Consider the following 57671-nt stretch of genomic DNA (forward strand, 5'->3'; position numbering starts at 1 on the left):
AAGTCCGCAGCCGCCTTACTCCTCGCCCTTTCCCGAGTTCTCCCGGATCGTCTCCACGACGCTCGCGTCGGCCAGGGTCGTGGTGTCGCCGAGGGCGCGGCCCTGGGCGATGTCGCGGAGGAGTCGCCGCATGATCTTGCCCGAGCGGGTCTTGGGCAGCTCCGGCACGAGCATGATCTGCCGCGGCTTGGCGATCGGGCCGAGCTTCTTGGCCACGTGGTTACGCAGATCCTTGATCAGCTCTTCGACGGCGCCGCCGGACGTGTCGACGTTGCCGCGCGGAATGGCGAAGGCGACGATCGCCTGACCGGTCGTCGGGTCGGTCGCGCCGACCACGGCGGCCTCCGCGACTGTCGGATGCGACACCAGCGCCGACTCGACCTCGGTCGTGGAGATCCGGTGCCCGGACACGTTCATCACGTCGTCCACCCGGCCCAGCAGCCAGATGTCGCCGTCCGCGTCGTACTTCGCGCCGTCGCCGGCGAAGTAGAAGCCCTGGTCGGCGAACCGTGACCAGTAGGTCTCCTTGTACCGCTGCTCGTCGCCCCAGATACCGCGGAGCATCGACGGCCACGGCTTGTCGAGCACCAGGTAACCGCCGCCACCCGCCGGTACCTCGTTGCCCTGGTCGTCGACGACCTTCGCCGAGATGCCCGGCAGCGCCCGCTGGGCCGAGCCCGGCTTCGCCGACGTCACGCCCGGCAGCGGCGAGATCATGATCGCGCCGGTCTCCGTCTGCCACCACGTGTCGACCACCGGCGTCGACGACGCGCCGATGTTCTCCCGGTACCAGATCCACGCCTCCGGGTTGATCGGCTCACCCACGGAGCCGAGCACCCGCAGCGACGACAGGTCGAACTTCTCGGGGATGTCCTTACCCCACTTCATGAACGTGCGGATCAGCGTCGGCGCCGTGTAGTAGACGGTCACGCCGTACTTCTGCACGATCTCCCAGTGCCGGCCCTCGTGCGGCGTGTTCGGCGTGCCCTCGTAGACCACCTCGGTCACGCCGTTCGCCAACGGTCCGTACACGATGTAGCTGTGTCCGGTCACCCAGCCGATGTCGGCGGTGCACCAGTACACGTCACTCTCCGGCTTGACGTCGAAGACGTTCCGGTGCGTGTAGGCGGTCTGGGTCAGGTAGCCGCCGGACGTGTGCAGGATGCCCTTCGGCTTACCGGTCGTTCCGGACGTGTACAGGATGAACAGCGGGTGCTCCGAGTCGAACGCCTCGGGCGTGTGCTGGTCGGACTGCCCTTCGACGAGGTCCTGCCACCAGATGTCGCGGCCCTCGGTCCACTCGACCTCGGTGTCGGTCCGCTTCACCACCAGCACGTGCTCGACCGACGGCGTCTTCGCGACCGCCTCGTCTACGGCGGCCTTGAGCGGCGCCGGCTTGCCGCGCCGGTACTGGCCGTCCGAGGTGATCACGAGCTTGGCCTGGGCGTCGTCGATGCGCGACCGCAGCGCCTCGGCCGAGAACCCGCCGAACACGACGCTGTGGGTCAGGCCGAGCCGGGCGCACGCGAGCATGGAGAAGATCGCCTCGGCCAGCATCGGCAGGTAGATCGCGACCCGGTCACCGGCCTGCAGGCCCAGCGACGACAGGGCGTTCGCGGTCTTCGAGACCTCGCGCTGTAACTCGGCGTAGGTGATGGTGCGCCCGTCACCAGGCTCGCCTTCCCAGTGGATCGCGATCCGGTCGCCGTTGCCGGCCTCCACGTGACGATCCACACAGTTGTACGCCACGTTGAGCTTGCCGCCGACGAACCACTTCGCGAACGGTGGGTTCGACCAGTCGAGTACCTGGTCCCAGGGGGTTTCCCAGCTCAGCGCGCCTGCCTGCTCGGCCCAGAAGGCCTCGCGGTCGGTCTCGGCCGCCTCATACAGGTCCGCCTTGGCGTTGGCCTGAGCCACGAAGTCATCGCTCGGCGGGAACGTCCTGCTCTCGGTGAGCAAGTTGTCCAGCGTCGGGCCCTGGCCGGACTGCTCGGTCATGATGCGGATCCTCCTCGACCCAAGAGGTGCGTGTTTGCCATGACCGTAGTGTGCTATCTCGCCTGGCAACAGCATCAAGAGAGGTCCAGACCAATTGGTGGACCGTTTTGGGTTAACCCTCGTGGATGACACCCGGTAGTGTCCGTTCCGTGATAGACCCCCTGGCGCCGCTGCTGGCACTTCCCGGCGTCGAAGAGGCGGTGGCCGCCGCACGCGAGGCGGTCGACGCGGTGCACGGCCATCCGGCGAACCGCCGCGGCTGGCCGGCGACCGCCGCGGAGGCCTCGGTACGCGCGGCCCGCGCGTCCGCCGCGCTGGACGGGGGCGACGCGGACATCCCCACCACCGGCGAGGTCACCGAGCCTCACCTGGCGGGCGCACTTCGCATCGGCGAGTCGATCGGGCCGCTGCTGCCGGTCTGGCAACGCGCGCCGTTGCAGGCGCTGGCCCGGCTCCACGTGCTGGCCGCCGCGGACCTGGCCGACGACGAGTCCCTCGGCAGGCCCCGCCCGGCGCGTGCGGTGTCCCGCCGGCTCGACATCCTGGCCGAGCTGGTGGCCGGCGGCACGTCGGTGCCCGGCCCGGTGCTCACCGCGATCGTGCACGGCGAGCTGCTCGCACTGTCCCCTTTCGACACCGCGAACGGCGTGGTCGCCCGTGCCGCGGCCCGCGTCTCGATGATCGCGACGGGCCTCGACCCGAAGGGCCTGGTGGTCCCCGAGGTGTTCTTCCTGCGCCGCTCGGACCGCTACCGCGAGGCCGCGGCGGCGTTCGCGAAGGGCGGCGACGGCCTGACCGAGTGGCTGCTGTTCAGCTGTGAGGCCATCGAGGCCGGCGCCCGCGAGGCCACGAGCATCGCGGAAGCGGCCCTCCCGGCCTGACTCCAGCCGAAGTTCAGCGTGCCTCGTGCACGGACGAGGACCCTGAAGACAGGCGAGTCCCCCCTTCCTCGCCGAGTGGGATCCCACACACAAGGTGGGCCGAGGAACCCCCTAGCGCCTCGGCCCACCTTTCGTATGTCATGCGGGTATGTCGACCACCGCGCTGCTCGCCTGGACACTCGTCGCCGCGCTCGCCGTGATGACCCCCGGGCTCGACACACTCCTCGTGCTGCGCCACACCATGCTCGGCGGTCGCCGGGCCGGCCTCGCGACCGTGGTCGGCATCTCGACCGGCTGTGTCGTCTGGGCGACCGCGAGCCTCGCCGGGCTGACGGCGTTGCTGGCCGCGTCCACACTGGCCTACGACATCGTGCGCGTCGCGGGTGCGGCGTACCTGGTGTGGCTCGGTGCCAAGGCGATCTGGCAGACACTGCCGCGCAACCGAAAGCCGAGCGTCTCGGACGTCGACATTCCGGCCGCGCCCGGCTTGTTCGCCGCGTTCCGCACGGGCGTCGTGACGAACCTGCTGAACCCGAAGGTCGGCGTGTTCTACATGAGCCTGCTGCCGCAGTTCCTGCCGAAGGACGCGACGTCATGGGGCATCCTGCTGGTCGCGATCCACGTGGTGATCGGCTTCGTCTGGTTCCCGCCGCTCATCTGGGCGGCGTCCCGTGCTCGCGCCCTGCTGCTCCGGGACCGTGTCCGTCGCTGGCTGGACCGTGCGACCGCCACCGTCCTGATCGGACTCGGCATCAAGTTGGTGGCCGACGGCCGCTAACCCCGGTGGGCGAGGATCGCGAGTCGCACGCGGTTCGTGGCGCCGGTCTTCGTCATGAGGGCGGCGACATGGGTCTTCACCGTGCTCACCGCGACGTGCAGCCGGCCGGCGATCTCGGCGTTGGACAACCCGTCGCCGACCAGCGCGAGCACCTCGCGTTCCCGGTCGGTGAGGCCGGCCGGTGCTTCGGGAGTGCGGTGCGCGTCGACGGCCGCGCGTATGAGACGACGCAGCACGGACGGGCTGAACGGCGACTCACCGGCGGCGGTGCGGCGGATCGCGTCCAGCAACTGCTCGGGCGGCGCGTCCTTGCCGAGGAATCCCTGCGCGCCCGCCGCGAGCGCGGGATAGAGGTGCTCGTCGTCGTCGAACGTGGTCAGCACCAAGACGTGGACGGCCGGGTGCGCGGCGAGGATCCGGCTCGTCGCCGTGATGCCGTCGACGCCGGGCATGCGCAGGTCCATCAGCACGACGTCCGGCACGAGCCGAGCCACCAGCTGTGTGGCCTGGTGTCCGTTCTCCGCCTCGCCGACCACCTCGATGTCGGCGGTGTTCTCACACAGCATGCGGAGCCCGGCACGCACGAGCCGCTGGTCGTCGACGAGCAGCGTGCGGATCACGCCTCACCTCCGGTCGGGATCGTCACCTCGAGCGACCAGCCGGACGACCGGGTGCCTGCCCGCACCGTGCCACCGAGCAGCGCCACCCGTTCCCGCATGCCGACCAGCCCGAACCCGGCTCGTCCCGCGCGGATACCTGGGCCGTCGTCGGTGACCACGATCCGCACGTCGTCGCCCGCCCGCACGACGAGCGACGCGCGCGGCCGCGGGCCGGCGTGCTTGACCACGTTGGTGAGTCCTTCCTGGACGACGCGGAGCACGGCGAGCCGGTGGATGGCGTCGAGATCCGTGACGGCCGGGTCGATGTCCGCGTCGACCGTGACGCCGGCCGCGCGGGTCCTGGCGACGGCCGAGGCGAGCGCGGTCGGCAACCCGCCTGCGTCCGCGAGGGCCGCGCCCGCGTCGTCGGTCATCGCGGCGGGGTCGCGGAGCACGGCCATCAGGCGCTTCAGGTCGGTCAGCGCGGCACGTGTCGTGGTGTGTGCCTGTCCGAGCGCCTCGTCGACGCGGGCGTTGGTGCCGGCCATCGCGTGGCGGGCCGCCCCGATCTGCACGGCGATCGACGCCATGTGGTGCGCGACGAGATCGTGCAGCTCACGCGCGATTTCCGTGCGCTCCGCGAGCCGGGCGTCCCGGACGGCGAGGTCCCGGCGCCGGTCCGCGTCGAGCGCCCGGCGCAGCACCGACCGGATGTAGACGCCGAGCAACACCGGCGGGGCGGTGGTCACGAGTAGCGACGCCGTGGACAGGACCGGGTCGAAATACGGTGCGTAGAGCACGACCTGCGCCGCGGTGAACGCACCGGCACCGACCCAGCCTCGCCAGCGTTCGCCGCGTATCCACAACTCGCCCAACGTGATCATGGCGAGGATGAACATCATCGGCATCGCGATCTGCGTGCCGTCCCACAGGGTCGCGAGCAGCAACGCCGACTGCGTGACCGTGGCGGTCAACGGCACCCACCCGCCCAGCCCGGTGAGTGTCGCCGCACCAAGGCCCAGGAGCCAGTCGCGCATCGTCACCGGCGTGGGTCCGTGCAGCACCGCGAGGTACGCGGCCGTGACCAGCAGCGGCAGCGCCCGCAGGGGTAGCCACAGCAGCGACGTCACCCGTCCGACCCTATGCGGCGGTGTCCGGGTGCACCTCCTCCCACGGACGGAGAAGCGATAGCCCAGAGCAGGAGGTGCCCGGCACTTGTCGCCACCACCGTGGGTCCCATGACTATCCGACATCTGCTGCTCGCGGTCGTGGTGCCGCTCGTCGGGGTGCCCGTATCGGCGTCCCCGGCCTGGCAGCCCTGCCCGGACAACCCGCACGCGTCCTGCACCACCGTCGACGTCCCGGTCGACTGGGCACGTCCCGGCGCGGAACGGCTGGACATGGCCGTGGCCCGCCGCCCCGCCACGGATACCAAGCTCGGCACGCTCGTCTACCCGCCGGCCGGGCCGGGCAGTTCCGGCGTCGACGCGGTGACGAACGACCAGATCTTCCGCGTGCTGTTCCCGCCGGACGTCGCCGCGCACTTCGACGTGGTGAGCTTCGACCCGCGCGGGGTACGCCGCAGCCACGCGATCGAGTGCGACGGGGACCTTGTCGCCCGGCTGGACCAACCGACTCCGACCAACCAGCGCGAGTTCGACGCCCTGCTCGCCGCGCAGGCCGCGGTCGGCGCCGACTGCCGACGACGGACCGGCGCACTGTTCGACCACGTCGACAGCACCGACGTCGCGCGGGACGTGGACGCGCTCCGCATAGCGCTCGGCGAGCCGACCTTGAATCTGTACGCCCTGTCGTACGGCACGGTTGTGGGCCAGATGTACGCCGAGCGCTTCCCACACCGGATCCGGACGATGGTGCTGGACAGCGTGTTCGACCACAGCGTCGACTCCGACGAGTTCGCGCTGGCGGGTGCGCGTGCCGCGCAGGAGTCGTTCGACCAGTTCGTGTCGTGGTGTGCCAAAGAGCCGTCCTGCGAGCTGCACGGCACCGACGTCCGTGCCCGGCTGGCCGACCTGTTCGCCCGCGCGGAGCAGGGCCGACTGACCGATCCAACCGACCCGACGCGCCGGATCGATCCGGCAGCGCTCACCGTTCGGATCGTCGCCCCGCTGACGCAGCCGAACCTGCCGGCAGTGGCACACGAGATCGCGAACCTGGGAGCGGCGCCGGCAACCCGCGCGGCGACGACGCCACTGCCGATCTACCTCCAGTGCGCCGACAACCGGAACCGAACCACGTCCTTCGCACGGGCAGAGCGGCTCCGCGCGGCATCACGGACGATCGCCCCGGACGTGCGCGGCGCGGCGTTCGACATCGCGGACCTGTGCATCAACCCACCCGTGCCGGCCACGAACCCGCAGCGCCCGCTGAACGTGCGCGGCGCACCGCCGGTCCTGGTGCTCAACTCCCGCTACGACGCGTCCACCCCACATCAGGGCGCGACGCACGTCGCCAGCCAACTGCCGGGCTCAGTCCTCGCCACCTACGACGGCATGGGACACGGCGTCGCCACCCGCACACCCTGCACCGCCGCCCTGGTGTACGACTACCTAGCGGACCGCCGCCTGCCACCACCGGAGACCCACTGCCCGGCGTGAGCTCAGATCGCGGTCGCGCCCAGTGTGTTCAGGGCCTTGCGGACGTGGCCGTCGGTGGCGGCGAGGACCGCTGCCGCGCGGGACGGGTCCACACCGGACAGTAGGTGGACCAGCGCGACCTTGAGCTCGCCCTGTGCCTCGTCCAGGGCGTTCGCGCATTCCTGCTGCGACAGCCCGGTCGCCTCGCGCAGGATCCGGAGGGTGCGGCCACGCAGCTTGGCGTTGGTGGCCCGCATGCTGACCATGAGGTTCGAGTAGGTGCGGCCGAGCTTCACCATGACCGCGGTGGAGAAGGCCGTGAGCACCAGCTTCTGTGCCGTGCCGGCTTTCATCCTGGTCGAGCCGGCGACGACCTCGGGGCCCGTGTCGACCTCGATCAGCACGTCGATGTCGAGCAGGCCCGTCGCGTGGGGGTTGGAGAAGACGAGCGCGGTCCGCGCGCCGAGCTCGCGCGCGGCACGCAGTGCGCCGAGCACGAAGGGGGTCCGGCCGGACGCGGTCAGGCCCAGTACGAAGTCGCCGGGGGAGGCGGACGCCGCGAGCTTGCCGGCGCCCGTCTGCTCGTCGTCCTCGGCGTCCTCGACGGCGCTCTGCAGTGCCAGGTCGCCGCCGGCGTGATGCACGACGAACCACTCGCGTGGCGCGTTGTACGTCGGCGCGAGCTCGGCCGCGTCCACCGTGGCCAGGCGGCCGGAGGTGCCGGCACCCACGTAGTGCACGCGGTGGCCCCCACGCAGTGCCTCGACCGCCAGGTCGACGGCGGTCGCGAGTTCGGGCAGCGCGGCGGCCACCGCGTCCGGGACGAGGTGGTCCTCCGCGTTGATCGAGCGTAGGAGATCGAGCGTGGACAGGTAGTCCAGGTCCGTCGTACGCGGGTTGCGACGTTCTGTCGGCGAATCGACGTGTACGGCCTGGCGCGGCACAGTCATCAGCGGCCTCCCCCAACGATCATTTACCGGTCTCCCGCGCCTTGCGGCGACCGTCGTGGCGGGTCTCCAACCGGTGTGTGCCCACCGCGTCTCTGGTGTCGTCGAGGGCCTTCATCGTGTCGGCCAGGTGGCGCTGGGCGACCCCGATGAACAGGCAGTCGATGACGGTCAGCTGTGCGATCCGGCTCGACATCGCGCCGGAACGGAACGTCGTCTCCCGCGCCGCCGTGGTCAGCACGAGGTCGGCGACCTCGCTGATCGGCGCGGTGGGGAAGTTGGTCAGTGCGACCGTGGTCGCCCCGGCCCGCCGTGCCTCGCGAAGAGCCTCGACGGTGTCGGCCGTGGCGCCGGTGTGGGAGATGCCGACGGCGACGTCGCCGCGCCGGAGCACGGCGGCGGAGGTCAGCATGATGTGGGTGTCGCTCCAGGCGAAGCTGATCCGGCCGATGCGGTGCAGTTTCGACTGGAGGTCGGCGGCGACGAACGCGCTGGCGCCGACGCCGTAGACGTCGACGCGGCCGGCCGAGGCAAGGGCCTCGACGACCTTCTCCAGTACGTCGGCGTCGAGCTGTGCGGCCGTCTCCTCGACGGCACGCGCGTCGGCGAAGGTGACCTTGCCGACGACGGTGGCCAGGTCGTCGTCCGGGCTGATCTCGCCGCCGAGGTCACGTTCGGCACGTGCCTCCGAACGGGCGGTGTCCGCGGCCAGGGCGATACGCAGCTCCGGATAGCCGCCGACGCCGATCGCCTTGCAGAACCGGGTGACGGTCGTCTCGCTGGTACCGGCAGCTTCGGCCACTTCGGTGATGCTGCGGCGGGCGACGGTGGACGGGTTGTCCAGGACGACCTTTGCGACGCGCTGCTCGGCGCGGGCCAGACCGGGCAGTAGGGACCGGATCCGGACCAGCGGACTTGACTCAGTGTGTTGTGTGGTCATGGCACTCGCGCTCACGTGGGAAACTTACTAACAGGCATGTTGGACGACAAGGTGGCAGACGTCGTCTGTGGACAACGCTACCCGTGCTCGGTCAAAGCTTCAGGGTACGGTTGTTTAGGTGCAACATCGGAATCGATGGTTACCCGCACCTTGTTAGCGCCCGGACCAGTTTTTCACCCTCATCGTGATCTACGCTGCCAGCCTTCTGGGTGGAGCTTGTGGGGTTCTTTCTCACCGTTGAGGAGCGTCTGACCACGTTCCGTGACCACTATCTCATCAAGGTTCACCCCGCGCCCGGTGTAACGGGCGTCGGTAGTGACCCGCCAACGCAGCGTGATCTCCGCTGCGAAGGGTAGTCGAGCCTCCACCTTCCACCAGGCGCGGTGCCCGTTGCCGGAGAGTGACGTGACCGCCGCGTCCGGTGCACCTCTGCCCCGGACCGACAGCGGCACTGTCGCCCATGTCACCCCGTCGGTGGTTGCCTCGAATACCAACCGATCGGTGCGCTCCGTGTCCACAAACGCGTAAAAGTTCACTCGAACGGGTCCAGTTGGGTGAAGCGTTACGGTGGTTAGTGACGCAAACGACGCGTCCCCGGGGCTGGTGAACCACGAGTCCCGTCCGAGTCGTGGCCGAACGGCGAGTGCTTTGGCAAGTCCGGTGCACAGCGTCTCGCGGGCGATGTTGATCGATCCCCAGTTCCGGCTCGGGTGCACCCGGTTGGTCAGCAGGATCGCGAACGACCGCGTCGCCGGGTCGATGACCACGTCCGTGCCGGTGTAGCCCGTGTGTCCGGCGGTGCGTGGCCCGGAGAGCGCGCCCATGTACCGCATCAGGTTCAGCTCGAACCCGAGCCCATGGTCATTGCCGGGGAAGGCCCCGTTGTGGTTGGCCAGCATGTCGGTGACCGTCTCGGGCCGCAGGATCCGCTTCCCCTGGTACTCGCCGCCGTTGAGGATCGTCTGCGCGAGGACCGCCATGTCGCCGGCCGTGGAGAAGATCCCCGCGTGCCCCGCCACGCCACCCAGTGACCAGGCGTTCTCGTCGTGCACCGAGCCACGGACCATGCCTCGTGGCGGCGCGGTCTGGAACTCAGTCGCCGCGATCCGGTCCAGCTTCGATGCCGGCGGGTTGAAGCCGGTGTCGACCATGCCCAGCGGCCCGGTGATCCGCTCGGCCACCACCACGTCCAGTGTCCTGCCGGTCACCCGCTCGATCAGCACGCCGAGCGTGATCAGGTTGAGGTCCGAGTACTCGTAGGTCGTGCCGGGCGTGGTCCTCGGCGCCACGTCCATCACGGCCTTGATCCGCGACGGGATGTCCGGGTGGGCCGACCACAGCGGCAGCCACGACACCAGCCCCGAGGTGTGCGTGAGCAGCTGCCCGACGGTGATCGACTCCTTGCCGTTGACGCCGAACTCGGGCAGGTACGTCGCGACGGGCGCGCCCGTGTCCACCTGGCCGGCCTCCACCAGCTGCATCACCGCGATCGAGGTGAACAGCTTCGACACCGACGCCATGTCGAAGATCGTGTCCGGTCGCATCGGGACCTTCTGGTCCTCGGGCAGCTCCGTGCCGGCGCCGTCCGCGTACCGCACCGCGTACCCGTAGGTGCCCCGGCTGACCACGACGCCGTTGTGCACGAGCAGGCTGACCGCCCCCGAGTACAGCGGCACGGTCAGCTTCGGGTCGTAGTTGGTCCTGGTCCACTCGTCGACCTTGGCGAGTGCGGCGTCGATGGGCGCCGGGTCCAGGCCGACCGCCTGCGGTGGACCGTCCCGCAGCACAGACCTCGCGTAACCCGTCCACGACTGGTCGAACCGGCCGCTCGCCCCGCCGCGCGACTCGGCGACGCTCACGCCGGAACCCGCCGTCATGGCCACCACCACCGCCAGCATCGCGACGCGCCTGACTCTGGACATGGCCCCCTCTTCACCGGTAGATCAGGTACTTCTCCCGCAGCTTCGTGAACGCGGCCAGCTCCGCCCGCCACGCTCCGGTCACCTCGCCGACGCTCGCCCCGCCGTCCACCATCGTGCGCAGCCGCGCCGAACCGGACAGCTTGTCGATGTAGTTGTCCGGTCGCCACGCGAAGACGTTCGGGTGCACCTGCCTGGCCGTGACGAGCATCGTGACCGCGGTCCTGATGGGCTCGAACCGGCGCTCGTCGGTGATGTGGAGCTGCACGCCACCGCAGGTCTGGTTGACCCACTTCGAGAAGGTCGGCACGAAGTAGGCCTCGCGGAACCGGACACCGGGCAGCCGGGCCTGGTTGAGCGCCTCGGCCCAGCGCCAGTCGATCCCGGGCGCGCCGATGATCTCGAACGGTCGGGTCGTGCCCCGCCCCTCGGACAGGACCGTGCCCTCGAACAGGCACGTGCCGGGGTAGGCGAGCGCGGTCTGCGGCGTCGGCATGTTCGGGCTCGGTAGGACCCAGGTGAGGCCGGTGTCCGAGAACAGGTCGTCCCGACGCCAGCCTTTCAGCCGGACCACGTCGAGGCTCACCAGCCGCCCGCCCGCGTCCGCCGGTAGGAACTCGGCGTCGAACAGCCGGGCCAGCTCGCCGGCGGTCATGCCGTGCTGCTGCGGGATGGGTTTGCGACCGATCCCCGACGCGAACGCCGGGTCCAGCACGGGCCCGAAGGCCCGCCCGCCGACGGGGTTGGGCCGGTCGAGCACGACGAAGCGCACGCCGGTCGCCACGGCCGCCTGCATGGCCGTGTACATGGCCCAGATGTAGGTGTAGAAGCGGGCGCCGACGTCGGCGATGTCGAACACCAGCGTGTCGATGCCGGACTTGGTGAACAGGTCGGCGAGCTTGGCCGCGCTCGCCCCGTACGCGTCGTACACCGGGACCTGCGTGCGCGGGTCGAGGTAGTCGCCCTCGGACCCGCCGGCCTGCGCGGTGCCGCGGAAGCCGTGCTCGGGGCCGAACACCGCGGTCGGCTTGACCCCGGCGGCCACCATCGAGTCGACGACGTGTGTCTGGTCGCGCAGCACGCCGGTCGGGTTGGTGAGGACGCCGAGCTTGCGCCCGGTGAACCTGGACCACCGGTCCGCGGCCAGCGAGTCGGCGCCGGTGACCGTGCCCCGTTGCCCGTGCGGTTCCGCGCTGGCGCCACTGGTCCCGACCAGCGGCGCCGCCATCGCCGAGGCCATCAGGAAGTTACGGCGGTCCATGCCGCGCCGGTCCTTGCTCACCATGTCAGTCCGAAGTCGAAGGGGTACTGGATCGTCGACGTGCCGCCGACGGGGATGTCGACCGGCAGCTTCCCGGTGGGGGAGAGCTCGCCGAACAGGACCTTGGCCAGGGACTCCATGGCGTGTGCGCGCCAGCCGTAGGTGGCGAGCCAGGTCGGCGCGTCGACGTAACCCGCGTCGTACGGGATCTGCGACGCGACCGCGATCACCGGCTTGCCGGTGGCGAGCAGCGCGGACACCAGGTTTCGCTGGTTGACCCGGTCCTTGAGGTTGTTGGTCAGCACGACGACGAGATCGGCCGAGCCCGCCGCCGTGACCGCGCCAGCGACCGTCGTGGCGTTGGGGTTGGCCCCGGTGGGCAGCGCCGTGGCGGTGGCGCCGCGGCGATTGAGGCTGTCGGCGAGCCACTGCGGGCTGCGGGCGGTGAACACCGTGTCGCCGATGCCGGTGACCAGGACCCTGCCGGGGTTGGCGCGGAACGGCAGCAGACTCGCGTCGTTGCGCAGGACGGTGGTCGTGCGGTCGCTGATCCGCTGGATCGTGGCGAGGTGGTCAGGGGTGCCGACCCGCTCGGTGAGCTTGCTCTCGTCGACGAACGGCGAGGTCAGGATGCCGCGCTTGAGTTTGAGCAGGAGGATCCGCAGCACGCTCTGGTCGATGCGCCGCTCGGTCAGCCGGCCGCTGTCCACGGCCGCCTTGACCGCGTTGAGCGCCACCTGCAGGTTCGGCGGCATCAGGAGCTGGTCGACGCCCGCCTCGAGCGCCATCACGGGGATCTCCTCCGGCGGGAAGACGTTCGCGCCGCCCATGCCGAGCGCGTCGGTGACGATCACGCCTTGGTACTTGAGCTCGTCACGCAGCAGCCCGGTCAGGATCGGCTTGGACAGCGTGGCCGGCACGCCGGACGGGTCGAGGCTCGGCACCTGGATGTGGGCCGTCATGACGGAGTCGACGCCCGCCCTGATGGCGGCTTTGAACGGCGGCAGGTCGGTGGCCCGCCACTCGGCCTCGGTGCGGTCGATGTTCGGCAGGCCGGTGTGGCTGTCCTGGTGGGCGTCGCCGTGGCCGGGGAAGTGCTTGGCAGACGAGGAGACGGTCTGGCTCGGCCGGCCGCCCTCCTGGTAGCCCTCGACCTCCGCGGTGACGAGCCGGCTGACCAACTCGGGACGCGAGGAGAACGACCGGGCGCCGATGACGGGGTTGTCCGGGTTGGAGTTGACGTCCGCGTCCGGCGCGAAGTTCTGGTTGATGCCCATGGCACGCAGTTCGCGGCCGTTGATCGTGGCGATCGTCCTGGCGTCCGCCGCGCTGCGCCCGGCGCCGACGGCCATGCTCGACGGGAACTCGGTGGCCGGCGACTCGAGGCGGGTGACGTTGCCGCCCTCCTGGTCGATGGCGATGATCAGCGGGAGCCGGGTGTTCGACCGCGTCGCCGCCTTCTGCAGGCCGTTGGAGAACGCCGCCATCTGGGCCGGGTTGTCCACGTTGTCGGTGGTGCTGTTGTTGAAGTAGATGACCCCGCCGACACCGAACTTCTCGATCACCTGCGTCGGGGTGTCGACGCCGTAGTTCGTGCGGTTGGTGGGGTGTGCCTCGTCCGCGCTCTTGCCCCACACGGAGACCACGAACAGCTGGGCGATCTTCTGTTCCAGCGACATCCCCCGCAACTCGGCCCGTGCGCGGGCCTCGGCGGCCGCCTCCGGGCTCGCCTGCGGTGTCGCCGTGCCGGTCACCGCGGTGGCCGGTTGCACGCCGCTAACCATGGCACCGGTCGCGACCACCGAGACCGCGACGGACAGGCAGCGACGGACAGACGATCTGGACAGAGACACAGCGGCCTCCCTGGCCGGCCAAGCGGGACAATCCGTAACCTCTTAACCGAGAGCGAGCAGCACTCGTAAGTTACCCACGAAATCGACTCGTGGACAAGTAGGTGTTCGGCCTAACCTAACCCGCCGCACCGACAAAGGCGCGCTCTTGTGATTGCCCCAGAAAAGCAAACTGGGCGACCCCCTGCCTCCCGGCGGGGATCGCCCAATCGCCAGCACGAGCCACTCGGGTTACCAAGCGTGCAACGGTGTCGTACAAACCTGGCCTCGGCGTCCGGCGTCCCGGTACGCAGTCCCTAGACGACATGCCTCCCGCGGCGTGCTGCGCGTGGGTGCCCGGTGCTCGTGCACGGAGCTCCGGCAGGGTGGACCAGTCTTCTCTTCGACTGGTCCCTGGCTGACCGGAAGTCCGCATCTCCTTTGTACTCAGTGGGCAAGGTCACTTCAAGAGCACGGTCGGGTGCACCGTTACAGACTCCGTAAGTGGTTGATGGCGACTGAAGGTGAGCGTATTCTGCTTAGCCCAGCGCCATTTCCTGAAATGTTTCAACGTTTTCTGCGGCGGTGGATCCCGTACCATGTCGCACCGGCCGTCGCGATGGCGCCGAGACTGATCGCGGTGACCGCGACAGCCGCTCCCGAAGGCTGGAACCGCGACCGCAGCGACACCGGTTTGGTGAACTCGAGCACCGGCCAGCCACGTTCGGTGGCAAGCGCACGCAGCCCGCGATCGGGGTTGACAACGGTCGGGTGGCCCACCGCCTCCAGCATCGGCAGATCCGTGATGGAGTCGGTGTAGGCGTAGCTGGTGGTGAGGTCGTAGCCATGCGTCGCGGCGAGCTCCTTCATGGCTGTTGCCTTGTTCTCGCCGTAGCAGTAGAACTCGATCTCGCCGCTGTACTTGCCGTTGGTCTCCACCATCCTGGTGCCGATGCTGTGCGTCGCGCCGATCATGTCGGAGATGGGCGTGACGATCTCGGCCCCCGACGCCGAGACGATCACGATGTCGCGGCCTTCCTTCTTGTGGTCGGTGACCAGTTCGGTGGCCTCCGCGTAGACCAGCGGATCGACGATGTCGTGCAGGGTCTCCTCGACGATCGCCCGCACCTGCTTGACGTCCCAGCCCGTACACAGGGCGGTGAGGTGTGCGCGAATGCGCTCCACCTGGTCGGCGTCGGCGCCCGAGGCGGCGAAAACGAACTGGGCGTAGGCCCCCTTGAGCACCGCCCGGCGGTTGATGAGGCCGTTGCGGAAGAACGGCCGGCTGAACGCCAGGGTGCTGGACTTGGCGATAACCGTCTTGTCCAGGTCGAAGAACGCGGCGGCGCGTAGGTCGGTCACTTGACCCAGCATAGGAGTGACCGGTCCCGCATCGGCCGGTTGCCGCAGGTAGGGCCGAGTTGTTGCGGCACTTCGAGCAAGTTGCAACCAAGACTGGGAGGTAACGGGCTACAGTGATGGCATCCGGCGTGACGCCGGACCGGTTCAGTCCGACCCCCCGGGGCTGAACCTTCGACGACCCCCGTCCCTCCCCCCTGGCGGGGGTCGTCCCTCACCCCCGTCTTGTCTCGGGTTTCGTCGCCCTGTCTCAATCGCGCCCGTTCATCGCGCCTGTTTCGTCGCGCGCTCAAACGGTCCAGGGTATCTCGACCCACCGACAAACTCGCCGCGCTGAAGGCGCGCACGGGGCCAGTTGTCCACAGCCACTCCGGTTGTCCACATCTCGATCTTCACGCGTTGTCCCCGCTCCCGCACCCGCCGATCGTGGAACCAGCCGGGCACTCCCGCCCGGCCACGGACCCGAGAGGCATGTGATGAACGCGAACCGCCCGGTGGCCTACGTAGCGGACGAGGCCTTGCTGGACGACCTGCTGAAGCTGGCCGCCGCGGCTGGTTGCGACCTGGAACTGGTCCCGGACGCCTCGGCGGCACGACAACGTTGGTCGAGCGCTCCTCTGGTCCTGCTGGACCAGACCGCGGTGACCGCGTGCGTGGCCCAGTCCCTGCCCACCCGCGCCGCCATCGTCGTGGTGGCAGCGGATCCCGAACCACCAGAGCTGTGGAAACAGGCGATGGAGCTGGGCGCCGAACGCGTCGTCACGCTCCCGGGAGCCGAGCCGTGGTTGGTGAACGCACTGGCCGACGCGGCAGAAGGTCCACCGAGCAACTCGGGCAAGGTCCTTGCGGTTCTGGGCGCCCGAGGCGGCGCTGGCGCGTCGGTGTTCTCGGTCGCGGTGGGCCTGACCGCGTTGAAGGCAGGCGACAACACGCTCCTGATCGACTGCGACCCACGAGGCGGCGGCCTGGACGTTGTGCTCGGCGCGGAGACCGAGGCAGGCTTTCGCTGGCCGGACATGCGGCTGAGCGCCGGACGGATAGCGGCCGCCTCACTACACGAGTCCCTTCCGACCAGACGCCGGGGCAATGCCCAGATGACCTTGCTTTCCGGTGCGAGAAAAGGCGAAGGACCAGCCCCGGACGCGGTGGCGGCCGTCATCGAGGCCGGCCGCCGGGCAGGTGAGGTGGTCGTCTGCGACGTTCCGAGACAACTGGACGCGACGGCATGGGCGGCCATCGACCGAGCCGACCTGACGGTCATCATCACGCCCGCGGAGGTGAGAGCCGCCATCACGGCGGCACAGACAGCCGAGGAACTGGCGAACCGAGGCACCACCGCACAACTGATCGTGCGAGGCCCGTCCCCGGGTGGTCTACGCGCCGACGAGATAGCGGCCTCGGCGGGAGTCCCTCTCCTGACCACGATGCGGCCGGAACCTCAGCTGGCGCAGTCCCTGGAACGCGGCGACTTCCACCCGAGAAGCAAGGGCCCACTGACTCAGGCGGCACGAGCAACGCTGACGGAACTGGCCACGATCCGATCGAACCCCGGCCGGGGCCACGGCGACCTGAGGGCCGTCTCGTGACCACGTACGCAGCGAAGACCGACTCCCTCGCCCCGGCTTACCGCACTCCGGCCATGGCGAGGGCGGAGTGGGTGCCGGGCCACTCGCCTGGCCCGGCACCCCACGTCATCTCCTTCTCGCCGAGGCGAAACCAGGGCTATGTGCCCGTTCCACAGATGTCCCCGCCGGCACAGGTATCCGGCCGGGGACGGCCGGCGCCCGGATCCGAACTCCCCCGCGGAGCCCGGGCGCCGGCCACCACATCACCAAGGAGCACACGTGAGCACCGCTGATCTCGTCGAGCGCGTCCGCGGGCGCCTCGCCACCAGCGGGACCGCGATCACGCGCGCGGAGGTGGCCCGTGCGGTCCGCGAGGAGAGCGGCATCGCAGGCCACGACGACATCCTGGTCGCCACGGATCTCATGACCAGGGAGTTCGTCGGTGCCGGCCCGCTCGAACCGCTCCTCCGTGCTCCCGGCACCACCGACGTCCTCGTCACCGCACCCGACGAGGTCTGGTGTGACGGCGCCGGCGGCCTGCGCCGCACCGACATCACCTTCGCAGACGAGGACTCGGTTCGCCGCCTCGCGCAGCGGCTCGCCCTTTCCTGCGGCCGCCGGCTCGACGACGCCCAGCCGTTCGTCGACGCGTGGCTGCCCGGCCGGGTTCGCCTCCACGCGGTACTCCCGCCGATCGCCGCCGACGGCACGTGCATCTCGTTGCGGGTACTTCGTCCGGCGGGTCACGACCTCGACTCTCTTCGCGCGCTCGGCACGTTCGACGACACCGTCCACCACACGCTCAGGGCGATCGTCGAGGCGCGGCTGGCGTTCGTCATCACCGGCGGCACCGGCGCGGGCAAGACCTCGCTGCTCAACGCGCTCCTCGGCGAGGTGTCCGCTCGAGAACGGATCGTCTGTGTGGAAGACGCCGGCGAGCTGGCGCCGAACCACCCGCAGTTCGTCCGTCTCATCGCCCGGCCACCGAACGTCGAGGGGGCGGGCGAGGTGACGCTCGCCGATCTCGTCAGGCAGGCATTGCGCATGCGCCCCGACCGCCTGGTGGTCGGGGAGGTGCGTGGCAGCGAGGTCTGCGACTGGCTCAACGCGTCCAACACCGGTCACGACGGCGGCGCCGGCACGGTCCACGCCAACTCCCCGGCCGAGGTGCCGGCACGCATGGAGGCACTCGCCGCGCTCGGCGGTCTGCCCAGAGCGGCAGTGCACAGCCAGCTGTCAGCCGCGTTCCACGTCGTGCTTCACATGTGCCGGGACAGGGACGGCGCCCGGCGTCTCACCGACGTCGGCGTCTTCGACCGGCACGGCGACACCGTCCGGGTCGTCCACGACCGCACCCGGCTCAAGGCACTGCTCGCGGAGCGAGGGGTGGCCGCGCCATGGTGAGCCTGCTTCTGGCCAGCCTCGCACTGTTGTGTTGGCCCGACATCCGTGCCGGCACGCGACTGCGCGCCATCACCGGTCAACACTCCCGCAAACGCTTCCGTGCACCGCGGCCGAGCGCCGTTACCGCCATCGTCGCGGCAGTGGTCACGGGCTGGCTGCTCGCCGGACCAGGCGGCGCGGTGGCGGCCGCTCTTCTGGCGGCGACAATCCGGCGGCAGACAACGGCCCGCGCGGCGAACCGCCAATCGCTGACCGCGATGGACGGGCTGGCCGAGGCGCTGCGCACACTCGTGGCGGGTCTCCGTGCCGGAGCCCATCCGGCGGCAGCCGCCGAGGCAGCGGCTGAGGACGCACATTCACCAATCGCTCCCACGATGCGCGCCATCGCGGCGGCGGCACGGCTTGACGGTGACATCACCGCGGTTCTCGACACCACTGGCTCCCCGGCCCTCGCCACCGCACTCGGTCGAGTGGCGACCGCATGGCAGCTGGCGCAACGACACGGCCTACCGCTGGCCGACGTACTCGACGCGGCCCGGCGCGACCTGGACCTACGGGCACGTTTCACTCGCCAGGTCCTCGCCAGGATGGCGGGACCACGATCGAGCGCACTGGTGCTGTCCCTGCTGCCGCTGCTCGGCATCGCACTGGGTGAGGGCATCGGCGCGAACCCGCTGAGGCTGCTGACGAGCAGCGGGCTCGGCCAGATGCTGCTGGTGGTGGGCGTCGCCCTGCTGTGCGCGGGTGTCGCGTGGTCGGGGCGCATCACGAACCGGGTGGTGGTCCGATGATCAGCCACAGCATCGCGCTCATATTGCTCGCGGCGGCGATCCCACTGTTGTCACGCGCCGACGTGGCAAGGATGCGGCTCGCCTGGCTGTCCGGCCGTCCCCTGCCCGGCACTCGGCTGTGGGGTCGCGTCACCAGCAGACCGAGCAGCGACCACGCGACCCGACTGCTACTTCCCGCGGCGGCCGGCGCGCTCACCGCCGTGGTCGTCGGGTTGCCCAGCGGTGCCGTCGCCGGGGCCATGGTCGCGATCGGTGTCTCGTGGTTCCTCCGCCGCGCCAGGCAACCACCGAAGGCCGACCCCATGACCGTGGCCGCGACCTGGGACCTGCTGGCCGCGTGTCTGCGGGCCGGGCTTCCGGTGCCGACGGCCGTCACGGCGGTCGCGGGTGAGCTGCCGATCACGGCCGCGCGGGCGCTCCGCGCGTCCGCCGACCTACTCGCGTTGGGCGCTGACCCCCACACGGCATGGGCCCCGGCAACGAGTTGTCCGGACACGGCGGCGCTGGCGAGAGGCGCCCGTCGTGCGGCCCAGTCGGGTACGGCGTTGGCGGACCTGGTCACCGACCTGGCGGCGTCGGTTCGCGCGAACGCCTCCGACGCGGCGGAGGCAGCGGCCCAGCGGGCGGGCGTGCTGATCACTGTGCCATTGGGACTGTGCTTCCTACCGGCCTTCGTCTGTCTCGGCCTCGTGCCGGTGGTAGCCGGCCTGACCGAGGGGTTCTCACTGTGAAACACACCAATAGAAGGAGAAACATGTTCCACCCACCCCGACACGCCTTCCTCGACGACACGGGTTCGACCACCGAGACGGCGATCCTCATGATCGTGACCGCCGCCCTCGCGACAGTCCTCCTGGTGGTCGTGCGAAGCGGAGGAGTGCAGGCGGGTCTCACCGACCTGGTCGAACGAGCACTCAACTTCAGCGGCTGACATCCATGGCCGGGAGACACCGAAAAAAGCGCGACGACCGCGGCGCGGTCACGGTGGAGATGGCGATTGCGCTGTCAACTTTCCTGATCGTGCTGGGCATGGTGCTGTACTGCTTGGCAGCGGCGGCGGACCAGGTGCGCTGTCTGGACGCGGCAAGGGAGGCGGCGAGGCAGGCGGCCCGTGGCGAACCAGAGCAAGCAAGGAACGCGGCCGCTCGCATAGCTCCCGCCGGCGCACAGATCACCATCAGCACGCAGGGCGCGCACATCCACGTCGACGTACGCGCCGCGCCGGCCGGGGGTGTGCTCCCGGGAATGCGCTTACATGCGCAGGCCTTCGCCGTCCGCGAACCGACCGAGTGAGCCAACGCGGGAAGCACCCGCTGGCGCTCAACAAAAACGCGACGTCCCAACCGCGGGATGGGTCCCGCGCCTGCCGGCTCGTGCCGACCGCTCGTGCCATCCGGTGCTGTCCGGACACGAGCCGGCGTGCGGCCCACCCACTCAAGTAAAGGGAGCACCTTGTCGAGTAGAAGAGATTGTGCGATCAGCAGTTCAGGTGGCCTGACCGGCAAAGCACTGACATCTGCCGGTGGACGACCGAAAACGTGCATGTCGCGACACCAACACCGATGTATGTCGCCGTTCTTCGGCAGGGCTGTCCGGTGAACGACCGTTCGTCGACGGAGGTCGGTGGCTCCCGGTGGCGGCGGAGCATCCGGTTCGTGCCGCTTGACCGTTCGCCGCCGAACGGGCGCGATGAGCGGTCAGGCGACCGAGGCTCGGCGACAGTGATGGCGGCCGGCGGCATCGCGGCGGTCATGATCGTGATGTTCTGGCTGCTGTCGTTCACCGCCGCGGTCGTCACTCGGCACCGGGCGGAGAGCGCCGCCGATCTCGCCGCGCTCGCCGCCGCCGCCACGGCCGTCGCTGGTGAGGGGGCGGCTTGCGCCGAAGCGCGGTGGGTGGCCGAGCAGATGGACGTCATGGTCCGGTCGTGCCGGCTGTCCGATTGGGACGCACTTGTCGAGGTGGTCACGGCGCCGTCCGGAGCGTTGGGGAGTTTCGGTGAGGCGACGGCACGGGCTCGGGCTGGACCAGTGGAGCGGGCTAGTTGGCGCCCGTTCAACGGTCGCCGTTGAACGGTGAACGGTATTGCGGCCCGGTCGCGGACCGGTCTGGACCACCGTTCGCCGGCAGCGGGGCTTCAGCCGGTCTTTACCGCGTATTCGTTTCACCGTGCGTAGACGACCAGTTGTCGACTGCAAGTTTCGACGGGTGGACCCGGTGCCGTTAAGTATCGGTAGGGCGCCTCGCCGCACAGGGGAGCCCGCAGTACAAGGAGGCAAGAGCTCGACATGTTGGACATGGATTCGTCGGATAGCTGGCGCAGAGCCTTCCACGTCGAACTACGGGCGCAGGCCATCGGCCTCGCGTGGCGTGGTTGGGCAGTGCTGCCAGGCACCTATCCGGCTGGCTCGCAGTGGGCGGGCCGCGAGGGCGTGGAGAACACCGGCCCCCAGCCGGTACACGCGGACTGGCAGGAGCGCATCGGCACGAAGCCCGAGCAGGTCGCCACATGGTGGACCGGGCAGCCGTACAGCCTGCTGCTGGCGACCGGCGTGACACTCGACGCCATTGAGGTGCCAGGACATCTGGGTCGCGGCGCAGCCAGGGTGCTGCGCGCGGTCGGGTTGCCGGTGCCGATCCTCGCGACCCCGGACGACCGCTGGACGTTCCTTGTCCACTCCGGACAGGAACTCGCGAGCCCACTCGTCGAGCACGGTGATGTCGTGCTGCACCAGGCTGGTAGCTGGGTTCCGCTACCGCCGACGCCGGTCGAGCACGGAGTCGTGCACTGGCGTGTCCGTCCCGAGGTGTGTGGCTGGCAGATGCCGGCGGCGAGCCTCGTGCAGGACGCACTGATGGACGCGATCGCGAACGAGTCGACCTACGCCCGCGGCGGTCGACTGGTCACCGCGGACTGACAGGTCCGCGAACTGGGGTCCAAACCCCCGAAAAGCTTTGCCGGAGCCCGCACCCATCCGGCAAACCCCGCGGTGGAAAGTCCGCATGTCGCGCGGCACCACCGCACCAACCCGTCCCGGATAGGCGCTGCTCCCGCACCTATCAGTGGCCAACCGGGACGGGCAGCATGCCGGGCGCTCGCAGGAGGAGCAGATCTCCCGCGTCGCGACCGAAAGGGACACGGCGGCCACGCCGCCGTCGGCGAAACCTGGCCGAACGGTTTTCGCCTGTCTCGCGGAGGGGTCTGCCTCCCCATACCTCCGCGACACAGGGGAAAACCCAGCCGAAGTCCCAAATACGAGCGCGACTCCCGAGAGCGGTTGAGACCGTTCCTCGCGCGCCCGGCTAACTCAGAGCGCCGGGGCAGGTCCACAGCCGCCCCGGCGCTCTGTGCTTTCCCAACGCAGACTCGTCGCGAACACCCATCAACCGCTAATGCTGTGACCGCGAAGATTCGCCGAGGGCTTCGCAGGTCGCGCGGTGAAAGGCGCGTTCACCACCCTGCCGGTGTGGTGAACGGTGCGTTCACAGGGTTGAACCCAGATCCAACGAGGGGCTTTTCACGCCTCGGGCAATGTCCCGAAAGACGCGCTCGTGTCGTTGAACGTCCCCATCGCGTCTTTCAGGACACCAGCCATGTCGCCCAGCGCATTGTCCTTTCAGGACACAGTGGCTGTCCCCGGGTTCATGCTCACTCTCCACAACCCCAACGGGCGTCGGTCATGAGGCCTTCGAGTCGCGAGGTTCCTCTGTGGACGTTGTCACCACGGTGAGGACCGTGTTCAGCACGCTGATCGCGCCTTGTTTGTTCAGCGGCTCGTTTCCGTTGCCGCACTTGGGGGACTGCACGCACGACGGGCAGCCCGACGGGCATTCGCACGCGGCGATCGCGTCCCGTGTGGCCGTCAGCCATGGGACGAGGGCCGCGTGGGCGCGGTCCGCGAAACCCGCGCCGCCCGGGTGTCCGTCGTGGACGAACACCGTCGCCTCGCCGGTGTCCGGGTGCGACGCGGTCGACACACCTCCGATGTCCCAGCGGTCACAAGTCGCGAACAGGGGGAGCAGGCCGATGGCCGCGTGTTCCGCCGCGTGCAGTGCGCCCGGGATCTCGTGTTTGGTCAGTTCCGCTTCCGTCAGCAGCTCGTCGGAGAGCGTGTACCAGACGGCCCGCGTGTTGAGCGTCTGTTCCGGCAGGTCCAGCGGGACCTGGTCGAGCACCTGGCCGGACGGCAGCTTCCGCAGGTACGCCACCACGTGCGAGGTCACCGCCACCTCGCCCAGGTTCACCGTCACGCCGTCCGGCCACACGGCCTGCTCCTCCACCGACAGCACCGAGATGTCCACCTGCTCGCGCGGCGACGTCGACCATTCCGGGTCCTCGCGGTGCACCATCGCCAAACCCGTCGACAGGTCCAGTTCATCCACCACATAGGACGTGCCCTGGTGCAGGTACACCGCACCGGCATGGACGGTCGTGAACGCCGCGCCAGGGTCGACGGTCCCCAACAGCCGGCCCGAGTCGGCCTCCACGACGGCCACCTGGTCGCCTCCCGAACCGCGGATGTCCACCGACGCGTGTGGTCGCTCGCGGGATGTCCAGTACCAGCCGGTCGGTCGCCGCCGCAGGACGCCCTCCGCAGTCAGGTCCTCCACCACGCGGCGGGCCACCGCGCCGCCGAAGGCCGGCAGGCACGCCTCGGTCAGCGGTAGCTCCATCGCCGCGCAGGCCAGTTGCGGGGCCAGCACGTACGGGTTGGTCGGGTCGATCACCGTCGCCTCGACCGGCTTGTCGAGCATCGCCGCCGGGTTGTGCACCAGGTACGTGTCGAGCGGGTTGTCCTGCGCGACGAACACCACCAGCGCGCTGTCACCCGACCGGCCCGCGCGCCCCGCCTGCTGCCAGAACGACGCCAGCGTCCCCGGGTAGCCCGCCACCACCACGGCGTCCAGCCCGGCGATGTCCACCCCGAGCTCCAGCGCGTTGGTGCTCGCCACCCCGAGCAGCGTGCCGTCGGCGAGGGACTTCTCCAGTGCCCGTCGCTCCTCCGGCAGGAACCCGGCGCGGTAGGCGGCCACCCGCGCCGGCAGCGACGGATCCACCTCCGCCAGCGCGTGCCGCGCCGACAACGCCGTCAGCTCCGCGCCCCGCCGCGACCGCACGAATGCCAGCGTGCGGGCCCCCTCCACCACGAGGTCGGTCATGATCCGCGCGGTCTCGGCGCCCGCCGAGCGCCGGACCGGCGCGCCGTTCTCACCGGCCAGCTCGGGCAGCAGCGGCGGCTCCCACAGCGCCACCGTCCGCGCGCCGCGTGGCGAGGCGTCGTCGCTGACCGCCTCACACGGGACCCCGGCCAGCCGGGACGCTGACACGGCCGGGTCCGACACGGTCGCCGACGCCAGCACGAACACCGGGTCCGTGCCGTACCTCGCCGCCACCCGCCGCAACCGGCGGAGCAACAACGCGACGTGCGACCCGAACACCCCGCGGTACCCGTGGCACTCGTCGACCACGACGTACCGGAGCCGGCGGAAGAACGACGCCCAGCGGGCGTGTGACGGCAGGATGCCGCGGTGCAGCATGTCCGGGTTCGTGAACAACCACCGCGCATGGGCCCGCGCCCAGTCACGTTCCGGCATCGGGGTGTCCCCGTCGAACGGCGCGGGGCGGATGCCGTCGAGGGCCAGATCGGCGACCGAGCGCAGCTGGTCGGCGCCGAGCGCCTTCGTCGGCGACAGGTACAGGGCCGTCGCCCGCGTGTCGGCGGTCAGCGCGCTCAGCACGGGCAGCTGGTAGGCCAGCGACTTGCCGGACGCGGTGCCCGTCGCGATCACGACGTGCCGGCCTTCCCACGCGTGGGTCGCCGCCTCGATCTGGTGCGCCCACGGCCGGGTCACCCCGACGCCCGCCAGGGCCTCGCGCAGGGACGACGGCACCCAGGACGGCCAGTCGACCGGTGTGGCCGGTCGCTCCGGCAACTCGCGCACGTGCCGCAGCGGGTCCTCGCCGTGCGGCACGCCGGCCAGGACGCGGTCGAGCAGGAGGCGACTCACGGGAGCGAGGGTCGCACACGCCACCGACAACCAGTTCCGCGAGTGTCGGACCGCTGCCTGTGCGTGCCGAATAACTGTTTCGACGACAATTCTGTATCGATGTTCTGTATCGATCACGAATCACATGTATCCGCAGCTTGGGGGCCGCCTCGCGCAGCGGATAAGTCCAACCAATAGACTCCGCCGACGTCCCATCAAACACCCCTGGTGGCGCACCCGTCTCCAAAGGACGATTGCGGCGGTCCTCGGCGATCGCGGAAACCGCGCCACGGCGGGCAGAACCAGGAGGCCAGATGTCCTGGCAAGTACTAGCGGCGGAGGGCGGTCCTACGCTGACCGGCGGTGATCGCGGCATCGTCGTCGTGGTCGCCGTGATCGCTCTCGCCGCCTTGGCCGTTGGTTACGTGCTGCTCAAGGAGGTGCTGGCCGCCGGCCAGGGCACCGCCAAGATGCAGGACATCGCCAAAGCGGTGCAGGAGGGCGCGAACGCCTACCTGAAACGGCAGCGCAACACGCTGGCGATCTTCGGTGTGATCGTCTTCGTGGTGCTGTTCTTCCTTCCGGCCGACGGTTGGGGGGAGAGGATCGGCCGGTCCCTGTTCTTCATCGTCGGCGCGGTGTTCTCGTTCGCCATCGGCTACCTCGGCATGTGGCTCGCGACGCAGGCCAACCTGCGCGTCGCCGCGGCCTCGCGTGAGCAGGGCGGCCGCGAGACCGCCATGCGCGTCGCGTTCCGCACCGGTGGCGTGGTCGGCATGTCGACCGTCGGTCTCGGCCTGTTCGGCGCGGCGATCGTCGTGCTGGTCTACGCAGGTGACGCGCCGAAGGTGCTCGAGGGCTTCGGCTTCGGCGCCGCGCTGATCGCGATGTTCATGCGTGTCGGCGGCGGCATCTTCACCAAGGCCGCGGACGTGGGCGCCGACCTGGTCGGCAAGGTCGAGCAGGGTATCCCGGAGGACGACCCGCGCAACGCCGCCACGATCGCCGACAACGTCGGTGACAACGTGGGCGACTGCGCCGGCATGGCCGCCGACCTGTTCGAGTCCTACGCGGTGACCCTGGTCGCCGCGCTGATCCTCGGCTCGACGGCGTTCGGCGCGCAGGGTCTGCTGTTCCCGCTGATCGTGCCCGCGCTCGGTGCGATCACGGCCGTGGCCGGTGTCTACCTGACCAAGGCCAAGGTCGGCGAGAGCGGCCTGACCTCGATCAACAAGTCGTTCTACGCGTCCGCGGTGCTGTCGGCGGTGCTGTGCACGGCCGCCGCGTTCATCTTCCTGCCGAACTCGTTCGCCGACCTGGACGGCGTCTCCGCGCCGAACACCCCGGGCAGCCCGGCGGTCATCGCGACCGTCGCGGTGATCATCGGCATCGTGCTCGCCGGTGTCATCCTGTGGCTCACCGGCTACTTCACGGGCACCGAGTACAAGCCGGTCAAGGACGTCGGCAAGACCTCGCTGACGGGCCCGGCGACCGTGATCCTGTCCGGTATCTCGGTCGGCTTCGAGTCCGCGGTCTATACCGCACTCGTCATCGCCGGCGCGGTCTACGGCGCGTTCCTGCTGTCCGGTTCGCTGTTCGTGGCACTGTTCGCGGTGGCGCTCGCCGGCTGCGGTCTGCTCACCACCGTCGGCGTCATCGTCGCGATGGACACGTTCGGTCCCGTCTCCGACAACGCGCAGGGCATCGCCGAGATGTCCGGTGACGTCGAGGGCGAGGGCGCGGCGATCCTGACCGAGCTGGACGCGGTGGGCAACACCACCAAGGCCATCACCAAGGGCATCGCGATCGCGACCGCCGTGCTCGCCGCGACCGCGCTGTTCGGTTCCTACCTGACGGCGATCACCGAGGCGGTGGGCGACGTCGGCCAGTCGATGGGCGACGTGCTGCCGAACTCGTTCCTGTTCGACGTGTTCAGCCCGAACGTGCTGGTCGGCATCATCATCGGCGCCGCGGTCGTGTTCATGTTCTCGGGTCTCGCGGTCAACGCGGTGTCCCGTGCCGCGGGTGCGGTCGTGTTCGAGGTGCGGCGCCAGTTCCACGAGAACCCCGGCATCATGGAAGGCACCGTCCGTCCGGAGTACGGCCGCGTGGTGGACATGGTCACCCGTGACTCGCTGCGTGAGCTCGCCACCCCCGGCCTGCTCGCCGTGCTCGCGCCGATCGCGGTCGGTTTCGGTCTCGGCACCGGTCCGCTGGCCGGTTACCTGGCCGGCGCCATCGCGTGCGGCACGCTGATGGCGATCTTCCTGGCCAACTCGGGTGGTGCGTGGGACAACGCGAAGAAGCTCGTCGAGGACGGCAACCACGGCGGCAAGGGCTCAGAGGCTCACGCCGCCACCGTTATCGGCGACACCGTGGGTGACCCGTTCAAGGACACCGCGGGCCCGGCGATCAACCCGCTGATCAAGGTGATGAACCTGGTCTCGCTGCTGATCGCGCCGGCCATCGTCACACTCTCCATCGGCGATGACGCGAGTGCCCCGGTGCGGATCGTCATCGCCATCGTCGCGGTGCTGCTCATCGTGGGTGCCGTGGTCGTGTCCAAGCGGCGCGGCACGGCGATCGCGGAGAACCCGGCGGAGGCCGTGGCCAACGGTGCCGCCTGAGCGGAACCCGACCTACTGAGAGGAAATTCATGACTCGGCTGACCACAGGAATTGTGGCAGTACTTCTGGCATTCGTCGTGACCAGCTGCAGCGACGGCGGCGGGAGCGGTAGCACCACCACCTCCTCCGACACGACCTCGACCAGCGAGGAGGCCACCGGCGGCGACAGCGAGGCCGTCGCGTGGGCCGACGAGGTGTGCTCGGGGATCAAGGACGAGGTGTCCGCCCTGACCACCACGCCGGAGCTCGACCAGAGCAACCCGCAGGCGGCCAAGGACGGACTGGTCACCTACCTGGGCACGCTGGAGACCTCGCTCGACGGCATGGCCAGCGCGGTCGAGGGTGCCGGCACCCCGCCGGTCGACGGTGGTGACGAGGCCGTCAAGAGCTTCATCGACCAGATCGGCACCGCCAAGGAGTCGGTGACCAGCGCCAAGTCCAAGATCGAGGCGGCGCCGGTCGACGACCCCGCCGCGTTCCAGGCGGCGGCCGCGGCGGCCGTTCAGGACCTGCAGGCCCTGAGCTCGATGGACCCGACGTCGGCCTTCTCGGACAACGAGGAGCTCAACGCCGCGTACAACGACGCTCCTGCCTGCCAGGAGCTCGAGTCGGGCTCGTCCTCGCCGACGACCTGACCGAGGCATGACCCCATGGGCCCGGCGCGCGCGTCGGGCCCATGGTCATTTCCGGGGGCGCTACACCCTGGCCGAGATCGAACGGGTGTTCTATCCTTGGCCAGGTGGCGCAGCTCTCGTTCTATTCCGCCGAGGCCAACCGGCCACATGCCGGTGATCTCGCCGGTCTGCTGTGCTGCCGTGGCCAGCTGGCCGAGTTCGGCCGGACCGCCGCGCGTCTGACGCTGCCGCTGGAGCAGCCGTGGCGGGCGCGGGCGATGGTGCGGGCGCTGGCTGAGCGCGGCATCGAAGCCACACACACGGTCACCGAGGAAGGCCAGCACGGCGTGCGCACCGCCTTCCGGGCCGACCTGCTCTCACTTGCCGAGGAGTGGACGAAGGAAGGCGAGAAGTTCGCCCCTTCCGGACTAACCCTCGATGGCGGAGCGTTACGACTTTGGGTGCTCGCCGCCGGCGGCTGGCTCGCGGAAAGTTACCTGCTGGGCCTCGACCCAGACGCGCCGGACACGTATGACACCGTGAGAGGGGCGCTCGGGAACGCCGGGCTGCCCGCTACCCTGCATGGGGCAGGCCTGCGTATATCCGGCCGTCGGCGACTCGGGAGGCTCGCTGAACTGGTCGGCAGGCCGCCGTCGGGGGACGCGGAGGCAGACTGGCCGGTGGTATCCGGGGTGCGGCGAAGCGCGTGAACGTGCTACCCAGGTAACGGTTCGTGCTTTTGGTGCGAAAGTGTGCTGCGAGGCACCTGGGGGTAGGTATCACCGTGTGCAACGTGCACACTAGCGAGCTGAGAACAAGCTCGGAGCGGAGAGCGGGACGGCGTGGCAGGGTCTAACGGGACGAAGAAGAGCGGCTCGGCAGGTGCCGAGCCGAGGCGGTTGGTGATCGTCGAGTCGCCTGCGAAGGCGAAGAAGATCGCTTCCTACCTCGGCCGGAACTTCGTCGTGGAGTCGTCTCGCGGCCACATCCGCGACCTGCCCCGCAAGGCGGCCGAGGTGCCAGCCAAGTACAAGGGCGAGTCGTGGTCCAACCTCGGCGTCAACGTCGACAACGGCTTCGAGCCCATCTACATCGTCACACCGGACAAGAAGTCGACCGTCACCGAGTTGAAGGAAGCGCTGAAGACCGTCGACGAGCTCTACCTCGCGACAGACGGCGACCGCGAGGGCGAGGCCATCGCGTGGCACCTGCTCGAGGCGCTCAAGCCGAAGGTCCCGGTCCGCCGGATGGTCTTCCACGAGATCACCGAGTCGGCCATCCGCGCCGCCGCGGACAACACCCGGGCCCTCGACCAGGACCTGGTCGACGCGCAGGAGACCCGCCGCATCCTCGACCGTCTCTACGGCTACGAGGTCAGCCCGGTCCTGTGGAAGAAGATCACCCGCGGCCTGTCCGCCGGCCGCGTGCAGTCGGTCGCCACCCGCATCGTGGTGGACCGCGAGCGTGAGCGGATGAAGTTCGTCTCGGCCTCGTACTGGGACATCTCCGCCAGGCTCGACGCTGGCGAGGACGCCGAGCCGAGGGCGTTCGGCGCCCGGCTCGTCGCGATCGACGGCAACAAGCTCGCCACCGGCCGCGACTTCGGCCCGGACGGCCAGCTGAAGAACAACTCACTCGTCCTCGCCGAGGCCGACGCGAGGCGTCTCGCCGACGCGCTGACCGGCCAGGCGATGGCCGTCGCCTCGGTCGAGGAGAAGCCGTACACCCGCCGTCCGTACGCGCCGTTCATGACCTCCACGCTGCAGCAGGAGGCCGGCCGCAAGCTGCGCTTCGGCTCGGACCGCACGATGCGGGTCGCCCAGCGCCTGTACGAGAACGGCTACATCACGTACATGCGTACCGACTCCACGACGCTGTCCGAGACGGCGATCGCGGCGGCCCGTGCGCAGGCCCGTGAGCTGTACGGCGAGGCGTACGTCTCGCCGCAGCCGCGGCAGTACACCCGCAAGGTCAAGAACGCCCAGGAGGCGCACGAGGCCATCCGCCCCGCCGGTGAGGTGTTCCGCACGCCCGGCCAGGTGGCTGGTGAGCTGGAGTCCGACGAGTTCCGCCTGTACGAGCTGATCTGGCAGCGCACGGTCGCCTCGCAGATGGCCGACGCCCGCGGCACCACGATGAGCGTCCGCATCACCGGCACGGCCGCGAGCGGCGAGGAGTGCACGTTCGCCGCGTCCGGCCGCACGATCACCTTCCCCGGCTTCCTGCGGGCCTACGTCGAGACCGTGGACACCGAGGAGGGCGGCGAGGCCGACGACGCGGAGCGCAGGCTGCCGCAGCTGGTCAAGGACCAGCCGCTGACCGCGACCGAGCTGAACCCGGACGGCCACACCACGTCGCCGCCGCCCCGCTACACCGAGCCCAGCCTGGTCAAGGCGCTCGAGGAGCTGGGGATCGGCCGCCCGTCGACGTACGCGTCGATCATCAACACCATCCAGGACCGCGGCTACGTGTGGAAGAAGGGCTCCGCGCTGGTGCCGTCCTGGATCGCGTTCTCCGTGGTCGGGCTGCTGGAGCGGCATTTCGGCCGGCTGGTCGACTACGACTTCACCGCCGCCATGGAGGACGAGCTCGACCGCATCGCCGCAGGTGAGCAGCAGCGCACGCAGTGGCTCTCCGGGTTCTACTTCGGCGGCGAGGTCGGCAAGGAGGGCTCGGTCGGCCGCAGCGGCGGGCTGAAGAAGCTGGTCGGCTCGGGTGTCGACACGATCGACGCCCGGGAGATCAACTCGATCCCGCTGTTCACCGACGAGCAGAGCCGCGCGATCGTCGTACGTGTGGGCCGCTACGGCCCCTACCTGGAGCGGGACGGCGACAACGGCGAGCCGCAGCGCGCGAACCTGCCGGAGGACCTGGCGCCGGACGAGCTGAGCCTCGAGCTCGCCGAGAAGCTGTTCGCGACCCCGGTCGAGGGCCGCTCACTGGGCAAGGACCCGGTGACCGGGCACGAGATCGTCGCCAAGGAGGGCCGCTTCGGCCCGTACGTGACGGAGATCCTGCCGGAGCCTGAGGACGCCAAGGCCAAGAAGGCCGCCAAGCCGAGGACGGGCTCGCTGTTCAAGTCGATGTCCATCGAGTCGGTCACGCTGGACGACGCGCTGAAGCTGCTGTCGCTGCCGCGTGTGGTCGGCACCGACCCGGCCAGCGGCGAGGAGATCACCGCGCAGAACGGCCGCTACGGCCCGTACCTGAAGAAGGGCACGGACTCGCGGTCACTGGGCGGTGAGGACGACATCTTCACGGTCACCCTCGACGAGGCGCTGAAGCTGTACGCGGAGCCCAAGCGCCGCGGCCGCCAGGCAGCCGCCGCGACCCCGCCGCTGAAGGAACTGGGCAACGACCCGGTGTCGGGCAAGCCGATGGTGGTGAAGGAGGGCCGCTGGGGCCCGTACGTCACCGACGGCGAGTTCAACGCGTCGCTGCGCAAGTCCGACAGCGTGGAGACGCTCACGGACGAGCGGGCGGCCGAGCTGCTGGCGGAGAAGCGCGAGAAGGGCCCGGCCCCGAAACGCACGACCCGCAAGGCGACCACGAAGACCGCCCCGAAGAAGGCCCCGGCGAAACGTCCGGCGACGAAGACCAAGTCCTGACCCGCGGACCCCGGTTCGCTACCGTTCCCGATCATCCGAACGGGGTGATCGGGGGAGGCCATGACAGGGAACAGCCGGATGGCCCGAACTGACCAGGGGTTTCGCCACCCCAGGCCGGTGAAACGGCACCGAACCGGGTCGTCGAGGCTCCGGCCGGCGCACGAGTGTCCCATTCGCTCGAACTCGTCGGCGAAAGTTGTCCACAGGCCGCCACGACCAGGGGTTTTGTCTCCGCCGCTTGGTACGATGGCCTCGGGGTGGCCCCCCGGGTACGGGTGGGGGATGCCTACGCAACCATCTGGGGCCGTTCGGAGACTTTTTCGCAACCAGTCGCTGAAACAGCGTCGTGGCGGAGCGGGGCTGCGATGACCGAATTGGTGACGGCTCAGCCCGGCTTCGACCGGCGGGCTGTCGAGGCCTGGTTCCGCCGTCGTGGTCTGCCGCTGTTCGTGCGTGGTGACGAGCAGGGGTCGCGGCTGCTGCAGCGTGCCGTGCCGGCCCTGGTGTTCGTGCTGGTCATGGACCCGGTGCTCACGCTGGTCACCTGGCTGCTCGACGTGCCGCAGGCCGAGCTGGAGCGGCGCATGGCCAACACCGCCTACGTGTTCGTGCTGCTCGCGCTGCTCGTCGCCGCCGTCGTCGTACCGATTCTCTTCGGCTGGCTGGTCTCGATGTGGATGCGGGCGCTGTCCGGCCCGGGTCGCTGGGTGCTCGCCCGCGTCGTGCTCCTGCTCAACGTCGTCGTCCTGCCGGTCGTCGACTGGTGGAGCGGGCTGCGGGACCGGCTGTGGCTGTCGCTCACGATCAACGTCGGTGTGACGTTTCTCATGCTCTTCTTCGTGTGGGCGGGTGCCGGCTCGATCCTCGCGTGGGGGCTGCGCAAGGCGGTCGCCGAGCTGAGCACCGTCGGCCGGATGGCCACGAAGGCCCTGCCGCTGCTCGTCCTCGTCGTCATCTTCGCGTTCTTCTCCGCCGAGATGTGGCAGGTCGCCGAAGCTCTGCCGCGCTGGCGGTTGTGGCTGGTCGTGGCGCTGTTCGGCGTGCTCGGCGTGCTGTTCATGGCGGCCCGGCTCGACGAAGAGCTGAAGAAGATGATCGACAAGGTCGCGAACGACAAGGTCGACGACCTGGCCACCGTGCTGCGGGACACGCCACTCGCCGGTGCCGTGGCCAGCGGACCGATCGACGCGTTGCCCCTAGGCCGGCGCGAGCGGGCGAACGTCACGCTGGTGTTGTTCGTCGCACAGCTGCTGCAGATCCTGGTGCTCACCGTCCTTGTGTTCTGCGTACTGGTCGCGCTCGGCGCGCTCGCCATCGACGGTCCGGTGATCGACTCGTGGGTCGGCGACGGCAAGTCGAAGGTGTCCGGCACGCTCTTCAAGATCTATCTGCCGTTGCCCGCCGTGCTCGTGCAGGTCTCCCTGTTCCTGGCGGCGTTCTCCGGGCTCTACTTCGCCGCGTCGGCGGCCACCGACCAGCACTACCGGGAGGCGTTCTTCGAGCCGCTGCTGGCCGATGTCCGGGTCAGCCTCGCGGCCCGTCAGGTTTATCTCGCCCGACGCGGGAATGCCTCTTAGTCTTGTATGAGGTATGCATCGTCACGACAGGGAGTCGACATGGCGAGCTGGAATCACGACGGCACCCAGGATCCTGGTCCGCCGCCGCTGATGGCCGACCCGCTGTCCGGCCTGGTGACCGGCGGCAAGTACGACGGTGAGGCGGTCCGCGTCCGGGTGGTCGAGCCGGCGGCGCCGGACATCGAGAAGGTCCGCACGGCCATGGAGTCCGTGCTGGACGAGAACTCCGAGCTGCGGGTGGACCTGCTGCCCGGTGCGCCGAGGAAGGCCCCCGCGCCGAAGCCGGCGCCTGCGCCGACCGAGAAACTCCTCACACCGCCGGCGGGTGTTCCGATGCCCCCACCCCGGCAGGGTCTCGTCCCGGCCGAGATCCCGCCTCAGCGAGCCGTCCGGCCACCCCGCACCCGCTGGTCGCCCGGCCTCACCGCAGTCGGACTGTTACTGCTTGTGATGGCGGTGCTCGCGATCGTGATGCTGGCCAGCCTCATCGACACGATCGCGTCCCTCTTCAACTGAACCCTCAGCACTCTCAGCTAAGCCGCGTTACTTTACCCGCGCGCGTGCTGGTTACCCTGAAGGCGCGCGGGGCTTCGTGGGAGATGGGGTGGCAGGCATCAGCGGGGGTGTGAGCACAGAGTCGGGCAGTGGCGGGAGGCCACGTGCCGAGTCGAACGCTTCCATCACGCACCGTGCGCGGAGTGTGTTGGCGATCAGGGCGTTCCGCAGACTGTGGGGTGTCACCTACCTGTGCAGTGTTGGTGACTGGTTGTCACTGCTTGCACTGGCTGGCCTGGTCACCACGCTGACGGAGGACTACCGGGCGAAGAGCTTCGCCTTCGCGGGCGTCGTGCTCACGCAGCTGCTGCCCGGGCTCCTGTTCGCGCCACTCGGCGGCCTGTTCGCGGACCGCTTCGACCGCCGCAAGGTCATGGTCGTGTGCGACGTGCTGCGGTGCGGGTTGTTCGTCTCGATCGCTGTCGTCGGTTCGCCGTTGTGGCTGTTCGTCGGCAACTTCCTCATCGGCTGCTGCGCGATGATGTGGATCCCGTCGAAGGACGCGGCGGTGCCGAACCTGCTGCGCCGCCCGGACCAGGTCGAGACGGCCAACCAGCTCGGCATGGTGATGACCTACGGGCTCGCGGTGATCAGCGGCGCCGGCCTGTACTCGGCGATCACCGGCATCACCACGAACCTGCACATCCAGCCCGACCCGCAGGGCCTCGGCATCGCCAAGATCATCCTGGTCATCAACGGGCTGCTGTACCTGACCAGCGCGATCCTCGTCGCCACCAGGATCCCCGAGCTGTCGCTGCGGGACACCCCGCTCGCCGAGGCGCAGAAGGCCGACCGGAAGAAGACCTCGGGCGAGAAGCAGGGCTTCACGGCCATGGCCCGGGACGCGGCCAGGTTCGTCCGAAGTACGCCGATCGTCCGCGGACTGTTGGTGGGCATGGTCGGCGCGTTCGCGGCGGCCGGCGCGCTCGTCGGCTCGGCCAGGGTGTACGCGGACAGCCTGAACGGTGGGGAGTCGACGTTCGGCCTGCTGTTCGTGGCCATGTTCGTCGGGCTCGCGACCGGCATGGCCGGTTCCCCGAAGCTCGCCCAGCGGCTTCCCCACAACCGGCTGTTCGGCATCGCCATCGTGCTCGCCGGCATCGCGCTGGCGCTGGTGGCGCTCTCGCCGCACCTGATCGTGTCGCTGATCACCGTGATGATCGTCGGCGCGTGTGCCGGCGCCGCGTTCCTGACCGGCGTGACGATCATCGGCACGCAGATCGAGGACGCGATCCGTGGCCGCATCAACGCGATCTACCAGGCGCTGATGAAGGTCATCCTGGCGGTCTCGGTCATGGTGACGCCGCTGCTGATCGGCCTGTTCCAGAAGCAGAACGTCAGCGTGTGGGGCCGGGAGATGGAAATCGACGGCTCCCGCCCGGTGCTGCTGGGGGCCGGCCTGATCGCCGCGTTGGTGGGCGTGATCGCCTACCGGCAGATGGACGACCGGCGCACCGAGCCGATCCTGTCCGACCTGCTCAACGCGATTCGCCGCAAGCAACGCAGGTCGACCGGGCTCCTGATCGCGGTTGAGGGCGACACGGCCGCGGACACGTCGATGCAGGCCCACCTGCTGGGCGACTGGCTGAAACGGCCGGGGGCCAAGGAGGTCCTGCTCGCCACCGACCCGGCGCTCGACGACCACCGGCTGCAGTCCGTCCTGTCGGGCGCGCAGTTGACGGGTGCCAGGGCGCACGCGCTGGTGGCGGCCGCGGTCCGGGCGGACATCGTGGAGCGCCAGATCAGGCCGGCGCTGGAGCGTGGCGCGCTCGTGGTGATGGAGCGGTTCGTCGACAGCCCGCTGGCGCACCTGTCGGCGGTCGCCGGCCTGGACCCGTCGGAGCTGGAGGGACTCGCGGACTGGGCGACGGCACGACTGCGCCCGGACCTCACGATCCTGCTTGACCGCGACCCGAGCACCATCGACGAGGATTCGCCGATGTCACGCCCTGCCGCACATCACTGGCACGTGCAGCGGGTGCTCACGGAGATGGCGTCCGCCGACCCGGATCGCTATGTGGTGGTGGACGCCGACGGGACCCCGGAGCAGGTGGCCCTGCGGGTTCGGCTCGCGGTGCAGACGGCGTTGGCCGGCCAGCGACTGGCCAAGTTCCTGCCGAGCGATAGCCTCGACCCTGTAGTGGTCCGGGCGACATAGTCGGAGGCTTGGTTTGAGCACCGTGTGGTCGCAGGTCGTCGGCCAGCCGGAAGCCGTGGCGGTGCTCAGGGCATCGGCCACGGTGGCCGCCTCGATGGTGGACGGCACGTTCGCCGGCGGTTCGACGTCGGCGGTCGCGCACGCGTGGCTGTTCACAGGCCCACCGGGCTCGGGCCGTTCGGTCGCGGCGAAGGCGTTCGCGGCCGCGTTGCAGTGTGACACCGGTTCCGGATGCGGCGCGTGCGCGGGTTGTCGCACGGCCATGGCCGGAACCCACGCGGATGTCCACTTCGTGGAGCCGGAAGGCCTGTCGATCTCCGTGGCGGAAATGCGCGCGCTGGTCCAGATCTCGGCCCGCAGACCAACCGGCGCCCGCTGGCAGGTAGTGATCATCACCGACGCCGACCGCCTGACGGAAGGCGCGGCGAACGCGCTGCTGAAAGCGGTGGAGGAGCCCCCGGAACGCACGGTCTTCCTGCTGGCGGCGCCCTCCGACCACCCGGAGGACGTGCCGGTGACGATCCGGTCGAGGTGCCGCCACCTGGGCCTGCGCACCCCTGCGGCCCCGGCGATCGCGGAAGTCCTGCAGACCCGCGACGGCATCGAACCGTCGATGGCCACGTGGGCGGCCTCGGTCTGCGGCGGCCACGTGGGCCGGGCAAGGCGCCTGGCCACGGACGAGGCGGCCCGCGCCCGCCGAGAAGCCGTCCTGCGCATTCCCCTGAACCTGAGAAGCCTCGCGGATGTCTTCGACTGCGCCGACGACCTGGTAAAAGCAGCGGAAGCAGACGCGACCGAGGTAAGCGGCACCCGCGACGAAGCGGAAAAAGAAGCCCTCAAGACGGCCTTGGGCCACGGCGGCACAGGCAAGGGCACGGCGAGCGCGACAAGGGGCAGCGCCGCCGCGATCAAGGAGTTGGAACGCCGCCAGAAAAGCCGAGCCACAAGAACCCAACGCGACGCGATCGACCTGGCCCTGGTGGACCTGGCCGGCTTCTACCGTGACGTGCTGGTGGTCTCGTCAGGCAGCCAGACAACCCTGACCCACCCGGACCGCGAACGCGACTCAAAGCAGGCGGCCGACAAGTGGACACCGGAGTCGACGCTGCGCCGCCTGGAGGCCGTGCTCACGTGCCGAGAGGCCATGGAACTGAACGTGAAGCCAAGAATCGCGATAGAAGCCATGGTGTCCGTGCTGTACCAGGGCTGAGGGCGGCCGCCCCCGATCACCAGCGTTAGTGGGCGGGACCGACATTCCCCGCCGACCAGCCCGCAACCTGTGGACAACCAGACCACCTGTGGACACCCGCCCGCCCGGCACCCCTCACCAACCGCCCACTGTCGGCACCGTGCCGTAGCGTTGAACCGGGGGCCGGAGGCCAAGCCCTTCACCTGCCGGAGCAGCGTTTTGGAGCGCCGGCACCAGAGCGGTCACGGCGAATCCGGTGCCGCTGATCAGGATTCGGTCGCGTCCTTCGAGGTTTCTTCGGCCGGTCCGTTGCCAGGCGTCTCAGAAGACGGATCCTCCACCCCGTCTGTGTCCTCGTTGGAGGTCACCGCCGCCTCGTCCGGTGAGTCGTCAGCCGGATCCGGTGAGCGATCCTCGGTCTCGTCCTCCTCGGGGGCGGCCGGCTCATCCGGCACCCCATCCGCCACGAGCACCCCGTGCACCCTCGGCAACGCCGCCACCAGCACGACGCCGACCAGCAGCAGCGCGGTCCCCGTCCAGAACAGCGGGATCGTCTTGTAAGCCATCGTCGTGTAGGCCAGCTGTGTCGGTGCCCGGCCCTGCGGCTTGGGCGTCGGCGGCGGCGCCGGTTGCTCGAAGGTCTGGCACACCACGCCACCCGCCGGCGCGTACGCCCGAGCCACCTGCTCACCCAGCGACACCTGCGCCAGCGCCGACGGCAGGTTCGGCAACCCCAGCGCCTGCGTCGGCAGCACCTGCAGGTCCAGCATCCGTGCCGTGGCCCCCAGCTGGAATCCCTTGAACGGCGTCGTCATCGCCATCCCACGCTGGTCGAGCTGCGCCACCCCCAACCGGATCACCCCGAGATCCAGCCGGTTCAGTGCGGCCGTCGCCTGCTGCCCGTTCGCCAGCAGCGCACCGACGATCGGGAGGTTCGGTGCCCCCGGCGCGAGCGGGAGCCCGATCGGGACGTCAAGGGTCGGGTGCGCCGCGTCCAGCTGCCCAAGGCTCTGCCCACCCTGCTCGACCGCCAGCACGGGCGCGGTGTACCGAACGCTCGACGTCTGCTCGTCGCCGGTCGAGGTGACCTCCAGCGTCGGCTGGCTGACCACCCTGATCTGGATCTCGAACGGCGTCCCAGCGAGCAGTTTCACGTTGGCGACCTGCATGGTCGACGTCGACTGCACCGCCTTGTTCGGCGATCCGGGAATGTCGACCAGCCGCACCACCGAGCGGGCCGACAGCGTGTTCGGCACGCTGACCAGCGAGCCCGCCCCGTCCGCGGCCGGCTTCGAACCACCGGACAACGTGCCGCCGAGCGTGCTCAACGGCCCACCGAGCTTCTTCAACCCGTCGACGATCGTCTGGTCGACGCCCGCATCGGCGGGCGAGTCGAACACCCCGGTCAGATCGGCGGTCGACGGCAACGTGGGAATCGCGTTGAGCAGTGAAAGGCTGGCGACCTCGGTAGCCGAGTCGCTGATCGTGCCGACACACGGGCCGGCGGTGTCACTCCACCGTGCGTGCACCTGCCCTTGGAGCACCCCGGCGCGGACCAGCGTGTCGAGCGGCGTGGACGGCAACGTCAACCCGCCGTGCACCGGCTTGGCGTTGTCAGGAGACGCGGTCTGGGAAAGCGCACCAGGCGCCTGCGGACTCGCACCCTGGACGGCGATCCCCCCGGGCGCGGCCTGCGCGACCGACCGTTCGAACGTCAGGTAGGCCTCGGAGTTGGCCTGCGCGGAGGCGAGCCCGAACCCGAGCTCCGCCGCGGCCTGCTTGGGCAACTTGTCCTCGAGCCCAGGCTGGATGGTCTTCGTCGGCGCCGAGTTCGGCAGGATCCGCAGAATCCCGAGCCCTGTCCCGGCATCCCCGACCACCCGTCCAGGCGGCACGGCCCCCACAGGAGACGACATCCCCGGCGACGCCGGATCGGTCGGTGTCGGCGTAGGGGTGGTCGCCGTCTGCGCAATGGCCGGCGCCGCGGAGAAGCCCATGACCAGCCCAACAAGCCCCACCGCGGTCGCGACAAGCACCCGTCCGCGCATCCCAGTCCTCCTCGACAGCGCCCGCTGTTGATTAACGAGACCCGTGCCTGCAGGTGACGCCGAGGCGCCAGCTACACTATGACCCGTCTCGCCGCCTTAGCTCAGTCGGCCAGAGCGGCTCACTCGTAATGAGCAGGTCAAGGGTTCGATTCCCTTAGGCGGCTCCAGGCGAAACGCAGGTCAGGCCCCGTCCACTACATGCCGGACGGGGCCAGACCTGCGTCTGGGTGGCTAACTGGGTGACTAGGCCGTGTCGGTTCGGAAGATGCGGTCCATGGCAACCGCGCCGTCCTCGACCGCCGGGCGGATCTGCTTCCGGTAGACCAGCTCCGTCACGGACGTGCCGCTGTGGCCAACGAGACGCGAGATCTGCTCTAGCGGCATCCCGTCGTCAGACAGCAGTGAGACGAAGCTGTGGCGTAGCTCGCGCGGTGTCCACTCCTTGGCGACCAAGCCTGCCCGGTCCAGGACCCTGCGGAAGTCGTGTCGGACATTGGCGTCATCCTGCTGTGTACCTAGCCGCGTGGGGAACACGAGGTCATCGTAATTCCAATGCGGTCCAGCCGCCGCCGACATGACTCCTGTGCCTCTCTGTGGGCTTGCAAGGCGGCACGGCACGTTGCGGCAGCGCGAGGGAGCGCCGCGACTTGCGCGTCATGGTATCGCCTCCCGTCCGCACTGAGCGCCAAACCTTGACGTTCGTTTGATGCTGGTGGAGCGCTCCTGCCGATCGATCCTGTCGACCTGACCTTGCCGTTTTGTTGCTGGGGAGCGTTCAGCTGGGTCGGTGGTGCGGTTACGCGCTGGCCAGACTCGGCGATGCCGAAGCGGTAAATGTGCTTGTTGACGCACTTGAACGGCTCGTTCCCACCTTCACACGTGCCGAAACGGCACTTCGAGTGGACCTTGCGGTAGCACTTGCTGCCAAGGGAGTGCATGACGGGGCGCGTGTCCATGCTGAGCGAGCCGGGTGGTTAGCGACTGAGATTGGCTCAATCCGGCTCCGGCGTCGGATAGATGTGGTATCTCAACACTAGTCCATCGTGTGGAGAACATTTTGATCATGGTGATGAGTTGATGAGTGATGACGTCGAGCCGTTGCAGGGCGGCAAAGGTAACGCCAAGCCGTCGGAAGAGGGGCCAGTTGCAAGTGTCGAGCCGATACGGGCAGATCAGGTTGCTGAGCTTGAACCGTCTATCTTGAGAAGATTGCGGAGGCTGGTTTCCTCCGCGCTCGACGTTGTTTCGCCAGACACGGAGAAGGATCCTAAGAAGAAAGCCTTGGCCAAGATTTCCTGGAAGGTGATCTTGTTTGTGGTGGTCACTGTCATTGGGACCGTGATCACACTGGTTGTGCAGAACGCAAATAGTGAGTCTGCAAAGAGGGCTGAGAACGAAGCGGAGGCGGCGATAGATTCTGAAAGTCCTCCGTTCCGGGCAACTGTAGAATACAATTGGGATAGGCTCGGATATGAACCATATGCATGGGTGCTTGACCGTGCCCTCACCGACTCTGAAGCCATTACCCTCCAGCAATTTACAGCGCCCTTTACGATGGATGTGGCCGACGAAGTATTGGAGAAGGCGCAGCGTCGGGATTCTGTCGACAAGTATTTGAGAGGGCTTGGCGCTCGGCCGGTCATGCCTGCGCAATGCTGGCCTGAAGGGCCATGGCGTGATGTTTCTTGTGGCGGCGAAGTCAATTTGAGACTTAACCTCACCGGATTGCGCAGTGCTACAACTTCTGTTACTCAGATGTGGGCACGCTCCGAGGGTTGTCGTGAATCGAAGGCGGTAACATATATTGAGAACACTACTCAGGGCGAAGAGGAGATTCGGCGCGTAGACTTCAACATAGATTCATCGAAACCAGTTGCAATGGTTCAAGAGAAGGAGTGGGAGGAGCCTGAGGGGCGGTACTTTGACGAGAATTTCTTGGATCTAACAAAGGGTGCCACGCCAGTGCGTATGGATATCTTTGCGCACTCCAAGAAAACTTGCAACTGGGAGATCGAAGCAGATTATGAATCTATCGAAGGGGTGAAGAGGACGAAGATTCGTGACAGACGTGGAGAATGGCTAAAGGTTGAAGCGCCGCCGGCTAATCCTCAGTATTACTGGAAATTTGATCCAACCCTCTACAGGTATAGGCTTTACGATCCTCGGAGTGACCAATATAACGATCCAGTGAACTGATTCCACTATGTTCCTATGGTCCGTATGTTACCTATCGCAAGCACCTTCTGTAGTACTTGTGAGGCGCGGGTAGGTTTGCCAACATGCGCGGCCAGACGTCGGGTGGTGTGACGCGAAACGTGACACGAACTCGTGGAACAGGCGGTCCAGAAGGCCACGTAAGTCACGGACTGGAAACAGACGCCTACCAAGGATTTATCGAATGTGATATTGGTCACTCATAATGAGTAGGTCAAGGTGCGGTTTCCCTAGACGGCTCGGTGAGGCAGGGCCAGGTCAGAGTGTCTGGGCCCTTTCTTGTCAGGTGACGAAACCACGTCCTGATGGAGCGTTGGTAGCCCTCCGGGATGTCGAGGTTGGCCACCTCGTTCAACGTGAACAAGCCGATGTCCGAGTGTTCGGCGGAAAGCACGGGCGCTCCGTCGCTGTTGGGGTAGCAGCCATAGGTCACGATGAACACGTGCGCTCCCACACTCTCGATGTGGTACATCCACGTATCGAGGAGAGGGCCGGTCGTCACCTGCCACCGCGTCTCTTCGGCGACTTCTCGGGCCACGCACTGTTCCGGTGTTTCGCCTGGCTCGATGCGGCCGCCGGGGAGCTCCCACCTGTCGCGGTCGTTCTTCAGTAGCAGCACGCGGTCGTCGCGGACGACCACGCCCTTGATGGAGATCGGATACTTCACTGCTCCTCCGGAAACCCTGTGGCCTCTTGGCGGTGCGCGACATACGGTGCCGAAGGTCGACTCTAGGAGAACAACGTGCCTGACATCCGGCGATCGCTCGTGGCGCACGCGCCCCTGCGGCGGCGACCTCACACGATGTTGCGCCGCATGCTCGAGCGGATGCCGCCCGACGCGGAGCTGTACGGGCCCGACGCGCCCGTCGCGCAGCTTGAGCGGCGGCTGGCTGAGCTGCTCGGCAAGCCGCGGGCGTTGTTCTTCCCGTCCGGGACCATGGCCCAGCAGGTCGCCTTGCGTATCCACGCCGAGCGCACCGGGCGCCTCACTTTCACCGCGCATCCCACGAACCACCTCGACCGGTGGGAGATGCGTGGTTATTCGGCGGTGCACGGGCTGCGCTACCTCCCCGCCGGTGACGCCGTCCGGCCGCTCACCCTCGATGACCTGAACGAGGTCACCGAGCCTCTCGCGGCCTTGCTGATCGAGTTGCCCCAGCGCGAGATCGGTGGGTTCCTTCCGACCTGGGAGGAGTTGGGTGACCAGGTCCGGTGGGCGCGCGATCGCGGAGCTGCCGCACACCTCGACGGCGCACGGCTGTGGGAGGCGCAGCCGTTCTACGACCGCCCGCACGCCGAGATCGCCGGGCTCTTCGACACCGTCTACGTCTCCCTCTACAAGGGACTCGAAGGCGTCCGCGGAGCTATCCTCGCTGGTGACGACGACACCATCCGTCAGGCCGAGGTCTGGCGGCAGCGGCTCGGTGGCGCGCTTCCCGACGCCTGGCCGCTCGCCGTCGCCGCCATGATCGGACTCGACGACGTCATGCCGCGCATGGCCGCGTTCCGTGACCATGCCGTCGCGGTCGCGAAGGCCATCAACACCGCCGGTGTCGCGGCCGTCGTGCCGGATCCGCCGCCGACGGCGTTGTTCCACGTGCTGCTGCCCGTCGACGCCGCGGCCGCGGTCAAGGCGCGGGACGAGTTGCTCGAGGAACAGGGTGTGCAGGTCTTCAGCTACGCGCGCGACGAGTCGGTGCCCGGTCGGTGCCGGTTCGAGGTCACGATCAGTGAGAACGCGATGGAGTTCACCCCCGGCGAGGTTGCGGAGTTGATCGACGAACTCGTGCGGCGCGCTCTACGGTAGGTGAGTGCCGCTGTTTTCGTTCGAAGGTAAGACGCCCACGGTTCACCCGGACGCGTGGATCGCGCCGACCGCGACATTGATCGGCGATGTGACGGTCGAGGCCAACGCCTCGGTCTGGTACGGCGTGGTGATCCGTGCCGACTTCGGCGCCGTCGTGATCCGCGAACGCGCCAACGTGCAGGACAACTCGGTCATCCACCTTGCCGGCGGGACGTGCGAGGTCGGCCCCGGTGCCACCATCGGGCACCTGTGCGTCCTGCACGGCGGCACCATCGGCGCCGACGCGCTGATCGGCAACGGCGCGATCGTGCTCGACGGTGCCGTTGTCGGGGCGCGTGCGCTGGTGGCCGCCGGTTCGACCGTGACGCCGGGAACCGAGGTGCCTGGCGAGACCGTAGCGTTCGGCACCCCGGCCAAGAAGTTCGCGCCCCTCGACGGGAAGACGAAGGTGTGGGTCGACCACAACGCGGCCATCTACACCGAGCTTGCGCGCCGCCACCGCGACGGCATCGCGCCGGTCTAGGACCGCGTGTACGGCACGGTCGTGGTCAGCTGCACGAACCCCAGCTTCTCCAGGATCGGCCGGCTGGTGGGCAGCGCGTCGGTACGCAGATAGCGGTAACCGCGGGCAAGCGCGAGCCGCGCCCGGTAACTCACCATGGCGCGGTAGATGCCGCGGCCACGCCACTCCGGCACCGTGCCGCCACCCCACAGGCTCGCGAAGTCCGTGCCAGGGTGGAAGTCCACACGCGACGCGCACACCGGCGTGTCACCAGCCAGAGCGAGCACGGGAACGATCGCACCCGTCGCCACCCGCTCACGCATGCTCTCGATCATCGGGCCGTGGTCGCCGCCGAAGGCCTTGTCGTGCACGTCTTGTACCTGCCGCAGACTGTCCTCATCGGACGCCTCAACGAAGTGAACACCTGACGGGGGCCCGATTTCGGGTAGCTCGGTGGCGTCGGCGACCATCAACGCCTCCGCCTCGTCCGGCTGGAACCCGGCGGCGCGCAGGCGTTCCGGCAGGTCTGCGGGCCGGTCGTAGGCGTAGTACTTCCACTCGAACGACCGCCCCCGCTCGCCGAAGTACCGGACCTGCTCGGCGATCACGTCGTCCGCGGTCGTCTCGTCCAGATCGGACCATTCGACGCCGGACCAGCCGTCCTCGCGTTCGCTCAGACAGCGGATCACTTGACCGGCCCGTTCGCTGCGCGCGTCGTCCCCCACGGTGTTGCGCAGCTGCTCGTCGAACGCCGCGAGCACGGCAGCCTGGTTCATGCTGACAAGTGGAACACCGCCGTCAAGCCGTTTACCTACGCGCCACGGCCAGCCGGTGCGCGGTGGCACCCAGGACGGCGGGCTCCCGCTCGGTGCGTTCGATGAGCTCCAACAGCACGGCACGCTTGTCCGGATCGGACAGTCGGTCGGCGAGATCCGGCATCCACTGCGCCATTCCTTCGACGGGTAGAAGGTCGACGAGCGTGAGCCCGGCGTCGGCGATCTCGGCGCGGATCTCCTCGGGGCGGTGGAAGTAGCACGTCGTGAAGCCGTAGGGGACGTTCTGCGTCCCGCGACGTGTGCCAGTGGCCAGGTCCTCGCGGAGCATCGGCAGGAACCCAGGGGAGTCGACAACGCCGCGCAGCATCGCCTCGTACAGCGGCGCCCACCGACTGATGACGGCCGCGACGACGAGGTCACGTGTCACCCGGCGCGCCTCAGCCAGCGCACGAACTCGTTCCTCGCGGTCGAGCAGGTGGTAGAGCGGGCCCAGGAGCAGCACGACGTCGCGACTGGCGTCTGGCTCGTCGAGCGCCCGCGCGTCACCGAGCATGGCGTCGATGCCCTTCGCCAGGGCGGTAGCGACGTGCCGGGGGACTGGGTTGACGAGTTCACGCGATGTCCCTGCGCGGTGAGCCAGGTCGCGTAGACGCCGGACGCCCCGCCGACGTCGAGAACGTCGGACGCCGGCGGCAGGTAGCGGCGCAGCAATTCCTTGGTGCGCAACAGTTCTATCGAGTCGGCCAGGCGTGTGTCCTCGCCGCCGCGCTCGTAGTACTCGAGGATGTCGGCGTCCATGAAAGGACGGTAGTCGGCCGAACTCGAAATCGCATTTGAGTTTGACGTAACGTCAATTCCTAGCGTGCCGTGCATGGCACCGAAGAAGAAGCAGACGTTCCAGACGACGCTCGAACTGCCGGCCGGCGAGGCGCCGATGGTCGATCTCGGCAAGATGCTGGGGCAGACCGGCGTGAACCTGGTCGAGGTCAAGCGCGCTTACGACACGGCCACGGCGACCCAGCGCGGCGATGTGGTGCCGGTGGTGGTCACGGTTTTCGAGGACCGCACTTTCACCCTGCGCCTCAAGACCCCACCAACCGCGTTCCTGATCCGAAAAACCTTGGGCAGCAAGGGATCCGCGCAGCCGGGCCACGCGAGCGCCGGTTCGCTGACGACTGCCCAGCTGCGCGCGATCGCGGAACGCAAACTGCCGGACCTGAACACGACCGACCTCGATGCGGCCATGCGAACAATCGCAGGTACGGCCCGCTCAATGGGAGTGTCCATAATGGACAAGGGACCAGTTGTCCACAGCCGCCCCGGTTATCCACAGGCAAGATCGACATCGGGGTGACTGTCACCCCCACCCGGTAGACTGGCACGGCGGGACGCCCCCGGGATCGGGTGGGGGTTGGGGTGATGTACTGCGCGGATTTCGACGAAATTCAGGGGCGAAGGGGCCAGGGCAAAGCGGTGAGCGGGTCCTCGGGAGCGCTAGCGTCTGCCCGTGGACTGCTACGTGTGTGACAAACACCAGTCCGGTGAGGGCGTGATCGCCGGGGACGGGCTCATGGTGCTCGGCCACGTGTTGCCCGATGCGCCCGGCGCCGATGGGCGCGTCTACCTCGGGCATCTGGTCGTCGAGCCGCGACGGCACGTGTCCGGTCTCGCGGACCGCACCACGGACGAGGCCGCCGCACTCGGACGATGGGCGGCGCGGGCAGCGAAGGCGCTCCAGGCCGAGCACGTCCTCTCGTCGGTAGTCGGGCACCAGATCGACACCTGCACCTGCATCTCGTCCCCAGGTACCCGGGCACGCCGCGCGAGTACTGGTGGCCGCGGCTCGACGAGCCCCCCGACGCGCCCCTCGGGGGGCTGGTCGAGGTCACCCGGGTGGTGGATGAGATCCGGACACGACTCGATGTCGTCTGACCCGCTCGATAGTGTCAGGGGCGCACCGATGACGATGGAGGCGACCCCCGATGCACCAGCCGGCGATTCCCCACCTTGCCGCCGCCGATCCCGAGCTCGCGCAGCTCGTCGAGAGCGAGGCCCAGCGCCAGTTCGAGAAGGTTCGGCTCATCGCGTCCGAGAACTACGTCTCGACGGCGGTCCTCGAGGCCACCGGTTCCGTGCTGACCAACAAGTACTCCGAAGGCTATGCCGGCAAGCGGTACTACGAGGGCCAGCAGCTCATCGACCCCATCGAGTCGCTCGCCATCGAGCGGGCCAAGGCGCTCTTCGGGGTCGACCACGCGAACGTGCAGCCCTACTCCGGCTCGCCGGCCAACCTCGCCATCTACCTCGCGCTCGCGAACCCTGGCGACACGATCATGGGCATGGCGCTGCCGGCCGGCGGGCACCTCACCCACGGCTGGTCCGTGTCGGCGACCGGCAAGTGGTTCCGCGCCGTCCAGTACGGCGTGCGCAAGGACACCGGGCGTGTCGACCTGGACGAGGTGCGTGACCTGGCCAAGGCCGAGCGGCCGAAGCTGATCTTCTGCGGCGGCACCGCGATCCCGCGCACGATCGACTTCCCCGGCTTCGCGGAGATCGCCAACGAGGTCGGCGCGGTCCTCGTCGCCGACATCTCGCACATCGCGGGCCTGGTCGCCGGCGGGGCGCACCCCTCCCCGGTCGGGCACGCCCAGATCATCTCCACCACCACGCACAAGACGCTGCGCGGTCCCCGTGGCGCGATGCTGCTGTCCGACGCCGAGCACGCGAAGGCCCTGGACAAGGCTGTCTTCCCCGGGCTGCAGGGCGGCCCGCACAACCACACGACCGCCGCCATCGCCGTCGCGCTGGCCGAGGCGTCGCGGCCGGACTTCCGGGACTACGCGGCCGGGGTGGTCGCCAACGCCAGGGCGCTCGCCGACGCGCTCCTCGCCCACGGGTACGACCTGGTCTCCGGTGGCACCGACAACCACCTGATCCTCATGGACGTGACCGGCAAGGGCATCGCCGGCAAGCCCGCGGCCAAGGCACTCGACCGCGCCGGGATCGAGCTCAACTACAACACCGTGCCGTTCGACCCGCGCAAGCCGTTCGACCCGTCCGGGCTGCGGCTCGGCACCGCCGCGATCACCACCCGCGGCCTGGGTGTCGACCAGATGCCGCAGATCGCCGAGTGGATCGACCGGACGGTCACCGCCGCGAACGACGCCGACGAGACCGCGATCGCGGCCGTCGCCGCCGAGATCCGTGAACTCCTCAAGAATTACCCGATGCCGGGCTGGGCCTAGCCAAAACCGGACACACAGGCAGAAGCTCGCGCTACCGTCGCCTCATGCGGTTCAGCAGGCGGCGGCAGCGCGAGCGGGCCGAACGGGCGGCCGCGGACGACGAGGCCGACGCCGCCTTCTGGCACGGGATCGCACGCTGGGGCCCCGGACCACGACCGCCGCGGGGCCCGAGCGAGGACATCAGGCCCTACCGCGGGTTCCGTCGCGGGCGGGCCCGGATGCGGCCGGACCCCACCGGCTACGACGAGCCCACCTCCCCGGACCGCGAGCAGTGGGCCGAGCCCCGCGCGGGCGACCCGACGCTCGACCCGGTGCTCGGCGACTCCGACGACGAACCCTGGACTCGCTAGCCGCGGACGAAGCGTGGGGTGCTTGGCGAGCTCTCGTTGTTGACCCGGTCCAACGCCGTCACGACGTAGGTGTAGCGCTGGCCGGGGACGGCCGTCGTGTCGGTGAACCTCTGCAGCGGGCCGCGGTCGGCGCGGACGGTGCCCATCAGGTACCGCGCGTCGGCGAGGTCGCAGCGGCCCAGGAACCGGTGACCGTCCAGCCGGTACACGGCGTAGGACGTCGCCGCGCCCGACACCCACGCCAGCCGGACGCCGCTCGACGTCCTGGTCGCGTCCACGATCGCCGGCAGTCCTGGGCCACGTCCCACCAGCCGGCCGGAGGTCGGCGGTATCGCCGGGTGCTGGTAGTGGTCGGCCTTCACGATGGACATGTGCGAGAGCCGGTTGGCGCGGACCTGCACGGCCGAGAAGTAGATGTCGCCCTTGACCTGGGGGAAGTCCCGGTTGAACGTCAGCTGCCGGCTCATCTCGGCCGGGTCCTGCCACGCCGCGGGCTGTGCCGGGTTCGCCACCTTGTGGTTCGCGTGTCCGATGTAGAGGTTGACGTCGGTGCCGGCCACCACCGCCGACCACCACGGCACGAGCTTCGCGTAGTCCGCCGCCGTGAACCCGATGTTCCAGTACACCTGCGGCACGATGTAGTCGATCCACTCCTCGCGCACCCACTTGACCGTGTCCGCGTACAGGTCGTCGTAGGTCTGCACGCCGGCCTGCGTCTGCGAACCGGTCGGGTCGGTGGCCACGTTGCGCCACACCGCGAACGGGCTGACCCCGAACTGCACCCACGGCTTCGCCGACCGGATCTCCTCGGATATTCCGGAAATCAACGCGTCGATGTTCTGGCGGCGCCAGTCGGCGAGCGGGAGGCCGCCGCCGTACTGCGCGTACGTCGCCGCGTCGTCGAAGGTCTGGCCCGCCACCGGGTACGGGTAGAAGTAGTCGTCGAAGTGGACGGCGTCGAGGTCGTACCGGCGCACCGCGTCCATGATCGCGTCGATGGTGTGCTGCCGGACCTCGGGAATGCCGGGGTTGTAGTAGAGCTTGCCGCCGTAGGAGACGATCCACTCCGGGTGCACGCGGGCCGGATGCGTCGGTGCCAGCGCGTTGACGTCGGTGGTCATCGATACCCGGAACGGGTTGAACCAGCCGTGGAACTCAAGGTTCCGCTTGTGCGCCTCGGTGACCGCGAAGGCGAGCGGGTCGTAGCCGGGGTCCACGCCCTGCGTGCCGGTCAACCAGTGCGACCACGGTTCGTACTGCGACGGCCAGAACGCGTCGGCGGTCGGCCTGATCTGCACGACCACGGCGTTCAGCCCCTGCGCCACGGCCTCGTCGTACCAGCGGACCAGCTCCGCCTTCTGCTGGTCGGCGGTGAGCCCCCGCTGGGAGGGCCAGTCGATGTTGGCCACGCTCGCGATCCACTCGGCACGCAGCTGCTGCTTCGGTGCCGCCGGGTCGGGCGCGCACTGGCCCGCCGCGGGCACGTCGGGGGTGGCCGTCGCGGCTGGTGCGGCCGCGCTGAGTGACAGGGCTGCTGCCACGACCACGGTGAGGAATCTGCTGCGATGTCCGAGCATTGAAGCAGTCTGTCGGGTTTGTACCGGCCATGTCACGCATCACAACTATTTCGCTTGCCTCATGACCTAGGCTAAGCGCATGCTTGTATCGACCAACTAATTGTCTGATGCATGCAACAGGGAGGGCTGGTCGTGGTCGCATCGGGGATCGACTCCGAGGCAGCTGAACTGACCCAGCGGGAGATGGACGCGGGTCAGCGGCTCGCCACTCTGATGTTCGCGCTGGGCAAGCAACAGGCGGCGTTGGGTCACAAGATCAGCAGGGCGGGCGGCGTCGACCGCTCGACGATCATGTTGATCAAGCAGCTCGTCGTCCTGGGGCCGAGCCGGTCAAGCGCGCTCGCGGCGGCTGTGCACTCCGACCCGTCGACGGTCAGCAGGCAGGTCGCCGCGCTCGTGCGTGACGGCCTGGTTGAGCGAAGGGCAGACCCGGACGACGGCCGCGCGAGCGTGCTCGCGCCGACCGAGGCCGGGCTCACGCTCCTGAAAGAGCAGCGCATGCGGATTGGCGACGCGCTGGCTCGCGTAATCCGGCAGTGGGCGCCAGAAGACGTGGACACGTTCCTCGAACTGCTTGAACGGTTCGCGGTCGACCACGAGGCCAGCCTGCCGGCGATGATCAACGAATGCGCGACTTTCGTCGTGCGTTCCGAAGGGGAGAAGTAGATGTCCGAGTCAACCTCGCGCGCCGTGCCCGAGGTGCAGGGGGAGCGGGGCGCGTTGTCGCACCGCCAGATCATGACGATCCTCGCCGGGCTGTTGCTCGGCGTGCTGCTGGCCGCCCTCGACATGACGATCATGGGTTCGGCGACAAAGACGATCGCCGACCAGCTGCACGGCCAGACCATCCAGGCCTGGGTGACCACCGCGTACCTGATCACCTCGACGATCTCGACGCCGCTGTACGGAAAGCTGTCCGACATCTTCGGCCGCAAGCCGATGTACCTGAGCGCGATCACGTTGTTCCTGGTCGGCTCGGTTGCGTCCGGGTTCGCGAACTCGATGTACGAGCTCGCCGCGTTCCGCGCGGTCCAGGGCCTCGGCGCCGGCGGTCTGATGTCGCTCGCGCTCGCGATCCTCGCCGACCTCGTGTCGCCGAGGGAACGCAGCAAGTACCAGGGCTACTTCATGGCGGTCTGGGGCACGTCCAGTGTCCTCGGCCCGGTCATCGGCGGGTTCTTCGCCGGCGCGAACACGTTCCTCGGCATCGACGGGTGGCGCTGGGTGTTCCTGGTGAACGTGCCGGTCGGCATCGTCGGGCTGATCGTCGTCGCGAAGTTCCTGAACGTGCCGCACACCAGGGTCAACCACCGCGTCGACTACTGGGGCGCCGGCGCGCTCGCGACCGCGCTCGTGCCGCTGCTGATCATCGCGGAACAGGGTCGTGAGTGGGGATGGGGTTCCCCGGCGGCGCTGGCGATGTACGGCATCGGCGCGCTCGGCCTGGTCGCGTTCGTGCTGGTCGAGCGGTCGATGGGCGACGAGGCGCTGCTACCGCTGCGGTTGTTCCAGCGGCCGGTGTTCTCGCTGACCAACGGCCTCAACTTCGTGATGGGTATCGGCATGTTCGGCATGATGATGTCGCTGCCGCTGTACCTGCAGATCGTGAAGGGCGCCACGCCGACCGAGTCCGGTCTGCTGAGCCTGCCGATGACCGCCGGCATTCTCGTGGCGTCGATGGGCAGCGGCATCCTGATCTCGAAGACCGGTCGCTACAAGCGGTTCCCGGTCACCGGGCTAGGGATCATCTCGGCGTCGATGTTCCTGTTCGCCCAGATCGGCCTGGACACGCCGATGTGGCAGACGATGCTGATCATGGCGCTGGCCGGTATCGGGTTGGGCCTGTGCATGCAGACGCTGCTCCTGGCCATCCAGAACGACGTGCCTGCCAAGGACATGGGCGTGGCCACCTCGTCGGCGATGCTCTTCCGGTCCATCGGCGGCACGGTCGGCACGGCGGTGTTCCTGTCGATCCTGTTCAGCGTCGTGGGCGGCAAGATCGCGGGCGCGTTCGCCAGCGTGCGGACCGACCCAGCGTTCCTCGCCGCGCTGCAGGAGAACCCGCAGTTCGCGCAGACGCTGCAGAGTGGTGGCCTCGACCTGAACAACACCGAGTTCCTGAACTCCCTTGACCCGACGCTGGCCCGGCCGATCCTGACCGGGTTCGCCGAGTCGATCGACACGGTGTTCATGGTCGGCGGGTTCGTGTCGCTGGTGGCGTTCGTGATGATCTGGTTCCTCAAGGAAGCACCGCTGTCCGACAAGTCGGGCATCCAGCGGGTCGCCGCCGACGAGGAAGCGGCCGCGGCCGCGCCAGTCGCGGCACACTGACCGGGGGAAGGTGAGAGCCCCGCGCGCCCACGGGCGCGCGGGGCTCGCCCTATAGTGCGCCGCCATGCCCAGTCGCTGGCGGCAGGTGCTCGCCGTCGTCCTCGCTGTCTTCGTCGTCGCGGCCGGTGTGGTGGTGGTCGTGGCGAGCGGTGGCGGGGCCGAGTCGTCCAGCTTGTCGTCGCCCACCTCACGCACGACCCCCGAGCCGACTCCGACTCTGTCCGTGGACTCCGGATGCCATATCGATGCCGGGCCCGTTCAGTTGGCGGAAGTACCGGCCCAGGTGAGCACGCGGGTGGACCGGGCGTGGGAGCGGATCGAGACCTGGCTCACCGAGCACGCCCCGGTCACGGCGGCGTCCCTGCGCCCGCCGGCCGACGACAGACTGATCATGGCGGTGCAGCGGGCGGTCGGCGTGCGGCTGCCGCCAGAGCTGATCGCGTCCCTGCGCCGGCACGACGGGGTCGGCGCGGACATCGGTACGGCCTTCATGCTCGCGGAGGGCATGTACCCGCTGACCGCGGATGCGATCGTCGACGAGGCGACCGTCATGTGCGACGTGCTCAAGAGCATCGGCCTGGACGGGCTCGTCGAGGGCTGGTGGCACGGCCGGTTTGTGCCGGTAGCCACCGACTACGGCGGTGACCTGCTGTTCGTGGACGGCGGGCGGCTCGGCCGGCACTACGAGGCGGGTGACGTGACGTTCGACGGCGGCTACGCGGACATGCTGGAGCGGACCGCCGATGCCCTGTGGACCGAGGATCCGCTCGTCGTCAACGGCGTGCTCCAGTGGCGTTAGTGCAGGCCGCCGGCCTCCTTGAGGCGCGCGTAGGAGCGGACGATCTCCCTCTCCGCCTCGTCGCGGCCCACCCAGGTGGCACCCTCGACGCTCTTGCCGGGCTCCAGGTCCTTGTAGACCTCGAAGAAGTGCTGGATCTCGAGCCGGTGGTACTCGGCGAGATGGTGGATGTCGCGCAGGTGCTCGGTGCGCGGGTCCTCGGCGGGCACGCACAGCACCTTGTCGTCACCGCCCTTCTCGTCCGTCATCCGGAACATGCCGATGGCCCGTGACTTGATCAGGCACCCGGGGAAGGTCGGCTCCTGGACGAGCACCAGCGCGTCGAGCGGGTCGCCGTCCTCGCCGAGGGTGTCCTCCACGAAGCCGTAGTCGGCCGGGTACTGCGTGGCGGTGAAGAGTGTCCTGTCGAGACGGATACGCCCGGTGACGTGGTCCATCTCGTACTTGTTGCGCACGCCTTTGGGGATTTCGATCGTGACGTCGAACTCCACGGTTTTCCTCGCTCAGATCGGGCTCGTCGTTTCCCGATAGTCTGGCGTACCGGTGTTACCGATTGGGGAGGGCACGTGCCGCAGCCCGGCGATGGCGACCGCTGGCCGACGACCGACGACGACAGGCAGTCGGAGCAGGCAGGGGACGCCTCGACCCACAAGCTGCCGGTGCCCGAAAAACCCGCCGACGTGGGCTGGTTCGAGCCCCCGGCCTCGAACGGGCGTGACGAACCACACGCCAAACCGGCCCAACAACTGACCCAGCCGATGAGCTGGCCGGTCGCCGACCTGGAGCAGCAGGCCAAGAACGCGAACACCGAGGCCATGAGCTTCGTCAGACCCGTGGCCACTCCCGAGTGGCCGAACGAGGAATCCTCCAGTCCGGACTGGCCGGGCGAGCCGGAGAACGACCAACCCGCGGCCGAGCTGCCGACGCCGGCCAGCCCAGAAGGCGCTGACACGGCGTCCCCTGTGGAACCGGCCGACGAGCCGACCGACCAGGCCGTCTCCGCCGAGCAGGACGATTCGACACAGGCGGCCGACCGGACGGTGGCCAACCTCGCCCCGGCCAAACCCGAGTCCGCCGAAGACGTTGACCGAGGAGGCGCCGAGTCGCCGGCACCTGACGAGGCGACCGACAAGGGCGACGCGGAGCCTGAGCACAGTCCCGCCGCCGACACCGAGCCGCCAGAACCTGCCGCGCCCGAGGAAACCGCGGCATCCGACTCGGCTGGCACCGATGACTCCGCCGAGTCCCAGATCAGTGAGCCGGCCGGTCAGTCCGCCACGCCCGACGACTCTGGTGCCGATGGCGCGAGTGACACCACAGAAGCTGATCACGCCAGTTGGCCGGCCGATGATCGCTCTCGTGCCGGTGAGCCCGCCGACGACCCAGGCCACTCCCGTGGCGGTCAGGAAGCTGAGGCCGCGACACCTGATCGTTCTCCTGGCGGTTGGTTCTCCGAGGCCGAGCCCGTCGACCCCCGAGCCGATCGCCCACCCGAGCCCACGGCGGCTGATCGAACCCAGATCGTTCAACCCGTCGCAGGACCCGACCCCACCCGGCCAGATCGACCCCGCCCGAGCGACGCGGCACCGCCGCCCGAACGCCCCCGCACCGGGTCGTCCGCCGAGGCCACCGTCGTCAACCTCGCCCGACCAACGCCGCCGAACCCGCCGACCGACGGCCCCACGGTCTTCCTCCGGCCGGTCCAACCGCCGCCACCGCCACGCGAGCCTGACAGCCAGCCGCCCAGCTTCGTCCGGCCCCGCCACGACACCTACCAGGCACCGGACAGCGCGACCGTCAGCATGCCCCGCCCGGAGCGCGCGTCCGAGCGGCCGCCACCCGAACCACCCCGGGCCGCACCGCAACGCGTCGAACCGGCCCCCGACGAGCCGGCCGCACCACGCAAGAACAAGAAACTCCTCGTCATCGCCGTCGCGATCGTGGCCGTACTCGGGCTCGCGGCCGGTGTCGTCTTCGGTGTCCCCGGTGTGTCCGACAAACTCGGCCTCACCGGCGAGGACCCCGTCGCGATCAAGCAACCGCCCGCACCCATCACCTACAGCCCCGGGCTCCGCGCCCCGGACAGCAACGCCCCAGCGCCGTCCCCGGCCGGCGTCGCGTCGACGCTGGCCGGACCCGTCTCCAACTCGGCCCTCGGCACACTCACGGGCCTCGTCATCGACCCGGGCACCAACCAGACCCTCTTCGAACGCGACCCCGGCAACGCGATCATCCCGGCGTCCACCGGCAAGATCATCACCGCCGCGACCGCGTTGCTCAGCCTCGACCACACCCAGCAGCTGGTCACCAAGGTCGTGCAGGGCGAACAGCCCGGCGAAGTGATCATCGTGGGCGGTGGGGATCCCACGATCTCCTCGCTCAAGGTGGGCAACGAGTCCATGTATCCCGGCGCGGCGCACCTGTCCGAGCTCGTCGACCAGGTCAAGGCCAGCGGCGCGCAGGTCACGACCGTCTACATCGACCAGAGCCGCTACACGGGACCGGAGCTGGAGTCGACCTGGCTACCGGAAGACGTTGGTGCGGGCTACATCGCGCCGATCGTCCCGGCCATGCTGGACGGTGACCGGCGGGACGCGACGGTCAACTACTCGCCGCGCACGAACGACCCCGGCCGCACGCTGGTCGATGAGTTCGCCTCCCGCATCGGGGCGAGCCCGGGCGCGTCGATCGACGAGACGGCGCCGGCGAACGCGAAGGTGCTCGGCGAGATTCGGTCCGCGCCCGTGTCCCAGCTCGTCGACAACATGCTGGACCGTTCGGAGAACACGCTCGGCGACATCCTCGCCCGCGAGGTCGCCATCAAGACGGGCCAGGAGCCGTCGTTCGAGGGCGCCAACAAGGCGATGCTGGACATCCTGCGCCAGAACAACTTCGACGTCACCGGCGTCGAACTGCACGACGGCAGCGGAATGTCCACAGAGAACAAGGTGTCGGCCAAGCTGCTCGCCCAGATCCTCGCGGTCGCGGCCGGCCCGGACGGCAAGGACCCACGTACCGCCAAGCTCCGCCCGCTGCTCGGCGGTCTGCCCGTCGCCGGCGGCAGCGGCACGCTCGCCGAGCGCTACACCCAGGGCGCCGCTGCCGAGGGCCGTGGCTGGGTGCGGGCGAAGACGGGCACGCTCTCGGGTGTCAACTCGCTCGCCGGCATCGTCCTCGACAAGGACAACCGGCCACTCGTGTTCGCGTTCCTCACCAACGGCAGCAACGCGAACGCCGCCCGGCCCGCGCTGGACGCGGTCGCCGCCGCGTTGCGCGGCTGTGGCTGTCAATGAGGCCGGCGAGGCGCCGAAGTTCGTAGACGCATCTCAGGTCCGGTCAGGTAGCGTCGATGACATGAGCACGGCGACCAGCCCGGTCCAGCAGCCAGCCACCAGGAACCCGGTCGACTGGGGTGTCGCCGTGGCCACCGCGCAGCGGCTCGTCAAGCCGGGCCCCGCGGTGCCGATCGAAGAGGCGGAACGGGCCGTCACCGGGCTGCGTGACGTGACGGGTATCGCCGAGACACATGTTCGTGAGCTGACCGGTCTCGGCCACGACCTGCCGCTGTACCCGGGCGAGGTCGTGGACCGCCGCCGCTGGGTGGAGGCCGCGGCTGAGGGACTCGCCGTGCTGACCGATGGCGCGTTGCCGGCCGGCCCGAGCCGTGCGATGGGTGGCGTGCTCGCCGGCAGCGCCGGCGTCCAGGCCGGCATGGTGCTCGCGTTCCTCGGCGGCCGCGTGCTCGGCCAGTACGACCCCTTCGGCGGCGAGCGGGCGAGCGGCCGGCTGCTGCTGGTCGCGCCGAACATCATGGCCGCGCAGCGGGCGCTGGACGTGCCGGCCGAGGACTTCCAGATGTGGGTGTGCCTGCACGAGTGCACACACCGGCTGCAGTTCACGGCGGTGCCGTGGCTGCGGGACTACTTCGCCGGTGAGGTCGGCGCCTTCCTCGCCGGGCTTGACGAGACCGCGACCAGCGCGTTCGCCCGTCTGCCCGAGGTCGTGAAGCAGATCCGGCGCCGCGAGACCGACCTGGGCGACTCCGGCCCGATCGGGCTGGTCGAGCTGCTGCAGACGCCGAAGCAGCGAGAGGTCTTCGACCGGCTGATCGCGCTGTCGACGCTGTTGGAAGGGCACGCCGACCACGTCATGGACGCCGTCGGCCCTGCCGTGGTGCCCAGCGTGGCGACGATCCGCGCCCGGTTCACGGCCCGGCGCCGCGGCGGCGGCATGCTCGACCGGATCCTGCGGACGCTGCTGGGCGTCGACGCGAAGGTCAAGCAGTACGCGGCGGGCGCGGCCTTCACCAGGTACGTGGTGGACGAGGTCGGCATGGCGGGCTTCAACCGGGTCTGGGAGTCGCCGGAGACGGTGCCGCTGCGTGCGGAGATCGCCGACCCGGCGGCCTGGGTGCGGCGCGTTCACGGCCGGTGACCACGTTCCAGCCCGTCTTCCGCACTAGGCAGGCGGTGCGGCAACTGCTCGACAAGGCCGGTCCGGTCGCCGATGTCGCGGTCGCGGTGTCCGGCGGCGCTGACTCGCTCGCGCTTGCGGCCGCCACCTCTCACACAGCGTCCCAGCGCGGTCTGACTGTCCACGGGCTCGTCGTTGACCACCAGTTGCAGCCCGGTTCGGCGGACGTCGCGGCCGGGGCAGCGAAGCAGCTACACGGACTCGGCATCGACGACGTTCAGGTGCTGACGGTGACCGTGACCGGCCGTGGCGGCCCGGAGGCGGCTGCACGCGTGGCCCGGTACCAGGCGCTCCGTTCAGCGGGCTTTCCTCTGGTGCTGCTGGGCCACACCCTCGACGACCAGGCCGAAACCGTGCTGCTGGGC

Annotated in this window: 48 protein-coding genes, 1 tRNA gene and 1 pseudogene (1 of these 50 running past the window's edge); 32 read left to right on the top strand and 18 right to left on the bottom strand. The window is 69.1% G+C overall.

Annotated elements, in window-relative coordinates; genetic code table 11:
• Positions 1–15 precede the first annotated feature (15 nt).
• The gene (gene acs / locus VF106_RS10430; protein ID WP_330839422.1) at positions 16–1998 is read right to left on the bottom strand and encodes an acetate--CoA ligase; all 1983 of its coding nucleotides are present in this window, start codon (positions 1996–1998) and stop codon (positions 16–18) included.
• Positions 1999–2123: 125 nt separating this feature from the next.
• On the opposite strand from acs, the gene VF106_RS10435 reads away from it, so the two are divergent.
• The gene (locus tag VF106_RS10435) at positions 2124–2879 is read left to right on the top strand and encodes a Fic family protein (protein WP_414638917.1); all 756 of its coding nucleotides are present in this window, start codon (positions 2124–2126) and stop codon (positions 2877–2879) included.
• 148 nt (positions 2880–3027) lie between these two features.
• The gene (locus VF106_RS10440) at positions 3028–3657 is read left to right on the top strand and encodes a LysE family translocator (RefSeq protein WP_330839424.1); all 630 of its coding nucleotides are present in this window, start codon (positions 3028–3030) and stop codon (positions 3655–3657) included.
• On the opposite strand, the gene VF106_RS10445 is transcribed toward VF106_RS10440, so the two are convergent.
• Complete coding sequence (locus VF106_RS10445; protein ID WP_330839425.1) at positions 3654–4277, bottom strand: response regulator transcription factor; 624 nt, start codon at positions 4275–4277, stop codon at positions 3654–3656. The genes VF106_RS10440 and VF106_RS10445 overlap by 4 nt on opposite strands.
• Positions 4274–5386, bottom strand: coding sequence for a sensor histidine kinase (locus VF106_RS10450; RefSeq protein WP_330839426.1), 1113 nt, complete (start codon positions 5384–5386; stop codon positions 4274–4276). Before VF106_RS10450 ends, VF106_RS10445 begins: the two co-directional genes overlap by 4 nt.
• A 108-nt stretch (positions 5387–5494) precedes the next feature.
• Here VF106_RS10450 and VF106_RS10455 point away from each other — a divergent pair, with 108 nt between their 5' ends.
• Positions 5495–6874, top strand: coding sequence for an alpha/beta hydrolase (locus tag VF106_RS10455; protein ID WP_330839427.1), 1380 nt, complete (start codon positions 5495–5497; stop codon positions 6872–6874).
• A 2-nt stretch (positions 6875–6876) separates the two neighbouring features.
• Here the strand turns inward: VF106_RS10455 and VF106_RS10460 are convergent, their stop codons facing one another.
• From VF106_RS10460 to VF106_RS10485, 6 genes are all read right to left on the bottom strand, one after another.
• Positions 6877–7806 (bottom strand): N-acetylmuramic acid 6-phosphate etherase, encoded by a 930-nt coding sequence (locus VF106_RS10460; RefSeq protein ID WP_330839468.1) that lies wholly within the window; start codon positions 7804–7806, stop codon positions 6877–6879.
• Between the two features lie 16 nt (positions 7807–7822).
• A complete protein-coding gene (locus VF106_RS10465) occupies positions 7823–8740 on the bottom strand; it encodes a MurR/RpiR family transcriptional regulator (protein ID WP_330839469.1) in 918 nt (305 codons plus the stop codon).
• Between the two features lie 179 nt (positions 8741–8919).
• The gene (locus VF106_RS10470) at positions 8920–10662 is read right to left on the bottom strand and encodes a serine hydrolase domain-containing protein (protein ID WP_330839428.1); all 1743 of its coding nucleotides are present in this window, start codon (positions 10660–10662) and stop codon (positions 8920–8922) included.
• Between the two features lie 10 nt (positions 10663–10672).
• Positions 10673–11944, bottom strand: a complete 1272-nt coding sequence (locus VF106_RS10475; protein WP_330839429.1) for an exo-beta-N-acetylmuramidase NamZ family protein — start codon at positions 11942–11944, stop codon at positions 10673–10675.
• Complete coding sequence (locus VF106_RS10480; RefSeq protein ID WP_330839470.1) at positions 11938–13704, bottom strand: glycoside hydrolase family 3 protein; 1767 nt, start codon at positions 13702–13704, stop codon at positions 11938–11940. Before VF106_RS10480 ends, VF106_RS10475 begins: the two co-directional genes overlap by 7 nt.
• Positions 13705–14316: 612 nt before the next feature.
• Positions 14317–15123 (bottom strand): HAD-IB family hydrolase, encoded by an 807-nt coding sequence (locus VF106_RS10485; protein ID WP_414638919.1) that lies wholly within the window; start codon positions 15121–15123, stop codon positions 14317–14319.
• A gap of 461 nt (positions 15124–15584) precedes the next feature.
• Between VF106_RS10485 and ssd the strand changes: the two genes are divergently transcribed.
• The 8 genes from ssd to VF106_RS10525 all read left to right on the top strand — a co-directional run bounded on the left by ssd (position 15585) and on the right by VF106_RS10525 (position 21786).
• A complete protein-coding gene (gene ssd, locus VF106_RS10490; protein ID WP_330839431.1) occupies positions 15585–16694 on the top strand; it encodes a septum site-determining protein Ssd in 1110 nt (369 codons plus the stop codon).
• A gap of 258 nt (positions 16695–16952) precedes the next feature.
• Complete coding sequence (locus tag VF106_RS10495) at positions 16953–18077, top strand: TadA family conjugal transfer-associated ATPase (RefSeq protein ID WP_330839432.1); 1125 nt, start codon at positions 16953–16955, stop codon at positions 18075–18077.
• Positions 18071–18868 (top strand): type II secretion system F family protein, encoded by a 798-nt coding sequence (locus VF106_RS10500; RefSeq protein ID WP_330839433.1) that lies wholly within the window; start codon positions 18071–18073, stop codon positions 18866–18868. The genes VF106_RS10495 and VF106_RS10500 overlap by 7 nt, the downstream gene beginning before the upstream one ends.
• Complete coding sequence (locus VF106_RS10505) at positions 18865–19599, top strand: type II secretion system F family protein (RefSeq protein ID WP_330839434.1); 735 nt, start codon at positions 18865–18867, stop codon at positions 19597–19599. Before VF106_RS10500 ends, VF106_RS10505 begins: the two co-directional genes overlap by 4 nt.
• Positions 19600–19622: 23 nt before the next feature.
• Positions 19623–19799, top strand: coding sequence for a DUF4244 domain-containing protein (locus VF106_RS10510; protein WP_330839435.1), 177 nt, complete (start codon positions 19623–19625; stop codon positions 19797–19799).
• A 59-nt stretch (positions 19800–19858) separates the two neighbouring features.
• The gene (locus VF106_RS10515) at positions 19859–20161 is read left to right on the top strand and encodes a TadE family type IV pilus minor pilin (RefSeq protein WP_330839436.1); all 303 of its coding nucleotides are present in this window, start codon (positions 19859–19861) and stop codon (positions 20159–20161) included.
• A gap of 302 nt (positions 20162–20463) precedes the next feature.
• Positions 20464–20940, top strand: coding sequence for an Rv3654c family TadE-like protein (locus VF106_RS10520; RefSeq protein ID WP_330839437.1), 477 nt, complete (start codon positions 20464–20466; stop codon positions 20938–20940).
• A 216-nt stretch (positions 20941–21156) separates the two neighbouring features.
• Positions 21157–21786: a bifunctional DNA primase/polymerase gene (locus VF106_RS10525; protein ID WP_330839438.1), complete on the top strand. Its 630-nt coding sequence runs from the start codon at positions 21157–21159 to the stop codon at positions 21784–21786.
• 760 nt (positions 21787–22546) lie between these two features.
• Here the strand turns inward: VF106_RS10525 and sftH are convergent.
• Entirely contained in the window at positions 22547–24877 is a 2331-nt protein-coding gene (gene sftH, locus VF106_RS10530; RefSeq protein ID WP_330839439.1) for a DNA 3'-5' helicase SftH, read from the bottom strand.
• A gap of 293 nt (positions 24878–25170) precedes the next feature.
• Here sftH and VF106_RS10535 point away from each other — a divergent pair, with 293 nt between their 5' ends.
• The 8 genes from VF106_RS10535 (at position 25171) to VF106_RS10570 (ending at position 37205) form a co-directional block, all read left to right on the top strand.
• On the top strand, positions 25171–27483 hold the full coding sequence (locus VF106_RS10535) for a sodium-translocating pyrophosphatase (protein WP_330839440.1): 2313 nt from the start codon (positions 25171–25173) through the stop codon (positions 27481–27483).
• A gap of 53 nt (positions 27484–27536) precedes the next feature.
• The gene (locus tag VF106_RS10540) at positions 27537–28118 is read left to right on the top strand and encodes a hypothetical protein (RefSeq protein ID WP_330839441.1); all 582 of its coding nucleotides are present in this window, start codon (positions 27537–27539) and stop codon (positions 28116–28118) included.
• A gap of 104 nt (positions 28119–28222) precedes the next feature.
• Positions 28223–28807 (top strand): hypothetical protein, encoded by a 585-nt coding sequence (locus VF106_RS10545; protein ID WP_330839442.1) that lies wholly within the window; start codon positions 28223–28225, stop codon positions 28805–28807.
• 132 nt (positions 28808–28939) lie between these two features.
• Entirely contained in the window at positions 28940–31705 is a 2766-nt protein-coding gene (gene topA, locus VF106_RS10550; protein WP_330839443.1) for a type I DNA topoisomerase, read from the top strand.
• Between the two features lie 365 nt (positions 31706–32070).
• Positions 32071–33282: a hypothetical protein gene (locus VF106_RS10555; protein ID WP_330839444.1), complete on the top strand. Its 1212-nt coding sequence runs from the start codon at positions 32071–32073 to the stop codon at positions 33280–33282.
• Positions 33283–33321: 39 nt separating this feature from the next.
• Positions 33322–33798, top strand: coding sequence for a hypothetical protein (locus VF106_RS10560; RefSeq protein ID WP_330839445.1), 477 nt, complete (start codon positions 33322–33324; stop codon positions 33796–33798).
• Positions 33799–33886: 88 nt separating this feature from the next.
• Entirely contained in the window at positions 33887–35995 is a 2109-nt protein-coding gene (locus tag VF106_RS10565; protein WP_414638921.1) for a bifunctional MFS transporter/dTMP kinase, read from the top strand.
• Between the two features lie 13 nt (positions 35996–36008).
• Positions 36009–37205 carry a DNA polymerase III subunit delta' gene (locus VF106_RS10570; RefSeq protein WP_330839447.1) on the top strand — a complete coding sequence of 399 codons (1197 nt, stop codon included), beginning with the start codon at positions 36009–36011 and terminating at the stop codon, positions 37203–37205.
• A gap of 245 nt (positions 37206–37450) precedes the next feature.
• Here the strand turns inward: VF106_RS10570 and VF106_RS10575 are convergent, their stop codons facing one another.
• The gene (locus VF106_RS10575; protein ID WP_330839448.1) at positions 37451–39232 is read right to left on the bottom strand and encodes a hypothetical protein; all 1782 of its coding nucleotides are present in this window, start codon (positions 39230–39232) and stop codon (positions 37451–37453) included.
• Positions 39233–39322: 90 nt separating this feature from the next.
• Here VF106_RS10575 and VF106_RS10580 point away from each other — a divergent pair.
• Positions 39323–39399, top strand: a tRNA-Thr gene (locus VF106_RS10580).
• A gap of 76 nt (positions 39400–39475) precedes the next feature.
• Here VF106_RS10580 and VF106_RS10585 read toward each other — a convergent pair.
• Positions 39476–39766: a tyrosine-type recombinase/integrase gene (locus tag VF106_RS10585; RefSeq protein WP_330839449.1), complete on the bottom strand. Its 291-nt coding sequence runs from the start codon at positions 39764–39766 to the stop codon at positions 39476–39478.
• Between the two features lie 543 nt (positions 39767–40309).
• Between VF106_RS10585 and VF106_RS10590 the strand changes: the two genes are divergently transcribed.
• Positions 40310–41428, top strand: coding sequence for a hypothetical protein (locus VF106_RS10590; RefSeq protein WP_330839450.1), 1119 nt, complete (start codon positions 40310–40312; stop codon positions 41426–41428).
• A gap of 232 nt (positions 41429–41660) precedes the next feature.
• Here the strand turns inward: VF106_RS10590 and VF106_RS10595 are convergent, their stop codons facing one another.
• Entirely contained in the window at positions 41661–42086 is a 426-nt protein-coding gene (locus tag VF106_RS10595; RefSeq protein WP_330839451.1) for an NUDIX hydrolase, read from the bottom strand.
• Positions 42087–42188: 102 nt separating this feature from the next.
• On the opposite strand from VF106_RS10595, the gene VF106_RS10600 reads away from it, so the two are divergent.
• The gene (locus VF106_RS10600; protein ID WP_330839452.1) at positions 42189–43253 is read left to right on the top strand and encodes a threonine aldolase family protein; all 1065 of its coding nucleotides are present in this window, start codon (positions 42189–42191) and stop codon (positions 43251–43253) included.
• Between the two features lie 4 nt (positions 43254–43257).
• On the top strand, positions 43258–43776 hold the full coding sequence (locus VF106_RS10605) for a gamma carbonic anhydrase family protein (protein WP_330839453.1): 519 nt from the start codon (positions 43258–43260) through the stop codon (positions 43774–43776).
• Here the strand turns inward: VF106_RS10605 and VF106_RS10610 are convergent.
• The 3 genes and pseudogenes from VF106_RS10610 to VF106_RS50855 all read right to left on the bottom strand — a co-directional run.
• Positions 43773–44531 carry a GNAT family N-acetyltransferase gene (locus VF106_RS10610; protein WP_330839454.1) on the bottom strand — a complete coding sequence of 253 codons (759 nt, stop codon included), beginning with the start codon at positions 44529–44531 and terminating at the stop codon, positions 43773–43775. The two genes, VF106_RS10605 and VF106_RS10610, sit on opposite strands and share 4 nt — an antisense overlap.
• A gap of 31 nt (positions 44532–44562) precedes the next feature.
• A complete protein-coding gene (locus tag VF106_RS10615) occupies positions 44563–44958 on the bottom strand; it encodes a hypothetical protein (protein WP_330839455.1) in 396 nt (131 codons plus the stop codon).
• 51 nt (positions 44959–45009) lie between these two features.
• Positions 45010–45084 (bottom strand): annotated as a pseudogene (locus VF106_RS50855) (hypothetical protein); the annotation flags it as partial.
• Positions 45085–45402: 318 nt separating this feature from the next.
• Between VF106_RS50855 and VF106_RS10625 the strand changes: the two are divergent.
• The 3 genes from VF106_RS10625 (at position 45403) to VF106_RS10635 (ending at position 48126) form a co-directional block, all read left to right on the top strand.
• Positions 45403–45885 carry an uL11 family ribosomal protein gene (locus VF106_RS10625; RefSeq protein ID WP_330839457.1) on the top strand — a complete coding sequence of 161 codons (483 nt, stop codon included), beginning with the start codon at positions 45403–45405 and terminating at the stop codon, positions 45883–45885.
• A 628-nt stretch (positions 45886–46513) separates the two neighbouring features.
• Positions 46514–47776, top strand: coding sequence for a serine hydroxymethyltransferase (gene glyA / locus VF106_RS10630; protein ID WP_330839458.1), 1263 nt, complete (start codon positions 46514–46516; stop codon positions 47774–47776).
• A 44-nt stretch (positions 47777–47820) separates the two neighbouring features.
• Positions 47821–48126 carry a hypothetical protein gene (locus tag VF106_RS10635; RefSeq protein ID WP_330839459.1) on the top strand — a complete coding sequence of 102 codons (306 nt, stop codon included), beginning with the start codon at positions 47821–47823 and terminating at the stop codon, positions 48124–48126.
• Here the strand turns inward: VF106_RS10635 and VF106_RS10640 are convergent.
• Positions 48123–49703 carry a glycoside hydrolase family 10-like protein gene (locus tag VF106_RS10640; RefSeq protein WP_330839460.1) on the bottom strand — a complete coding sequence of 527 codons (1581 nt, stop codon included), beginning with the start codon at positions 49701–49703 and terminating at the stop codon, positions 48123–48125. The two genes, VF106_RS10635 and VF106_RS10640, sit on opposite strands and share 4 nt — an antisense overlap.
• Positions 49704–49814: 111 nt before the next feature.
• Here VF106_RS10640 and VF106_RS10645 point away from each other — a divergent pair, with 111 nt between their 5' ends.
• From VF106_RS10645 to VF106_RS10655, 3 genes are all read left to right on the top strand, one after another.
• Complete coding sequence (locus VF106_RS10645; RefSeq protein WP_330839461.1) at positions 49815–50369, top strand: MarR family winged helix-turn-helix transcriptional regulator; 555 nt, start codon at positions 49815–49817, stop codon at positions 50367–50369.
• A complete protein-coding gene (locus tag VF106_RS10650; RefSeq protein WP_330839462.1) occupies positions 50370–52034 on the top strand; it encodes a DHA2 family efflux MFS transporter permease subunit in 1665 nt (554 codons plus the stop codon).
• Between the two features lie 64 nt (positions 52035–52098).
• The gene (locus VF106_RS10655; protein WP_330839463.1) at positions 52099–52833 is read left to right on the top strand and encodes an SMI1/KNR4 family protein; all 735 of its coding nucleotides are present in this window, start codon (positions 52099–52101) and stop codon (positions 52831–52833) included.
• Here VF106_RS10655 and VF106_RS10660 read toward each other — a convergent pair.
• Positions 52830–53324 (bottom strand): inorganic diphosphatase, encoded by a 495-nt coding sequence (locus VF106_RS10660; protein ID WP_330839464.1) that lies wholly within the window; start codon positions 53322–53324, stop codon positions 52830–52832. The genes VF106_RS10655 and VF106_RS10660 overlap by 4 nt on opposite strands.
• A 75-nt stretch (positions 53325–53399) precedes the next feature.
• Here VF106_RS10660 and dacB point away from each other — a divergent pair, with 75 nt between their 5' ends.
• The 3 genes from dacB to tilS all read left to right on the top strand — a co-directional run.
• A complete protein-coding gene (dacB, locus tag VF106_RS10665; RefSeq protein WP_330839465.1) occupies positions 53400–56126 on the top strand; it encodes a D-alanyl-D-alanine carboxypeptidase/D-alanyl-D-alanine endopeptidase in 2727 nt (908 codons plus the stop codon).
• 61 nt (positions 56127–56187) lie between these two features.
• The gene (locus VF106_RS10670; RefSeq protein WP_330839466.1) at positions 56188–57267 is read left to right on the top strand and encodes an Rv3626c family coenzyme F420 biosynthesis-associated protein; all 1080 of its coding nucleotides are present in this window, start codon (positions 56188–56190) and stop codon (positions 57265–57267) included.
• A protein-coding gene (tilS, locus tag VF106_RS10675; protein WP_414638924.1) for a tRNA lysidine(34) synthetase TilS crosses the window boundary here: on the top strand, positions 57264–57671 show its 5' portion. Its footprint extends 573 nt past the window's final position; only the first 408 of its 981 coding nucleotides appear in the window; the start codon lies at positions 57264–57266; its stop codon lies beyond the right edge, outside the window. Before VF106_RS10670 ends, tilS begins: the two co-directional genes overlap by 4 nt.

This window comes from Actinophytocola sp., from assembly GCF_036378875.1.
Lineage (GTDB): Bacteria > Actinomycetota > Actinomycetes > Mycobacteriales > Pseudonocardiaceae > Actinophytocola.

What these genes read in the sequence shown, in the direction of transcription:
- VF106_RS10480 (WP_330839470.1), bottom strand. Translation starts at nt 13,704, where the DNA reads ATGGTTAGCGGCGTGCAACCGGCCACCGCGGTGACCGGCACGGCGACA.
- acs (WP_330839422.1), bottom strand. Translation starts at nt 1,998, where the DNA reads ATGACCGAGCAGTCCGGCCAGGGCCCGACGCTGGACAACTTGCTCACC.
- VF106_RS10435 (WP_414638917.1), top strand. Translation starts at nt 2,124, where the DNA reads ATGACACCCGGTAGTGTCCGTTCCGTGATAGACCCCCTGGCGCCGCTG.
- VF106_RS10515 (WP_330839436.1), top strand. Translation starts at nt 19,859, where the DNA reads ATGGCGATTGCGCTGTCAACTTTCCTGATCGTGCTGGGCATGGTGCTG.
- VF106_RS10645 (WP_330839461.1), top strand. Translation starts at nt 49,815, where the DNA reads ATGCAACAGGGAGGGCTGGTCGTGGTCGCATCGGGGATCGACTCCGAG.
- ssd (WP_330839431.1), top strand. Translation starts at nt 15,585, where the DNA reads ATGAACGCGAACCGCCCGGTGGCCTACGTAGCGGACGAGGCCTTGCTG.
- VF106_RS10505 (WP_330839434.1), top strand. Translation starts at nt 18,865, where the DNA reads ATGATCAGCCACAGCATCGCGCTCATATTGCTCGCGGCGGCGATCCCA.
- VF106_RS10510 (WP_330839435.1), top strand. Translation starts at nt 19,623, where the DNA reads ATGTTCCACCCACCCCGACACGCCTTCCTCGACGACACGGGTTCGACC.
- VF106_RS10525 (WP_330839438.1), top strand. Translation starts at nt 21,157, where the DNA reads ATGTTGGACATGGATTCGTCGGATAGCTGGCGCAGAGCCTTCCACGTC.
- VF106_RS10440 (WP_330839424.1), top strand. Translation starts at nt 3,028, where the DNA reads ATGTCGACCACCGCGCTGCTCGCCTGGACACTCGTCGCCGCGCTCGCC.
- VF106_RS10575 (WP_330839448.1), bottom strand. Translation starts at nt 39,232, where the DNA reads ATGCGCGGACGGGTGCTTGTCGCGACCGCGGTGGGGCTTGTTGGGCTG.
- VF106_RS10455 (WP_330839427.1), top strand. Translation starts at nt 5,495, where the DNA reads ATGACTATCCGACATCTGCTGCTCGCGGTCGTGGTGCCGCTCGTCGGG.
- VF106_RS10640 (WP_330839460.1), bottom strand. Translation starts at nt 49,703, where the DNA reads ATGCTCGGACATCGCAGCAGATTCCTCACCGTGGTCGTGGCAGCAGCC.
- VF106_RS10625 (WP_330839457.1), top strand. Translation starts at nt 45,403, where the DNA reads ATGGCACCGAAGAAGAAGCAGACGTTCCAGACGACGCTCGAACTGCCG.
- VF106_RS10590 (WP_330839450.1), top strand. Translation starts at nt 40,310, where the DNA reads ATGAGTGATGACGTCGAGCCGTTGCAGGGCGGCAAAGGTAACGCCAAG.
- glyA (WP_330839458.1), top strand. Translation starts at nt 46,514, where the DNA reads ATGCACCAGCCGGCGATTCCCCACCTTGCCGCCGCCGATCCCGAGCTC.
- VF106_RS10670 (WP_330839466.1), top strand. Translation starts at nt 56,188, where the DNA reads ATGAGCACGGCGACCAGCCCGGTCCAGCAGCCAGCCACCAGGAACCCG.
- VF106_RS10610 (WP_330839454.1), bottom strand. Translation starts at nt 44,531, where the DNA reads ATGAACCAGGCTGCCGTGCTCGCGGCGTTCGACGAGCAGCTGCGCAAC.
- VF106_RS10465 (WP_330839469.1), bottom strand. Translation starts at nt 8,740, where the DNA reads ATGACCACACAACACACTGAGTCAAGTCCGCTGGTCCGGATCCGGTCC.
- VF106_RS10500 (WP_330839433.1), top strand. Translation starts at nt 18,071, where the DNA reads ATGGTGAGCCTGCTTCTGGCCAGCCTCGCACTGTTGTGTTGGCCCGAC.
- VF106_RS10655 (WP_330839463.1), top strand. Translation starts at nt 52,099, where the DNA reads ATGCCCAGTCGCTGGCGGCAGGTGCTCGCCGTCGTCCTCGCTGTCTTC.
- VF106_RS10635 (WP_330839459.1), top strand. Translation starts at nt 47,821, where the DNA reads ATGCGGTTCAGCAGGCGGCGGCAGCGCGAGCGGGCCGAACGGGCGGCC.
- VF106_RS10555 (WP_330839444.1), top strand. Translation starts at nt 32,071, where the DNA reads ATGACCGAATTGGTGACGGCTCAGCCCGGCTTCGACCGGCGGGCTGTC.
- VF106_RS10475 (WP_330839429.1), bottom strand. Translation starts at nt 11,944, where the DNA reads ATGGTGAGCAAGGACCGGCGCGGCATGGACCGCCGTAACTTCCTGATG.
- VF106_RS10485 (WP_414638919.1), bottom strand. Translation starts at nt 15,123, where the DNA reads ATGCTGGGTCAAGTGACCGACCTACGCGCCGCCGCGTTCTTCGACCTG.
- VF106_RS10560 (WP_330839445.1), top strand. Translation starts at nt 33,322, where the DNA reads ATGGCGAGCTGGAATCACGACGGCACCCAGGATCCTGGTCCGCCGCCG.
- VF106_RS10470 (WP_330839428.1), bottom strand. Translation starts at nt 10,662, where the DNA reads ATGTCCAGAGTCAGGCGCGTCGCGATGCTGGCGGTGGTGGTGGCCATG.
- VF106_RS10535 (WP_330839440.1), top strand. Translation starts at nt 25,171, where the DNA reads ATGTCCTGGCAAGTACTAGCGGCGGAGGGCGGTCCTACGCTGACCGGC.
- VF106_RS10650 (WP_330839462.1), top strand. Translation starts at nt 50,370, where the DNA reads ATGTCCGAGTCAACCTCGCGCGCCGTGCCCGAGGTGCAGGGGGAGCGG.